General features: G+C 69.8%; 53 protein-coding genes. 28 read left to right on the top strand and 25 right to left on the bottom strand.

The features are described from left to right. Positions 1–59: 59 nt before the first annotated feature. From ACTOWL_RS24075 to ACTOWL_RS24055, 5 genes are all read right to left on the bottom strand, one after another. On the bottom strand, positions 60–641 hold the full coding sequence (locus ACTOWL_RS24075; RefSeq protein WP_441323819.1) for a dienelactone hydrolase family protein: 582 nt from the start codon (positions 639–641) through the stop codon (positions 60–62). Between the two features lie 45 nt (positions 642–686). Further along, the gene (locus ACTOWL_RS24070; RefSeq protein ID WP_441323818.1) at positions 687–1,151 is read right to left on the bottom strand and encodes a cupin domain-containing protein; all 465 of its coding nucleotides are present in this window, start codon (positions 1,149–1,151) and stop codon (positions 687–689) included. 210 nt (positions 1,152–1,361) lie between these two features. After that, complete coding sequence (locus ACTOWL_RS24065) at positions 1,362–2,654, bottom strand: DUF445 domain-containing protein (RefSeq protein ID WP_441323817.1); 1,293 nt, start codon at positions 2,652–2,654, stop codon at positions 1,362–1,364. Positions 2,655–2,886: 232 nt separating this feature from the next. Continuing rightward, positions 2,887–3,396: a YbjN domain-containing protein gene (locus tag ACTOWL_RS24060; RefSeq protein ID WP_441323816.1), complete on the bottom strand. Its 510-nt coding sequence runs from the start codon at positions 3,394–3,396 to the stop codon at positions 2,887–2,889. A 181-nt stretch (positions 3,397–3,577) separates the two neighbouring features. After that, positions 3,578–3,982 carry an accessory factor UbiK family protein gene (locus tag ACTOWL_RS24055; RefSeq protein ID WP_441323815.1) on the bottom strand — a complete coding sequence of 135 codons (405 nt, stop codon included), beginning with the start codon at positions 3,980–3,982 and terminating at the stop codon, positions 3,578–3,580. Between the two features lie 121 nt (positions 3,983–4,103). On the opposite strand from ACTOWL_RS24055, the gene lgt reads away from it, so the two are divergent. From lgt to ACTOWL_RS24040, 3 genes are all read left to right on the top strand, one after another. Beyond that, positions 4,104–4,925 carry a prolipoprotein diacylglyceryl transferase gene (gene lgt, locus ACTOWL_RS24050; protein WP_441323814.1) on the top strand — a complete coding sequence of 274 codons (822 nt, stop codon included), beginning with the start codon at positions 4,104–4,106 and terminating at the stop codon, positions 4,923–4,925. After that, a complete protein-coding gene (gene pgeF / locus ACTOWL_RS24045; protein ID WP_441323813.1) occupies positions 4,922–6,127 on the top strand; it encodes a peptidoglycan editing factor PgeF in 1,206 nt (401 codons plus the stop codon). The genes lgt and pgeF overlap by 4 nt, the downstream gene beginning before the upstream one ends. 188 nt (positions 6,128–6,315) lie before the next feature. Next, positions 6,316–7,248 carry a ribose-phosphate pyrophosphokinase gene (locus tag ACTOWL_RS24040; RefSeq protein ID WP_342237055.1) on the top strand — a complete coding sequence of 311 codons (933 nt, stop codon included), beginning with the start codon at positions 6,316–6,318 and terminating at the stop codon, positions 7,246–7,248. A 52-nt stretch (positions 7,249–7,300) separates the two neighbouring features. Here the strand turns inward: ACTOWL_RS24040 and ACTOWL_RS24035 are convergent, their stop codons facing one another. Then, positions 7,301–8,782 (bottom strand): calcium-binding protein, encoded by a 1,482-nt coding sequence (locus ACTOWL_RS24035; protein ID WP_441323812.1) that lies wholly within the window; start codon positions 8,780–8,782, stop codon positions 7,301–7,303. A gap of 204 nt (positions 8,783–8,986) precedes the next feature. Between ACTOWL_RS24035 and ACTOWL_RS24030 the strand changes: the two genes are divergently transcribed. Next, a complete protein-coding gene (locus ACTOWL_RS24030; RefSeq protein ID WP_441323811.1) occupies positions 8,987–10,033 on the top strand; it encodes a hypothetical protein in 1,047 nt (348 codons plus the stop codon). A 3-nt stretch (positions 10,034–10,036) separates the two neighbouring features. On the opposite strand, the gene bioB is transcribed toward ACTOWL_RS24030, so the two are convergent. The 3 genes from bioB to ACTOWL_RS24015 are packed head-to-tail and all read right to left on the bottom strand — an operon-like array spanning position 10,037 to position 11,588. Further along, positions 10,037–10,636: a biotin synthase BioB gene (gene bioB / locus ACTOWL_RS24025; protein WP_441323810.1), complete on the bottom strand. Its 600-nt coding sequence runs from the start codon at positions 10,634–10,636 to the stop codon at positions 10,037–10,039. After that, positions 10,606–11,034 carry a hypothetical protein gene (locus ACTOWL_RS24020; RefSeq protein ID WP_441323809.1) on the bottom strand — a complete coding sequence of 143 codons (429 nt, stop codon included), beginning with the start codon at positions 11,032–11,034 and terminating at the stop codon, positions 10,606–10,608. The genes bioB and ACTOWL_RS24020 overlap by 31 nt, the downstream gene beginning before the upstream one ends. After that, positions 11,031–11,588 (bottom strand): biotin transporter BioY, encoded by a 558-nt coding sequence (locus tag ACTOWL_RS24015; protein WP_441323808.1) that lies wholly within the window; start codon positions 11,586–11,588, stop codon positions 11,031–11,033. Before ACTOWL_RS24015 ends, ACTOWL_RS24020 begins: the two co-directional genes overlap by 4 nt. A gap of 125 nt (positions 11,589–11,713) precedes the next feature. Between ACTOWL_RS24015 and ACTOWL_RS24010 the strand changes: the two genes are divergently transcribed. After that, positions 11,714–12,370: a GntR family transcriptional regulator gene (locus tag ACTOWL_RS24010; RefSeq protein ID WP_441323807.1), complete on the top strand. Its 657-nt coding sequence runs from the start codon at positions 11,714–11,716 to the stop codon at positions 12,368–12,370. Between the two features lie 3 nt (positions 12,371–12,373). Here ACTOWL_RS24010 and bmt read toward each other — a convergent pair whose 3' ends face one another. Then, a complete protein-coding gene (bmt, locus tag ACTOWL_RS24005) occupies positions 12,374–13,390 on the bottom strand; it encodes a betaine--homocysteine S-methyltransferase (RefSeq protein WP_441323806.1) in 1,017 nt (338 codons plus the stop codon). A 208-nt stretch (positions 13,391–13,598) separates the two neighbouring features. Here bmt and mbfA point away from each other — a divergent pair, with 208 nt between their 5' ends. The 3 genes from mbfA to ACTOWL_RS23990 all read left to right on the top strand — a co-directional run bounded on the left by mbfA (position 13,599) and on the right by ACTOWL_RS23990 (position 15,214). Next, the gene (gene mbfA, locus ACTOWL_RS24000; RefSeq protein WP_441323805.1) at positions 13,599–14,555 is read left to right on the top strand and encodes an iron exporter MbfA; all 957 of its coding nucleotides are present in this window, start codon (positions 13,599–13,601) and stop codon (positions 14,553–14,555) included. 93 nt (positions 14,556–14,648) lie between these two features. Then, positions 14,649–14,933, top strand: a complete 285-nt coding sequence (locus ACTOWL_RS23995) for a CopG family ribbon-helix-helix protein (RefSeq protein ID WP_441323804.1) — start codon at positions 14,649–14,651, stop codon at positions 14,931–14,933. Next, positions 14,921–15,214 carry a type II toxin-antitoxin system RelE/ParE family toxin gene (locus ACTOWL_RS23990; RefSeq protein WP_441323803.1) on the top strand — a complete coding sequence of 98 codons (294 nt, stop codon included), beginning with the start codon at positions 14,921–14,923 and terminating at the stop codon, positions 15,212–15,214. Before ACTOWL_RS23995 ends, ACTOWL_RS23990 begins: the two co-directional genes overlap by 13 nt. A 3-nt stretch (positions 15,215–15,217) precedes the next feature. On the opposite strand, the gene ACTOWL_RS23985 is transcribed toward ACTOWL_RS23990, so the two are convergent. Beyond that, the gene (locus ACTOWL_RS23985; protein WP_441323802.1) at positions 15,218–16,744 is read right to left on the bottom strand and encodes a trimethylamine methyltransferase family protein; all 1,527 of its coding nucleotides are present in this window, start codon (positions 16,742–16,744) and stop codon (positions 15,218–15,220) included. Between the two features lie 210 nt (positions 16,745–16,954). Between ACTOWL_RS23985 and ACTOWL_RS23980 the strand changes: the two genes are divergently transcribed. Then, entirely contained in the window at positions 16,955–18,079 is a 1,125-nt protein-coding gene (locus tag ACTOWL_RS23980; protein ID WP_441323801.1) for a 2OG-Fe(II) oxygenase, read from the top strand. Positions 18,080–18,205: 126 nt separating this feature from the next. Next, positions 18,206–19,294, top strand: a complete 1,089-nt coding sequence (locus ACTOWL_RS23975; RefSeq protein ID WP_441323800.1) for a helix-turn-helix transcriptional regulator — start codon at positions 18,206–18,208, stop codon at positions 19,292–19,294. Positions 19,295–19,328: 34 nt separating this feature from the next. Here ACTOWL_RS23975 and ACTOWL_RS23970 read toward each other — a convergent pair whose 3' ends face one another. Further along, positions 19,329–21,308, bottom strand: coding sequence for a beta strand repeat-containing protein (locus ACTOWL_RS23970; protein WP_441323799.1), 1,980 nt, complete (start codon positions 21,306–21,308; stop codon positions 19,329–19,331). Positions 21,309–21,626: 318 nt separating this feature from the next. Here ACTOWL_RS23970 and ACTOWL_RS23965 point away from each other — a divergent pair, with 318 nt between their 5' ends. After that, on the top strand, positions 21,627–22,931 hold the full coding sequence (locus ACTOWL_RS23965; protein WP_441323798.1) for an aminotransferase class I/II-fold pyridoxal phosphate-dependent enzyme: 1,305 nt from the start codon (positions 21,627–21,629) through the stop codon (positions 22,929–22,931). A 75-nt stretch (positions 22,932–23,006) separates the two neighbouring features. Further along, positions 23,007–23,591, top strand: coding sequence for a hypothetical protein (locus ACTOWL_RS23960; protein ID WP_441323797.1), 585 nt, complete (start codon positions 23,007–23,009; stop codon positions 23,589–23,591). 29 nt (positions 23,592–23,620) lie between these two features. On the opposite strand, the gene ACTOWL_RS23955 is transcribed toward ACTOWL_RS23960, so the two are convergent. Beyond that, positions 23,621–24,292, bottom strand: a complete 672-nt coding sequence (locus ACTOWL_RS23955; protein ID WP_441323796.1) for a carbonic anhydrase — start codon at positions 24,290–24,292, stop codon at positions 23,621–23,623. Positions 24,293–24,464: 172 nt separating this feature from the next. Between ACTOWL_RS23955 and ACTOWL_RS23950 the strand changes: the two genes are divergently transcribed. The 3 genes from ACTOWL_RS23950 (at position 24,465) to ACTOWL_RS23940 (ending at position 28,400) form a co-directional block, all read left to right on the top strand. Beyond that, complete coding sequence (locus ACTOWL_RS23950) at positions 24,465–25,499, top strand: ABC transporter ATP-binding protein (RefSeq protein ID WP_441323795.1); 1,035 nt, start codon at positions 24,465–24,467, stop codon at positions 25,497–25,499. Positions 25,500–25,648: 149 nt separating this feature from the next. After that, the gene (locus tag ACTOWL_RS23945) at positions 25,649–26,677 is read left to right on the top strand and encodes an extracellular solute-binding protein (protein ID WP_441323794.1); all 1,029 of its coding nucleotides are present in this window, start codon (positions 25,649–25,651) and stop codon (positions 26,675–26,677) included. 46 nt (positions 26,678–26,723) lie between these two features. After that, positions 26,724–28,400 (top strand): ABC transporter permease, encoded by a 1,677-nt coding sequence (locus tag ACTOWL_RS23940; protein ID WP_441323793.1) that lies wholly within the window; start codon positions 26,724–26,726, stop codon positions 28,398–28,400. Between the two features lie 10 nt (positions 28,401–28,410). Here ACTOWL_RS23940 and ACTOWL_RS23935 read toward each other — a convergent pair whose 3' ends face one another. From ACTOWL_RS23935 to ACTOWL_RS23925, 3 genes are all read right to left on the bottom strand, one after another. Next, complete coding sequence (locus tag ACTOWL_RS23935) at positions 28,411–30,459, bottom strand: ASKHA domain-containing protein (protein WP_441323792.1); 2,049 nt, start codon at positions 30,457–30,459, stop codon at positions 28,411–28,413. Between the two features lie 58 nt (positions 30,460–30,517). Continuing rightward, positions 30,518–31,432: a methyltetrahydrofolate cobalamin methyltransferase gene (locus tag ACTOWL_RS23930; RefSeq protein WP_441323791.1), complete on the bottom strand. Its 915-nt coding sequence runs from the start codon at positions 31,430–31,432 to the stop codon at positions 30,518–30,520. A 106-nt stretch (positions 31,433–31,538) separates the two neighbouring features. Then, on the bottom strand, positions 31,539–31,841 hold the full coding sequence (locus ACTOWL_RS23925; RefSeq protein WP_441323790.1) for a virulence factor: 303 nt from the start codon (positions 31,839–31,841) through the stop codon (positions 31,539–31,541). Positions 31,842–32,112: 271 nt separating this feature from the next. Between ACTOWL_RS23925 and ACTOWL_RS23920 the strand changes: the two genes are divergently transcribed. Genes ACTOWL_RS23920 through ACTOWL_RS23910 form a run of 3 tightly spaced genes read left to right on the top strand, consistent with a single transcriptional unit; the run spans position 32,113 to position 34,067 of the window. Continuing rightward, a complete protein-coding gene (locus ACTOWL_RS23920; RefSeq protein WP_441323789.1) occupies positions 32,113–33,282 on the top strand; it encodes an ISAs1 family transposase in 1,170 nt (389 codons plus the stop codon). Continuing rightward, on the top strand, positions 33,279–33,485 hold the full coding sequence (locus ACTOWL_RS23915) for a hypothetical protein (RefSeq protein WP_441323788.1): 207 nt from the start codon (positions 33,279–33,281) through the stop codon (positions 33,483–33,485). The genes ACTOWL_RS23920 and ACTOWL_RS23915 overlap by 4 nt, the downstream gene beginning before the upstream one ends. Before the next feature lie 48 nt (positions 33,486–33,533). Then, positions 33,534–34,067 carry a DUF2199 domain-containing protein gene (locus ACTOWL_RS23910; protein ID WP_441323787.1) on the top strand — a complete coding sequence of 178 codons (534 nt, stop codon included), beginning with the start codon at positions 33,534–33,536 and terminating at the stop codon, positions 34,065–34,067. Positions 34,068–34,094: 27 nt separating this feature from the next. Here the strand turns inward: ACTOWL_RS23910 and ACTOWL_RS23905 are convergent, their stop codons facing one another. Both ACTOWL_RS23905 and ACTOWL_RS23900 read right to left on the bottom strand, forming a co-directional pair. Further along, the gene (locus ACTOWL_RS23905) at positions 34,095–34,808 is read right to left on the bottom strand and encodes a DUF1638 domain-containing protein (protein WP_441323786.1); all 714 of its coding nucleotides are present in this window, start codon (positions 34,806–34,808) and stop codon (positions 34,095–34,097) included. Then, entirely contained in the window at positions 34,724–35,428 is a 705-nt protein-coding gene (locus ACTOWL_RS23900) for a corrinoid protein (protein WP_441323785.1), read from the bottom strand. Before ACTOWL_RS23900 ends, ACTOWL_RS23905 begins: the two co-directional genes overlap by 85 nt. Before the next feature lie 195 nt (positions 35,429–35,623). Between ACTOWL_RS23900 and ACTOWL_RS23895 the strand changes: the two genes are divergently transcribed. Genes ACTOWL_RS23895 through ACTOWL_RS23885 form a run of 3 tightly spaced genes read left to right on the top strand, consistent with a single transcriptional unit; the run spans position 35,624 to position 37,023 of the window. Continuing rightward, the gene (locus ACTOWL_RS23895; RefSeq protein ID WP_441323784.1) at positions 35,624–36,115 is read left to right on the top strand and encodes a hypothetical protein; all 492 of its coding nucleotides are present in this window, start codon (positions 35,624–35,626) and stop codon (positions 36,113–36,115) included. 8 nt (positions 36,116–36,123) lie between these two features. Beyond that, positions 36,124–36,366 carry a hypothetical protein gene (locus ACTOWL_RS23890; RefSeq protein WP_441323783.1) on the top strand — a complete coding sequence of 81 codons (243 nt, stop codon included), beginning with the start codon at positions 36,124–36,126 and terminating at the stop codon, positions 36,364–36,366. Continuing rightward, positions 36,367–37,023 (top strand): DsbA family oxidoreductase, encoded by a 657-nt coding sequence (locus tag ACTOWL_RS23885; RefSeq protein WP_441323782.1) that lies wholly within the window; start codon positions 36,367–36,369, stop codon positions 37,021–37,023. Positions 37,024–37,081: 58 nt separating this feature from the next. On the opposite strand, the gene ACTOWL_RS23880 is transcribed toward ACTOWL_RS23885, so the two are convergent. The 3 genes from ACTOWL_RS23880 to ACTOWL_RS23870 form a co-directional block, all read right to left on the bottom strand. Next, positions 37,082–37,273 carry a hypothetical protein gene (locus tag ACTOWL_RS23880; protein ID WP_441323781.1) on the bottom strand — a complete coding sequence of 64 codons (192 nt, stop codon included), beginning with the start codon at positions 37,271–37,273 and terminating at the stop codon, positions 37,082–37,084. 80 nt (positions 37,274–37,353) lie between these two features. After that, positions 37,354–40,842, bottom strand: coding sequence for a transcription-repair coupling factor (gene mfd / locus ACTOWL_RS23875; protein ID WP_441323780.1), 3,489 nt, complete (start codon positions 40,840–40,842; stop codon positions 37,354–37,356). After that, positions 40,839–41,126 (bottom strand): FAD assembly factor SdhE, encoded by a 288-nt coding sequence (locus tag ACTOWL_RS23870; protein ID WP_441323779.1) that lies wholly within the window; start codon positions 41,124–41,126, stop codon positions 40,839–40,841. The genes mfd and ACTOWL_RS23870 overlap by 4 nt, the downstream gene beginning before the upstream one ends. Positions 41,127–41,171: 45 nt before the next feature. On the opposite strand from ACTOWL_RS23870, the gene recG reads away from it, so the two are divergent. Beyond that, positions 41,172–43,253 (top strand): ATP-dependent DNA helicase RecG, encoded by a 2,082-nt coding sequence (recG, locus tag ACTOWL_RS23865; RefSeq protein WP_441323778.1) that lies wholly within the window; start codon positions 41,172–41,174, stop codon positions 43,251–43,253. Between the two features lie 30 nt (positions 43,254–43,283). Here the strand turns inward: recG and ACTOWL_RS23860 are convergent, their stop codons facing one another. Together ACTOWL_RS23860 and ACTOWL_RS23855 are read right to left on the bottom strand one after the other, a co-directional pair. After that, positions 43,284–44,126, bottom strand: coding sequence for an alpha/beta hydrolase (locus tag ACTOWL_RS23860; RefSeq protein WP_441323777.1), 843 nt, complete (start codon positions 44,124–44,126; stop codon positions 43,284–43,286). Between the two features lie 78 nt (positions 44,127–44,204). Next, positions 44,205–45,356, bottom strand: coding sequence for a porin (locus ACTOWL_RS23855; protein WP_441323776.1), 1,152 nt, complete (start codon positions 45,354–45,356; stop codon positions 44,205–44,207). 207 nt (positions 45,357–45,563) lie between these two features. On the opposite strand from ACTOWL_RS23855, the gene ACTOWL_RS23850 reads away from it, so the two are divergent. After that, positions 45,564–47,003 carry a DEAD/DEAH box helicase family protein gene (locus ACTOWL_RS23850; RefSeq protein ID WP_441323775.1) on the top strand — a complete coding sequence of 480 codons (1,440 nt, stop codon included), beginning with the start codon at positions 45,564–45,566 and terminating at the stop codon, positions 47,001–47,003. 9 nt (positions 47,004–47,012) lie between these two features. Here the strand turns inward: ACTOWL_RS23850 and ACTOWL_RS23845 are convergent, their stop codons facing one another. Continuing rightward, positions 47,013–47,381 (bottom strand): GFA family protein, encoded by a 369-nt coding sequence (locus tag ACTOWL_RS23845; protein ID WP_441323774.1) that lies wholly within the window; start codon positions 47,379–47,381, stop codon positions 47,013–47,015. 61 nt (positions 47,382–47,442) lie between these two features. Beyond that, positions 47,443–49,587, bottom strand: a complete 2,145-nt coding sequence (locus ACTOWL_RS23840; protein ID WP_441323773.1) for an FUSC family protein — start codon at positions 49,585–49,587, stop codon at positions 47,443–47,445. A 316-nt stretch (positions 49,588–49,903) separates the two neighbouring features. Between ACTOWL_RS23840 and ACTOWL_RS23835 the strand changes: the two genes are divergently transcribed. Genes ACTOWL_RS23835 through ACTOWL_RS23815 form a run of 5 tightly spaced genes read left to right on the top strand, consistent with a single transcriptional unit; the run spans position 49,904 to position 54,926 of the window. Continuing rightward, positions 49,904–50,731 (top strand): metallophosphoesterase family protein, encoded by an 828-nt coding sequence (locus tag ACTOWL_RS23835; protein ID WP_441323772.1) that lies wholly within the window; start codon positions 49,904–49,906, stop codon positions 50,729–50,731. Continuing rightward, positions 50,728–51,882 carry an ABC transporter ATP-binding protein gene (locus ACTOWL_RS23830; protein WP_441323771.1) on the top strand — a complete coding sequence of 385 codons (1,155 nt, stop codon included), beginning with the start codon at positions 50,728–50,730 and terminating at the stop codon, positions 51,880–51,882. The genes ACTOWL_RS23835 and ACTOWL_RS23830 overlap by 4 nt, the downstream gene beginning before the upstream one ends. Beyond that, positions 51,875–52,801 (top strand): carbohydrate ABC transporter permease, encoded by a 927-nt coding sequence (locus ACTOWL_RS23825; RefSeq protein ID WP_441323770.1) that lies wholly within the window; start codon positions 51,875–51,877, stop codon positions 52,799–52,801. Before ACTOWL_RS23830 ends, ACTOWL_RS23825 begins: the two co-directional genes overlap by 8 nt. Continuing rightward, positions 52,798–53,628, top strand: a complete 831-nt coding sequence (locus tag ACTOWL_RS23820; protein ID WP_441323769.1) for a carbohydrate ABC transporter permease — start codon at positions 52,798–52,800, stop codon at positions 53,626–53,628. The genes ACTOWL_RS23825 and ACTOWL_RS23820 overlap by 4 nt, the downstream gene beginning before the upstream one ends. A 32-nt stretch (positions 53,629–53,660) precedes the next feature. Beyond that, the gene (locus ACTOWL_RS23815) at positions 53,661–54,926 is read left to right on the top strand and encodes an ABC transporter substrate-binding protein (RefSeq protein WP_441323768.1); all 1,266 of its coding nucleotides are present in this window, start codon (positions 53,661–53,663) and stop codon (positions 54,924–54,926) included. Positions 54,927–54,977 lie beyond the last annotated feature (51 nt).

Genomic DNA, 54,977 nt, shown 5'->3' with positions numbered 1-54,977 from the left:
TCGGACAAATAGATTGTGCAGATCCGATTGATCGGATTCCGAGCACAATCGCCGGCCGGTCAGACCCGCCCCAGGAACCCGAGCACCCGCTGGGTCAGCAGCGCGGCCGCCGCCGAATCGTAGGACGGCAGCGAGCTGTCGGCGAAGTAATGCTGGTCGCCGGGGTACAGGAACAGCTCGGCGTCCTCGGCCTTGGCCACGATCTCGCGGGCGGCGTCGACGTCGCCCTCGCCGACGAAGAACGGATCGGTGTCCATGCCGTGGATCTGCACCGGGACGCCGTCCGGCCAGGGCCCGAAGGCCCAGTCGCCGCTGATCGGCAGGCAGGAATGGAACAGCAGGGCGCCGCGCGCGCCGGGCCGGGTCTGGGCCAGCTTCTGCGCCGGCAGGACGCCGAAGGAGAAGCCGGCATAGACCAGCCCGGGCGGCAAGCCGTCGGCGATGCGGACGCCGCGCTCCCGCAGCGCGTCGAATCCGGCCTGGTGGATATGGGCCATCCCCTCGTCGATGCTGCCGAAGGTGCGTCCGTCGAACAGGTCGGGCGTGTGCACGGTGTGGCCGGCGGCCCGCAGCGCGTCGGCGAAGGCATGCACGCCGGGGGTCAGCCCCTGGGCGTGGTGGAACAGCAGGACCTCGGTCATGGAAAACCTCCGGGTCTTGGGGTTGGACGAAGGGGTGCGGCTCCGCTACCGCGGCTCAGGATAGGGCGTGCCGTCCTTGTGCAGGAACCGGCCGTCGGTGCTGGGGCTCATCATGTCGATGTCGGAGCAGGTGATCACGTCGGTCGGCGAGCGCGTGCCGACCTCGAGATAGACCGCCACAGCACCCGACCTGTTGATCATGTGATGGCCGTTGCCGGAGTTCTTCGGAAAGGCCGCGCAGTCGCCGGCGCGCAGCACCGTCTCGCCGCCATCCTCGATCAGCGTCAGCTCGCCCTCGAGCACATAGACGAGCTCGTCCTCCTCCGAATGCCAGTGGCGCTGGCTCGACCAGTTGCCCGGCGGCAGGCGCATCAGGTTGACCCCGACATCGGTCAGCCCGCCGGCATCGCCCAGACGCTGCCGGATGCGGTCGGCGCAGGGGGCGTCGAAGGGCGCCGGATAGCCCGTGCCCTTGCGTTCCGGCACGGAGGCGATGTCGATCTTGGGCATGGCGGTGGTCCCGCGAGCGATGGTCCCGGCTGGCCGCGGCGGCGCCCCTCCCGGATTGACGCCGTCACGCCCGACCCGCACTGTCGGGCAAAGCGCACCCGGGGGACAAGGCCGATGGCCCGGATCATCGCGGACGTCAAAGTCCGTGAGCACCGGAAGCCCTCGAGCCCGCCGTCAGACGGCCGCGCCAGGGGCGTTTCCAAACGGTCTCTAACCGAGCAGCCGCGACATCAGAAAGATCGCGCAGCCGACCAGCGCCCCGACGATCGTGCCGTTCATCCGGATGTATTGCAGGTCGCTGCCGACCACGAGCTCGAGCCGATCGGTCAGCGTGCGCGTGTCCCAGCCGCGCACCACCTCGGCAACGAAGCCGCCGAGCTTGCGCCGCCAGGAGACGAGCTGGACCGCGAGCCGCCGGACGACGGCATCGACATGCGCCTGCATGGCGCCGTCCGCGGCCAGGGCCCGACCGACCAGGGCGATGCCGTGTTCGAGCGCGGCGCGCGTCTTCGACGCCGGATCGGCCAGGTCCTCCAGCGCCGTCCGGGACAGCTGGCCCCAGATCGAGGCGAGCCAGGCCTGCACCTCCGGGCTGTCGAGGATCCGGTTCTTGGAAGCATTGATCTGGTCGCGCCGGGCCGGCGAGCGCAGCAATTCCTCGATCAGGCCGGCCAGCGCCTCGCGGAACCTCAGCCGCGCCTCGCTGTCCGGCCGGCGCAGATCGCTCAGGAGGTCGGCAACCGCCGAGACGATCGCGGCGGCGATCCGGCGGTCGACGGTCTTCGGAACCCACCAGCGGCTGCGGGCTTCCACCAGCCGGTCGATCTGGCCCCTATTCTCCTCCAGCCAGCCGACGCCGATGCCGATCGCCCGCTCGAACAGGATGTCGGCCTCGCCGCTGGCCGTCGCCAGCTCGACCACGCGGCCGAGGATCGGCGCCAGGTCGGCGCGCCGGAGCTGCTCGCCCAGCGTGCGGTTGGCGAAATCCTGCAGGTCGTGGCCCTCCAGCGACCGGATCAGGCCCGGCAGCGCGCCGGCGACCAGCCCGGCGATCACCGGCGCGGTGCCCGGCGCCGCCAGCCAGGCGGCGAAGCGCTGCCCGACCCGGCCATCGGCAAGCTTCCGCAGCAGAATCTCCTCGGTCAGGAAGTTCCGCTCGATGAAGCGGCCGAGGGTGCGCGCGATCCGGTCCTTGCTGTTCGGGATGATCGCGGTGTGAGGGATCGGCAGGCCGAGCGGACGGCGGAACAAGGCGGTCACCGCGAACCAGTCGGCGATGCCGCCGACGATCCCGGCCTCGGCCCCGGCGCGCAGCAGCAGCATGGCGAAGCCGGGCTCGCCGACCAGATGCGTGCCGACGAAAACCACCCCCATCGCGGCCAGCAGCCCGGTCGCGAGCCGGCGGTTGCGCCGGAGACGGCGGCGCGCGGCCTCCTCCGCCCGGCCGGACGCGAAGGGCGGGGCGACGGACAAGACGGGCTGCGGCCGCGGGCCTGAGGCCATGTCTCGGCCCTCCTCTCTCTCGGAACGATGCGCGGGCCCGCCAGTCCGGATTCATCGCTTCGATCAAAATTCGTCAGGGCGAGCCCCGCAGGGGCGTGGCCGTCCAGCGGGTCCAGCCCCGGAGACGCAATGACGATTCAACCGAAGCACGCTTTCGCTTGACCGGACCCGCCGACACGAAAAAGCCCGGCCTCTTGCGAAGCCGGGCTCGTCGTCTTGTCAGCCGGTCGGCTCAGGCTTCGCCGACCGTGTCCAGGATCGCGGCGGAGACCGCCTCGCTGGCGCTCTTGCCACCCCAGAGGATGAACTGGAAGGCCGGGTAGAAGCGCTCGCATTCGGTCAGCGCGATGTCGACCAGGTCCTCGAGCTGCTCCTGGCTCGCCGCCTGGGCGCCGCGCAGCAGCGTGGTGTGCCGGAACATCGGCGTCAGCTCCTCGGAGTCGACGTCGAAATGGCCGAGCCACATCCGCTCGTTGATGATGCTGAGCAGCTCCGCCACGTCGCGGCGCTTCTTCTCCGGCACCTTCAGGTCGAACTGGCAGGAGAACTGCATGGCGCTGATCTCCTCCTGCCAGAAGAAGAACAGGCGATAGCTGCACCACCGGCCGGCGACCTCGGCCAGCATCTCCTCGTTGCTGGCCCGCTCGAAACTCCAATCATTGGCGCTGACGATTTCCTCGAGCGTGTCGAGGGGGTTTTGGGTGAAGGCGGCTTCCTCGAAGATCTCGGACGCTGTGGTCATGATCCTCCGCTCCCGTACCGCGGCGAGGCACATCTATGGCGCTCGCACTCGGCCAATACCCAATGTGTAGTGGTGTTAACCATTACAGCCTTTCCAAGGCAACGGTCGCACAAGGGCTTGTTAGGCGCAACCGATATGCTCCGCTGCCACGATAAAAGTTGTGGATGATTTGTGACGAAATTCAGACCGCCGTCTTGGCACGGGGCCTGCGGCCCTTCGGCGCAGGCTTCGCGGCCGGCGGGGCGGCCTTGGCCTTGCGGGCGGGCCTGCCCCCCGTCTCCGTGACCGCCGCCGGGGCCGCGCGCTTCGAAGCCGCGGGCTTCGCCGCGGGCTTCGCCGCCGGCGTGGCCGCGGCCTCCAGCGCCGCCACCCGGGCGGTCAGCAGCTCCTGCTCCTCGCGCGCCCGCTGGGCCAGGGCGCGGACGATCTCGAACTCCTCGCGGGTGACCACGTCGAGCCGCGACAGGATGTGCTCGAACTGCTCGCGCAGGCGGGTCCTCGCCTCCTCGCGCACGCCGGCGACGGCACCGAAGGCTCCGGTCGCGACGCGGACCAGATCGTCGATCAGCTTGGTGTCGAAGGGCATGTCAGGCGGTATCCGGAACAAATCATCATCATCAGGCAATATGGCGGCCGGTTCCCCGCGTTGCAACACGCTGGACCGCGCGCCTATAACGGCACGCTTCGCCCCCCGAACGGGAACACACATGGGTTGGTTCGATCCGGTCGCTCTGCAGATCGGCCCCATCGCGATCCGCTGGTACGCGCTTGCCTACATCGCCGGCTTCATCCTCGGCTGGCGCTATGCCCTCTGGCTGACCCGCCGCACCGCGCTGCCGCCCGACCGGACGGCGCTGGACGACTTCCTGACCTGGGCGGTGATCGGCACGATCCTGGGCGGCCGGCTCGGCTACGTCCTGTTCTACAATCTCGACGAATACCTGGCGACCCCGCTGTCGATCCTGGAGATCTGGCATGGCGGCATGTCCTTCCATGGCGGCTTCCTCGGGGTCAGCGCCGCGATCATCCTGTTCGCCCGCAGCCGCGGCTTCTCGCCCCTGCTGCTGGGCGACGTGGTCGGCGCCGCCGCGCCGATCGGGCTGTTCTTCGGCCGCATTGCCAATTTCGTGAATGGCGAGCTGTGGGGCCGCGTCACCGACGAGCCCTGGGGCATCGTCTTCCCCAATGGCGGGCCGCTGCCGCGGCACCCCAGCCAGCTCTACGAGGCCGGGCTGGAGGGGCTGGCGCTGTTCCTGATCCTGTTGCCGCTGGCCGCCAGCCCGCGCATCCGGGCCAGGCCGGGCATCGTGCTGGGCGCCTTCATCGCCTGGTACGGCGTGTCGCGCTTCCTGGTCGAGTTCGTGCGCGAGCCGGATGCCCAGCTGGGCTACCTGATGGGCACCGACTGGTTCACCCGGGGCCAGCAGCTGTCGATCCCGATGATCCTGATCGGCCTCGCCGTGGTGCTGTGGGCCGCCCGCCGGCCGGCGGTCGAGGCCCCTGCCCAGGCGGCCTCCCCCACCGCGTGACCGCGCTGCTCGACCTGCTGCGCCGCCGCATCGCCGTCGACGGCCCGCTGACGGTGGCGCAGTACATGGCCGAGGCGCTGGGCCATCCCCGGCACGGATACTACGTCAAGCAGGACCCGCTGGGCGCGGCCGGCGACTTCACCACCGCGCCCGAGATCAGCCAGGTCTTCGGCGAGCTGATCGGGCTGTGGTGCGCCGATCTGTGGCAGCGGATGGGCGCGCCCGACCCGGTGCTGCTGGTCGAGCTCGGCCCCGGCCGCGGCACGCTGATGCAGGACGCGCTGCGCGCCATCGGCCGCGCCGCGCCCGGCTTCCGCGCCGCGCTGCGCCTGCATCTGGTCGAGACCAGCCCGGCCCTGCGCGCCGCCCAGGCGGCGCGGCTGGCCGACGCGGCACCCAACTGGCTGGACCGGCTGGCCGACTTGGCCGAAGGGCCGGCGCTGGTGATCGCCAACGAGTTCTTCGACGCCCTGCCCGGCATCGGCCATGGCTTCTTCCCACGCACCGGCGGCGTCAGCGAGGGCATCTTCGCCTCGCGCAACTGCGGCTTCGGCTCCGGCGACCGGCGCGAGGCGGTGGCCGAGAATCGCGACCGCTGCCGGCGCGAGCTGGGGCCGGCCGAGACACTCCTGACCGTCTACCAGGTGCACAGCCCCAGCGTCGCGACCGTGACCGGGCCGTGGACGCCGGAGTCGTCGCCGCAGGCCGACGCCATGGTCACCGACCGGCCGGGCCTGGCGCTCGGGATCCTGACCGCCGACTGCGCCCCGATCCTGTTCGCCGATGCCGAGACCGGGGTGATCGGCGCCGCCCATGCCGGCTGGAAGGGCGTGCTTGGCGGCATCACCGACGCCACCATCGCGGCGATGCGCGCGCTCGGCGCGGTGCCGGAGCGGATCACGGCGGTCGTGGGCCCCTGCATCGGCCCCGACAGCTACGAGGTCGGCCCCGAATTCCGCGATCGGTTCCTGGCCGAGGATCCGGACAGCGCCGGCTTCTTCCACACCCCCGGCGCGCGGCCGCATTTCGACCTGCCGGGCTATGTCGCCCAGCGCCTGCACCGCGCCGGCCTGCGCGACGTCACCGTCACCGGGCTGGACACCCTGGCGCGCGAGGACCAGTTCTTCAGCTACCGCCGCACCACCCTGCGCAAGGAGCCGGATTACGGCCGGCAGATCTCGGCGATCCTGCTGACGGGCTGACAGCCATGCCGCACCTGATCACCCTGTTCCTGTTCATCATCCTGGCGCTGCTCGGCGGCTGCGTGCTGATGCTGATGTGACAATTCGGGGTCAGCATTGCGTTTAGTCCGTTTACACCCCGATGCGCGCGGGATATACGCAGCCGCATCCGGCCCCGGCCACCGCCCGAGACCACCGAGCCGCACTCCATGAAAATCATCGCCTGCAACAGCAATCGCCCGCTCTGCGAGGCGATCGCCGCCTATTTGCAAATTCCGCTGACCAAGGCCCAGATCCGGCGCTTCGCCGACATGGAGGTCTTCGTCGAGATCCTCGAGAACGTCCGCGGCGAGGACGTGTTCGTGATCCAACCGACCAGCTTCCCGGCCAATGACAACCTGATGGAGATGCTGGTCGCCATCGACGCGCTGCGCCGCGGCTCGGCCCGCCGGATCACCGCGGTGATGCCCTATTACGGCTATGCCCGGCAGGACCGCAAGACCGGCCCGCGCACGCCGATCTCGGCCAAGCTGGTCGCCAACCTGATCACCCGCGCCGGCGCCGACCGGGTGCTGACCCTCGACCTGCATGCCGGCCAGATCCAGGGCTTCTTCGACATCCCGCTGGACAACCTGGTGGCCGCGCCGGTGTTCGTGAAGGACATTCGCAGCCGCTTCTCCAGCGACAACCTGGTCATCGTCTCGCCCGATGTCGGCGGCGTGGTCCGCGCCCGCTCGGTGGCGCAGCGCCTGGATGCCGACCTCGCCATCATCGACAAGCGGCGCGAGCGCGCCGGCGTGTCCGAAGTGATGAACGTGATCGGCGACATCGACGGCCGCCGCTGCATCCTGATCGACGACATCGCCGACAGCGCCGGCACGCTGTGCAACGCCGCCGTCGCGCTGATGGAGCGCGGCGCGTCCGAGGTCTTCGCCTATATCAGCCACGGCGTGCTGTCCGGCGGCGCCGTCGCCCGCGTCGGCGCCTCGCCGATCAAGGAGATGGTGACCACCGACAGCATCCTCGCCACCGAGGCGGTGCGGCTGAGCCACAATGTCCGCCAGTTGACCATCGCACCCCTGATGGCCGAGGCGATCCTGCGCATCGCCGAGGAGAAGTCGGTCTCCAGCCTGTTCCAGTAAGCGCGGGCCGGCACCCCCGGGAAGCCGGCCCGCTTCGTCTGCGCAATCGCGGCTAGAGCGTGAAGTCGCCGGCGACCAGGCCCAGATGGCCGGAGAGGACGATGTTGAAGTCGGAGGCGCCGTCGCCGTTGACGTCGCCGGAGACCACGGTGTCGGAGCCGCTGTAGTAGTAGTGCAGCTCGCCGGCATGATGGGTATAGGCGCCGGTGCCGAGGAAGCGGAAGGCCTGGTTGCCGGCCGCGCCGGTGCTGGCGTCGATGCCCGACAGGTCGATCTTGTCACCCTGGGCGTGGCTGAAATCGGTGATCCGGTCGGCATTGGCCCCGACCACGCTGTCGCCGAGGGCGGTGAAGTGGTAGCGATCTGCCCCGGCGCCCCCGGTGAGCGTGTCCTTGCCGGCCCTGCCGAAGAGCGCGTCACTGCCGTTCCAGCCCTGCAGCACATTGGCGCCGGCATTGCCGTAGAGGCTGTCGCTGCCCTGGCTGCCGGAGACGTTCTCGATGCCGAACAGGGTGTCGCCTTGGGCCTCGCCGCCGCTGCCGAGGCCGCTGGCCAGGCTGACCAGGACCCCGGTGGTGCCGCTGTAGTAGCTGGCGGTGTCGATGCCGAACTGGCCGTCGAGCCGGTCCGCCCCCGCCCCGCCGCGGAGCAGATCGTTGCTGTCCATGCCCGAGAGCACGTCGTTGCCGGCGCCGCCGTCCAGGGTGTTGGCCCCGGTGTTTGCGGTCAGCGAGTCGCTGCCCGCCGAGCCGACGAGATGCTCGATGGCGCTCAGCACGTCGCCTTGAGCATTGCCGCCGCTCGCGACATTGGTCGTGAGATTGATGGTGACCCCGACGGTCCCCTCGGAATAGGTCGCGGTGTCGTTCTTGGCAAAGGATCCGATGATCCGGTCCGCGCCGGCGCCGCCGCGCAGGACATTGACCGCATTCTCCTGGTAAGTGCCGGGATCGCAGCTCAGCCAATCGTCGCCGGTTCCGCCGTCGAGCATGTTGCTCGCGCTCCCCGCCTGGATCCTGTCATTGCCGGTGCCGCCATAGAGCTGGTTGTCCTGATCGAGATCCTGGATCGTGTCGTTGCCATCGCCGCCATAGATCACGTCGTAGCCGACCCCACCTTCCAGCGTGTCATTCCCAGCCATGCCGTAGATGTAGTCGTTGCCGCCATTTCCCAGGATGCTGTTGGCGCCGGCCGATCCGGTGAGGATGTCGTGGCCCTGATCGTGATTCACGCCCTCGATGTTCTCGAAGCCGGAGATCGTGTCGCCCTGGGCCTCGGACCCGGCGCCGGAGGCCTTCATCGTGGTCAGGTTGACCACCACGCCGGCGCCATTCGCGTCCCAGTAGCTGATCGTGTCGATGCCGGTCCCGCCGATCAGAGTGTCAGCGCCGGCACCACCGACGACATAGTCATTGCCGGTGCCGCCATCGATGTAGTCGTCGCCGCCGCGGCCATACATGATGTCGTCGCCGGCGTTGCTGTAGCCGGACGGCGGGATCTGGTTGTCGTAGTCGTCGCCTTCGAAACGCGTCATCGAATTCTCCTGAACGGGTAGGGTAAAGACGCAGGACGCCCCTGTCGGCATGCCGCATCCCGGGCCGATCTCCACGTCCGCATTTGCCGTCCAAGGTGGTGAAACAGGTGCCGGTGCGGCAACCCCCGACGATTGGGGGGTGGACACCCTTTCCCTTGCCCGGCGACGCTGGCTAGTCTGGCAGCAGCACGCAGCAGGGCCGGCATGAGCGCGACGCTTCCTCCCTTCTTCGATCCGGCCCGGGCCGGGGACTGGTCGTATCGGCCCGATCTCGATGCCTTGCGCGCCGTGGCCGAGCGCTGGCGTGGCGAGGTCGAGACGGTCGGAGGGGGGCGCACGGACCTGCTGCTGATCGACCTGCAGCGCGATTTCTGCCTGCCGGAGGGTGCGCTCTATGTCGGCGGCCGGTCCGGGCGCGGCGCGGTCGAGGACACGGCGCGGATCGCCGCCTTCATCCACCGCAACCTCGGCGCGCTCTCCCGGATCGTCCCGACCTTCGACACCCACACGCCGCTGCAGATCTTCCACCGGTCGTTCTGGATCGACGCCGACGGCCGCCCGCCCGAACCGTTCACCGTGATCACCGAGGAGATGCTGGCCGGCGGCACGCTGCGGCCGAGCCCGGGCGTGCTGGCGCTGCTGCCGCCCGATGTCGCGGCGGAGGGCCCCGCCTGGGTCGAGCGGCAGCTGCTGCACTATGTCCGCAGCCTGGCGCGACAGGGCCGCAACGCGCTGATCGTCTGGCCCGACCACTGCCTGATCGGGTCGGAGGGCCACGCCATGCCGGGGCTGGTCCAGGAGGCCCGGCTGTTCCACGCCGCCCTGCGCGGCGCGCCGACGCCGGTCATCATCAAGGGTGACGATCCGTGGAGCGAGAGCTATTCCGCCTTCGCGCCCGAGGTGCCGGACCGCTGGGACGGCGGGCGGCTGGTGCAGCCGCAAGACGATTCGGCGCTGCTGGAGCTGCTGCGCGCCGACCGGATCGTGGTCGCCGGCCAAGCCGCCAGCCATTGCGTGCGCTGGTCGGTCGACGATCTGCTCGACCGGATGCGGGCGCTCGACCCGGCCCTGCCGGGCCGGGTCACTGTCCTGCGCGACTGCATGTCGGCGGTGGTCGGGCTGGATGCCGAGGGCCGGCCGATCCCGGCGCTCGACTTCACCCCGCAGGCCGAGGACGCCTTCGCCCGCTGGGCGGAGCTCGGCGTCCACATCGTCGAGTCCACCACGCCGATGTCGGACTGGCCGCGATAGGATTCAGGCCGCGGCCGGCGCCAGCCCGCCGGTCACCGCCCGGAGCCCGAGCTTGGCCAGCAGCCGGGCATCGCGATCCAGCCCCGGATTGGCCGTGGTCAGCAGCACGTCGCCGAGGAAGATCGAGTTGGCGCCGGCCAGGACGCACAGGGCCTGCAGCTCGTCGCTCATGGTCTGCCGGCCGGCGGAGAGCCGCAGCACGCTGCGTGGCAGCAGGATCCGCGCCACCGCGACCAGGCGGACGAAGCCGATCGGGTCGGGCGTCTCCGCCGTCGCCATCACCGGGGTCCCCGCCACCTCGGCCCACAGGTTCAGCGGCACGCTTTCCGGATGCGGGTCCATCCCGGCCAGGAGCAGCAGCATGCCCAGCCGGTCGTCGACCGTCTCGCCCATGCCGACGATGCCGCCGCAGCAGACCTTGATGCCGGCGGCGCGGACATGGCCCAGCGTCTCCAGCCGGTCCTGCAGCGTCCGGGTGGTGATGATCCGGCCGTAGAATTCGGGCGAGGTGTCGACGTTGTGGCTGTAGTAGTCGAGCCCCGCCGCCTTCAGCCGGTCCGCCTGCGGCCGGGTCAGCATGCCGAGGGTGACGCAGGTCGACATCCCCAGCGCCTTGACCCCGTCACCATCTCGCAGACCCGGTCGAGGTCGCGGTCCTTCGGGCTGCGCCAGGCCGCGCCCATGCAGAAGCGCCCGGCCCCGGCGGCCTTGGCCTCGGCCGCCCGGTCGACCACCACGCCGGGATCCATCAGCCGCGTCGCCTTGACCCCGGTGTCGTAGCGGGCGCTCTGCGAGCAGTAGCCGCAATCTTCCGGGCAGCCGCCGGTCTTGATGCTGAGCAGGCTGGCGGTCTCGACCTCCGCCGGGTCGAAGCTCTCGCGGTGGACGAGCTGGGCCCGGTGCAGCAGCTCTGGGAACGGCAGGCCGTACAGCGCCTCGGCCTCAGCCCGCGTCCAGTCGAACCGGACAGCGGGCCTGGAACCAGCGCCAGTCGCCGTCACGCAGCCCTCCGGACGCGGCGCAGGGCGATGGTCACCGCTGCGGCCAGCAGCACCTTCAGCGCGTCGCCGATCACGAAGCGCTCGATGCCGGCGGAGATCACGGCCGCCCAGCCGATGAACTGCGCCAGCCAGAGGCAGCCGAGGACATAGACCACGGCCAGACCCGCGAGCATCGGCACGGCCGTGGCGACCAGCCCGCCCGGACGGCGCCGGATCCACTCGCCGGCCAGGAAGGCGGCGACGACGAAGCCGACGAGATAGCCGCCGGTCGGGCCGACCAGCGTCGCCACGCCGCCGCTGCCCCCGGCCAGGACTGGCAGGCCGATCGCGGCCTCGGCCATATAGGCGACGACCATCGCCGCCGCCAGCCGGCCGCCGGCCAGCCCGGCGAGGAGGAAGGTGGCGCAGACGTGCATGGTCATCGGCACTGGCCAGAACGGGATCTGGATCTGGGCGCTGAGCGCCAGCAGCAGGGTGCCGCCGATGATGGCGGCGGGGACGCGCCAGCCGGTCAGGACGGGTGTGGACAGCGGTGCTTCGACGGGAGAGTGCACGAACTGGCTCCTCAAAATCATAGATAATCCTGTTGATTGATCTATGATCGTTGCGACTCAGCCGAGTCTAGAGGCGCCGAACAGCGTGTGCATCGGTTTACTCAGTAGATAATCTATGATCCAGAATGCCGAAGATTGATCCTTCTCAACAGACCGTCGCCGACCGGATCGCCGAAATCCTGGCCGAGCGGATCGTGACCGGCGAGCTGGCGCCGGATGCGCCGCTGCGCCAGGACCACATCGCCCATGAGTTCGGATCGAGCCATGTGCCCGTCCGCGAGGCGTTCCAGCGCCTGCAGGCCCAGGGCCTGGCGGTCAGCGAGCCACGGCGCGGCATGCGCGTGGCGCCGCTGGACGAGCGGTCGATGCGCGAGGTGGTGGAGATCCGGGCGGCACTGGAGGTGCTGGCGCTGCGCCATGCCGCCCGCCGGCTGACGCCGCTGCAGATCGAGCGGATCGACGAGGCCGTCGCGGCCGGCGACCGGGCGCAATCCTTCGCCGAGTGGGAGGCGGCCAACCGCAGCTTCCATCGCGAACTGGTGGCGGCCTGCCGCATGCCGCGCCTGCTGGCGATGCTGGCGGAGCTGCAGCTGGCCAATTCCCGCTTCACCTTCGCCGCGACCCGCTCGGCCGGCTGGCAGCCGCGCTCGAACCAGGACCACCGGCAGATCCTGGACGCGCTGCGGCGCGGCGCCGTCGATCAGGCCGCCGCGCTGCTGGGCCGGCACATCCAGACGCTGGAGCGAGTCGGCGGCGGTCCTGTCGAGCCCGCGAGTCTCTGAGGATCAGGCCCGACGGCGCCGGCGGCCTTCGCGCTCGCCGCCGCCTTCGATCGGACGGCCGGACTGGGTCTTGATCGGGCCCAGCAGCCGCTCGACCGTCTCGACATCCGGCACCGGGCCGCGGGCGCTGCCGTTCACCGCCGCGACCATGGCCCGGATATGCTCCGGCGTCGTGCCGCAGCAGCCGCCGATGATGCGGGCGCCGGCGTCGCGTGCCAGCACGGCGTAGTCGGCCATGATCTCCGGCGTGCCGTCATAGACGATGGCGCCTTCGCGGTATTGCGGGATGCCGCAATTGCCCTTGGCGACGATGATGTCGCCGGTCTCCGACGCACGCACCAGGCCGAGGATGCTGTCCAGCAACTGGGCCGGGCCGATGCCGCAATTGGCGCCGAAGGCGCTGGGCCGGCAGGCGCAGTTGCGGCCATGGGTGATCGCCGCCTCCGGCGTCAGCCCCATCATGGTGCGGCCGTTGGTGTCGAAGGTCATGGTCGAGACGATCGGCAGGCCGGTGCGCGATGCGCCCTCGATCGCCGCCTGGATCTCCTCGGCGGCCGAGATGGTCTCGATCCACAGCACGTCGACGCCGCCCTCGGCCAGCGCCTCGGCCTGCTCGGCGAAGGCGGCTACGCCCTCCTCGTAGCTGAGCGCGCCGACCGGCTGGAAGATGTCGCCGGTCGGGCCCATCGAGCCGGCGACGATGACCGGGCGGTCGAATTCCTCCGCCACGGCGCGGGCGATGCGGGCACCGGCGACGTTCAGCTCGCGCACCCGGCCCTGAGCGCTGTGCAGCGCCAGCCGCCGCGCATTGCCGCCGAAGGTGTTGGTCAGGATGATGTCGGACCCGGCCTCGGCGAAGCCGCGATGCACCACCTGCACCCGCTCCGGCCGCTCGAGGTTCCACAGCTCCGGGCTGTCCCCGGTCTCCAGCCCCTGGGCGAACAGGCCGGTGCCCATGCCGCCATCGGCGAACAGGATCGGCTTGGCGGCGAGCAGATCGTGGAAACGGGTGCTGGACATGGCCGGACCTTCCTGAAACCGCGGCGGGCGCAAGGCGACGGTACCGCCGGGCCGATGCGAACTCCATCTAAATATAAGGACATCGTTATGAATTTATATCCCGCCTGCGACGCGGGGTCGCCCGACCTCGCCGCGCTGCGAGTCGTTCGTCGTTGCCTTCGCCTCGAGCCGGGCGGAGAAGCGGAAGGCGAGCGAAGCGGAGACGGCGATGAAGGACTTTTCCCAACTGACCGAGCGTGAGCTGCTGGCCCTGGCGATCGCGCTGGAGGAGGAGGACGCCCGGATCTACGGCGATTTTGCCGAAGGCCTGGCCGCCGGCTTCCCCGCCTCGGCCGCCGTGTTCCGCGGCATGTCGCGGGAGGAGGACGGGCACCGCCACCGGCTGCTCGAGCTCTATAGAGGCCGCTTCGGCGACCACATCCCGCTGATCAACCGGCACTTGGTCCGCGGCTTCATCCGCCGCCGGCCGGTCTGGCTGACGCGGCCGCTGTCGCTGGACACCGTGCGCAAGCAGGCCGAGGCGATGGAGGTGGAGACCCGGCGCTTCTACGAGCGCGCCGCCGGCCGCGCCACCGACGCCTCGGTCCGCCAGTTGCTGGGCGACCTGGCGGCGGAGGAGCGGCGGCATGAGCATGTCGCCGAGCAGCTGGAGGAAAAGCACGTCCCGGCCAGGGTGCAGAAGCGCGAGGGCGAGGACGAGCGCCGGCTGTTCATGCTGCAGATCGTGCAGCCGGGACTGGCCGGGCTGATGGACGGGTCGGTCTCCACCCTGGCCCCGCTGTTCGCCGCGGCCTTCGCCACCCATGACAGCTTCGACACCTTCCTGGTCGGCCTCGCCGCCTCGATCGGCGCCGGCATCAGCATGGGCTTCGCCGAGGCGCTGTCGGATGACGGCAGCCTGACCGGCCGCGGCCGGCCCTGGCTGCGCGGCCTGGTCTGCGGCGGCATGACCGCGCTGGGCGGTCTGGGCCACACCCTGCCCTATCTGATCCCGGATTTCCGCGTCGCCACCGGCATCGCCGTCGCCGTGGTGGCGGTCGAGCTGGCGGTGATCTCCTGGATCCGCCACCGCTTCATGGACACGCCGCTGTTGTCGTCCGCCTTCCAGGTCGTGATCGGCGGCGTGCTGGTGTTCCTGACCGGGATATTGATCGGCAGCGCCTAGTCCGTGTCCAGCCTGCCATAGGTCCGTCGATTTGCATCTCGCGGCCCAGCGCCCATATACTTCGTAGTTGTGAGTAATACCCAGGAGGCTGGCGTGTCGGATCTCCTCCCCGTATCGATCAAGCTCGACTCAGCGCAGCGGGAAAAACTGAAGAAGCTGGCGGAAGCGCGAGACCGCAAGCCGCACTACCTCATGCGGGAGGCTATCCAGCAGTATCTCGAGCGTGAGGAGGCCCGGGAATCGTTCAAGCAAGAGGCCCTTGCATCCTGGCGGGAGTATCAAGAGACCGGCCTGCATCTCACCGGCGAAGAGGTCGATCGCTGGCTTGCGACCTGGGGCACCGATGAGGAAACGGAGGCGCCCGCTTGCCACGAATAGTCGTCACGCCCGGCGCTCAGCAGGGGTTGGAAAGATGCCGTCGATTTCTCGTCGGAAAGAATCCAATCGCTGCCCGCCGCGCAGCCGATGAAATCAGACGACAGTTCCGGCTGCTTGCCACGCAGCCTGAGATCGGACGGCCGGCCCTCGACGATGCGAACCACCGCGAGCTGCTGATCACCTTTGGCGACTCCGGGTATGTCGCTCGCTATCACCATCTTCGATCCGAAGACGTCGTCCTGATTCTTGCCTTCAGGCATCAGAAGGAAGCCGGCTACTAGCGCCTAGTCGCTCGGCACCCCGCCCTCTTCCTTCCGCTTCGCGACGAAGGCGTCGAGCTCTTCGGCGATGGCGGGGTCGAGCGGCGGCGGCTCGAATTCGGCGAGGATGCGCTTGTACAGCTGATGCGCCCGCTGGGTGGCGTCCGGCGCCCCGGCCTCCTGCCAGCTCTCGAAGTTGCGCCAGTCGGACAGCAGCGGCGCGTAGAAGGCGGTCTCGTAGCGCGCCAGGGTGTGCTGGCAGCCGAAGAAATGGCCGCCCGGCCCGACCTCGCGGATGGCGTCGAGGCCGAGCGTGTCGTCGTCGACCACGATCGGCTTCAGGAACTCGGTCATCGTCTGCACCAGCTCGGCATCGATGATCATCTTCTCGAAGCTGGCGCGCAGCCCGCCTTCGAGCCAGCCGAGGCTGTGCATCACCATGTTGGCGTGGCCCTGCACCGCCGCCCACAGCGACACCATGCTCTCATAGGTCGCCTGCACGTCGACCGCGTTCGAGGCGTTGGTGTTGGAGGAGCGATAGGGCAGGCCGTAGCGCCGCGCCAGCTGGCCGCCGGCCAGCGCCGCCTTGGCGTATTCCGGCGTGCCGAAGGCCGGCGCCCCGGACTTCATGTCGACATTGGAGGTGAAGCCGCCATACATCACCGGCGCGCCGGGCTTGATGATCTGGATCAGGGCGATGGTCGCCAGCGCCTCGGCATTCTGCTGCGCCAAGGCGCCGGCCAGTGTCGCCGGGGCCATGGCGCCCGCCAGCGTGAACGGCGTGACCGTGACGATCTGCCCGGCCCTCGCCATCTCGACCAGGCCCTCGATCATCGGCCCGTCCAGGCGCAGCGGCGAGGAGGTGTTGACCACGGTGAACAGGCTGGGTTCGCGCTGCAGCTGCTCGCGGCTGACGCCGCGGGCGATGCGGGCGATCTCGATGCCGTCGCGCATCCGCACCCGGCCCAGCGCATAGGCGTGGAACGGCTTGTCGGACAGGGTGACGAAGGCGCGCAGGGCGTCGAGATGGCGGGTCGAGGGGTGCAGGTCCACCGGCTCGACCGGATAGCCGCCGAAGATGTGCATCGCGTTCAGCGTCTGGCCGAGGCGCAGCAGGTTGCAGTAGTCGCGGTAGTTGCCGACCCGGCGCCCGCCCTCGATGTCCGAGACGTTCGGGGCCGAGCCGACCGAGGCGAAGACGATCGAGCGGCCGCCGATCCGGACGTCCCGCTCCGGGTTGCGGGCGTGGAAGGTGTAGGCGGACGGCGCCTTCGCCACCGCGTCCAGCACCAGGCCGCGGTCGAATCGGACGCGGCGGCTGCCCGGCGTGGTCTCGGCCCCGGCGAGGCGCAGGATCTCGATCGCCTCGTCGTGCAGGAAATCCATCCCGATCTCTTCCAGGATGGTCAGCGAGGTGTCGTGGATTCGCTCGATCTGGTCGGCGCGCAGCACCTCGACCGGCGGCATCGGGTTCTCGACCAATTGCCAGGGCAGCTGGGCAAGGCCGCCCGCACGGTCGCGGCGACGGGGCGTGGTGCGGGTGCGGCTCATCCTGACCTCGTCTCGACCTCGGGCGAATCCCGGCGTTCAACCCTGGCACGGCCGGCGTGGCGGCACGCCGCACGGATTCGCCATGCAGCAGCCTCGTCGCGACACGTGCCGCGCTTCTCGCGACATGTGACATCGGGCACGACGGCGGCCATAATCCTGCTGTAATATGCGAGCAGCTCTCAACTGGACTGTATTTTCGTGGAGGATTGAATGCCCCGTCTGCTGGAGCCCGGCGATCCCGCTCCGCTCTTCGTGGTCCCGACGCCGCAGCGGCCGGACTTCCGCTTCGATACGGTGGCCGGGCGCTACGTCGTCCTCAGCTTCTTCGGCTCGGCCGGAGATGCGCAATCGGCGCGGCTGTTGTCGGCGATCGCGGCCGAGGTCGGGCCGTTCAACGACGGCCACGCCGCCTTCTTCGGCGTCAGCCAGGACAAGGACGATGCCCAGCCGGGACGGCTGCCGACCCGCGTCCCCGGGCTGCGGCACTTCTACGATTTCGACAGCAAGATCAGCACTTCCTACGGCACCGACCAGCGCAAGGTCAGCTACGTGCTGTCGCCCAATCTGCGCATCCTCGCCCGCTTCCCGATCGAGGACGGGGCGGAGCATGCGAAGATGCTGGCCGAGTTCGTCAGCCGGCTGCCGCCGCTGGGCCGGCTGGGCACGGCGACACCGGGCGCGCCGGTGCTGGTGGTGCCGTATCTGTTCGAGCCGGAGTTCTGCCGCGCCCTGATCGACTACTACAACAAGGTCGGCGGCGAGGAGAGCGGCTTCATGCAGTCGCTGCCGGACGGCCGCACCGCCGCCGCGGTCGACCATTCGCACAAGAAGCGCAAGGACGCGACGATCGAGGACGATACGCTGCGCCTGGCCATGAAGGCCCGGATCGAGCGGCGCCTGGTGCCGGAGATCAAGAAGGCGTTCCAGTTCAACGCCACCCGGATCGAGCGCTACATCGTCGCCTGCTATGATTCCGGCGAGGGCGGCTATTTCCGCGCCCATCGCGACAACACCACCAAGGGCACGGCGCATCGCCGTTTCGCCGTCACCATCAACCTGAACGCCGACGAGTTCGAGGGCGGCGAGCTGCGCTTCCCGGAATACGACCGCCACAGCTACAAGGCGCCGACCGGCGGTGCGGTGGTGTTCTCCTGCTCGCTGCTGCACGAGGCGCTGCCGGTGACCAAGGGCACGCGCTACTGCACCCTGCCCTTCCTGTATGACGAGGAGGGCGCCAAGATCCGCGAGCAGAACCTGTCCTATTTCGCCGACGACGATCTGCGCAGCCAGCTCGAGCGCAACCTGCTGGGCAAGGAGGCGAAGGCGGCCGGCTGACCGAGGGGGCGCGCACGCGGCAGCAGCCGTTCGCGGCCCGCCCTTCATCGACGATCGGCGCGGGCCACGATCGGTCCGGTTTGGTGTAAATTCTCCCTGAATGGTCGGGCACGGCTGAGGCCTGGGATGCTGCGGTTCGACGCGGTGCATCGTGCGGTCGAAGGGCTGATGGAGGGGGCGCTGATCGGCGCCCCCTGGGACGAGCTGTTGCTCGATCTGGCCCTGGCCGCCGAGGCGGCCGGCGCGACCCTGGTGCGGACTCAGCCGGGGGCCAAGGACATCGTGCTTCCGACCCGGTCGATCGCGGCCCCGGTCGCCGAATACATTGCCGGCCTGCATCCGCCGGATCCCCGCAGCCGGCGCGTGGTCATGACGCTGGATGAGGGCTTCAAGACCGATTTCGACCATTTCGCGACGGAGGAGATCGAGCGGGACCCGTTCTATGCGGAGTTCCTGCGCCCGCGCGGCCTGCGCTGGCACGCCTGCGCCCTGATCGCCGGCACCCCGGGCGACGGCGTGTTCCTGAGCCTGAAGCGGTCGCCGATGCGGGACCCGTACCAGGTGGAGGAGATCGCGGCGCTGGACCATGCGCTGCCGCGGCTGCGCGCCGCCGCGCTGATCGCGCCGGCGATGGTCGAGACCCGGGCCGAGGACCAGGCGCAGATCTTCCAGCGCCGCGGCGAGGGCGTCTTCCATCTCGACCGGCAGGGCCGGGTCCTGCGCATGAACGCGGTCGCCGAGGGCATGCTGGGCCGCGCCATCCGGCTGGCCGGCGGGCGCCTGACCGCCTGTTTCGCCGACGAGCAACCGGGTGTGAACCGGATCGTCAGCGCGGCGACGACGGTGGGCCAGCCCGGCCTCGTCCGCCTGACCAGCCCGGACTCCGCATCGCGCCCGCTGCTGCTGGCGACGCCGAACATCGGCGCCGGCCGCGACGTCTTCGCCACGACCGCCGCCCTCGCCGTCCTGGTCGATGCGCGGCGGCATCCGGTGATGGCGCCGCCGCTGCCCCGGCCGGTCCGCGACGCCTTCGGGCTGACCCCGACCGAGAGCAGCGTCGCCGCCCTGCTGGCCGTGGGCCTGTCGCCCGGCGCCATCGCCGACCATCTCGGCATCGGCCGCGGCACCGTCCGCAACCATCTGAAGTCGGTGCTGCACAAGACCGAGACGACCCGGCAGGCCGAGCTGGTGGCGCTCCTGTCCCGGCTGCAGTGAGGGCCTGCAGTGAGGGCCTGCCGGGCGGCTCCCGTCAGAGCACGAAGTCGATCGCGCCGAGGGCGAGGGCAGCGCTGATCTCGACATGGAAGTCCGAGACCATGTCGCCGTTCACATCGCCGGCGACCACCGTGATGCTGCCGGTCTGGCTGTAGCGCAGCTGTCCGGCGACGCCCGTGTAGAGGCCGGCGCCGATGAAGGTGAAGGCCTGATCGCCGACAACGGCCGTGCTGGCATCGATCCGCGACAGATCGATCCGGTCCCCCTCCACGTGCGAGATGCCCGTGATCACGTCGCGGTTGGCGGTGGCCGGGCTGTCGCCGATGACGGACACCACGAACCGATCCGCGCCGCCGCCACCCGTCAGCAGGTCCTTGCCCGCGCCGCCGTCGAGCACGTCGGCGCCCGCGCCGCCGATGATCGTGTCGTTGCCGCCAGAGCCGTTCACAGTCTGGCCGGTGGCGACGCCGGCCAGGGTGATGACGTCGTTGCCGGCCGAGCCGCGGATCTCGTCGATGTTGACGATCGAGGCGCCGGTCAGGTCGGCCGTGCCCGCCGCCGACAGGACCAGGATATCCGACGCGAATCCGGCGACGAAGCTGGAGAAGGCGCCGAGCTGGGCCGCGGTCAGGGTGACGGTGTTGCCGCTGCCGGCGAAGTCCAGCGCATCGATGCTGGTGAGGGTCGCGAGGCTGAGATTCACGCTGCCGGACAGGTTGCCGGCGGCGAAATCCAGGCGGTCGTCATCGACGCCGCCGTCGAGCTTCTCGGCCAGGCCGCTGATCTCGGACAAGGACCCGAAGCGGAAGATGTCGTAGCCGACACCGCCATTCAGGGTATCGGCGCCCTGGCCGCCATAGACGATGTCGTTGCCAATGCTGCCCCAGATCGTGTCGGTGCCGTCGCCGCCATTGATCACATCGGCGCCGCTGCTGCCGGCGATCACATCGTTGCCGGCGATGCCGTTCACGGTCTGGCCGGCGGCGACGGTGGTCAGGGTGATCACGTCGTTGCCGGCAGAGCCGCGGATCTCATCGATGTTGACGATCGAGGCGCCGGTCAGGTCCGCCGTGCCCGACGCCGACAGGATCAGGATATCCGGCCCGAAGCCCGAGGCGATGGTGGAGAAGGCACCGAGCTGGGCCGCAGTCAGGGTGACGGTGTTGCCGCTGCCGGCGAGATTCAGCTCCTCGATGCTGGTGAGGGTCGCGAGGCTGAGGTTCACGGCCCCGGAGAGGTTGCCGGTGGCGAAATCCAGCCGATCGTCATCGACGCCGCCGTCGAGGCTCTCGGCCAGGCCGCTGATCTCGGTCAAGGACCCGAAGCGGAAGATGTCGTAGCCGACACCGCCATTCACGATATCGGCACCCTGGCCGCCATAGATCACGTCGTTGCCTATGCTGCCCCAGATCGTGTCGGTGCCGTCGCCGCCGTTGACCACGTCGGCGCCGTTGCCGCCAGAGATCACATCGTTGCCGGCGGCGCCGTTCACGGTCTGGCCGTTGACGACGCTGGTCAGGGTGATCACGTCGTTGCCGGCCGAGCCGCGGATCTCGTCGATGTTGACGATCAAGGCGCCGGTCAGGTCGGCCGTGCCCGCCGCCGACAGCACCAGGACGTCCTGGCCGAACCCGGCGGTGATCGTCGAGAAGCCGCCGAGCTGGGTCGCGGTCAGGGTGACGGTGTTGTTGCCGGCGCCGGAGACGTTCAGCTCCTCGATATTGACGATGGTCGCGAGGCTGAGATTGATGACGCCGAAGGCGCTGCCGAAATCCAGGCGGTCGTGGTCGGCTCCGCCATCGAAGGACTCGGCCAGGCCGGTGACCTCGGACGCCGCTTCGAACCGGAAGATGTCGTAGCCGACGCCGCCGGTCAGGACGTCGGCGCCCTGGCCGCCATAGAGGATGTCGTCGCCGCTGCCGCCCGAGATCGAATCGTTGCCGTCGTCGCCGTAGATCAGGTCGTTGCCTTCGGCGCCGGAGATGGTGTCGGCGCCGGTGGTCACACCGGTCACCTCATTCCCGCTGCCCGTCCGGCCATCGCCGGCCCGGTGGATGAAATCGCCCGCGGATGTTCCCGTCACGTTCGCCATAATTCCTCCTTCGACTATGATTGCGCCGGGCCATCGCATCGCCTTCACCCGCTTGGGAGGCAGCCCTCGCAATATCCGTTGATTCTAGGGGTCGTTTCCGGCGAGCGTCCCGTCCCAAACGGGATGGGTGCCGCCGGCAATCCAGAGCCGCCGCTGCCGCATGGCTCCGCTCTGGCCCCGCGGCCCCCGGCCCCGCTAGCCTTCGCATCGTTCCGCCACGACCGCGCCTCGGAGACGGCCATGCAGCGCCTCGAGACCATGATGACAGACGACCTCCGCGCCTTCCGGCGGCAGGCGGGGGACCGGCACGCCGCCTTCCGCGCCCGCGGGCTGAAGCTGGACAGCAGCCGGGGCAATCCGTCGCCGGAGCAGCTCGACCTCTCCAGCGCCCTGCTCACCCTGCCCGGGCCGGACGGCTTCCGCTCGGCCGAGGGCGTCGACGGCCGCAACTACCCCGGCGACCTGCGCGGCCTGCCGGAGGCGCGGGCGCTGTTCGCGCCGCTGCTGGGCGCACCGGCGGAGCAGGTGCTGATCGGCGGCAACTCCAGCTTGCGGCTGATGCATGACCTGATCGTCTTCGCCCTGCTGCACGGCGTGCCGGACGGCGCGAGCTCCTGGACCGCCCAGGCCCCGGTCACCTTCCTGTGCCCGGCGCCCGGCTATGACCGGCACTTCGCCATCTGCGAGAGCTTCGGCATCCGCATGATCCCGGTGCCGCTGACCGGGCACGGGCCGGACATGGATGCGGTCGAGCGGCTGGTGGCCGAGGACCCGTCGGTCAAGGGCATCTGGTGCGTGCCGAAATACAGCAACCCGACGGCCGAGACCTATTCGCCCGAGACGGTGGAGCGACTGTCGGCGATGCGCACCGCGGCCCCGGACTTCAGGCTGTTCTGGGACAACGCCTATGCGGTGCATCACCTGACCGAGCGGCCGCACGCCTTGGCGAACATCCTGGAGGCCTGCGCCCGGCACGGCCATGCCAACCGGCCCTTCGTCTTCGGCTCGACCTCGAAGATCACCTTCGCCGGCAGCGGCCTGGCGCTGTTCGCCGCGTCGGCCGCCAACCTGGAGTGGGCCCGCAAGCACCTGTCGCGGCAAGCGATCGGGCCCGACAAGCTGAACCAGCTGCGCCATGTCCGGCTGCTGCGGGACGATGCCGGCATCACCGCGCTGATGGAGCGGCACCGGCAGATCATCGCACCGAAGTTCCAGCGCGTGCAGGCGGTGTTCGCCGAGCATCTCGGCGATTCCGGCGTCGCCCGCTGGACCGAGCCGGAGGGCGGCTATTTCATCAGCCTGGACGTGCGGCGCGGCTCCGCCCGCCGGACCGTGGCCCTGGCGCAGGAGGCCGGGGTGGCGATGGTGCCGGCCGGCGCCACCTTCCCCTATGGCCGCGATCCGGACGACCGCAACATCCGCATCGCCCCGACCTTCCCGTCGATCGACAATGTCGGCCTGATGGCCGAGGGGGTGGCGCTGTCGGTGCTGGTGGCGACCAGCGAGGCCATCCTGGCCGAGCGCGAGGCCGGCGGCGGCCACTGACCGAGGACGGCCGCCGACGGAACGCGGCCTGTCGTCCGTGGGTTCAGGCTCCTAGCCATACCGAAGGACGACAGCATGCTTCATCCGATCCTGTTCCACGCCGCCGCCATCGCCCTGACCCTGGCGGCGGGGGCGGCTTCGGCGCAGACCGACGACGCCCAGCAGCTCGCCACCAAGGGCATCGAGCTGCTGAAGGCCGGCCAGCCGGAGGAGGCCTTCAAGGCCCTGAACGATGCCGCGACCGAGGCCTGGCTGCAGGCGCCGCTCGGCTTCCGCCGCACCCTGCTGGTGGCCGCGGCGGCGCAGAGCTACGGCGCCGTCAGCCCGCGCGAGAGCGCCGTGTTCGACGGCGCTACGCCGCTGCGCTTCTATGCCGAGCCGACCGGCTTCGGCTGGGTCGCCGATGGCGAGCTGTACCGCATCGACCTGTCGATCGACTTCTCGCTGCGGTCGACCGACGGCAAGCCGCTGGGCGAGCAGAAGGACTTCCAGAATTTCAAGATCGAGAGCCGCGAGCGGGTGCGGGAGGTGTACTTCAACCTGACCCTGACCCTGAACGGCGCGCCGGACGGCCACTACATCGCCACCTTCACTGTCCACGACCACGCCACCGGCAAGGATGGGTCCTTCGACCTGCCACTCGAGATCAAGCACGGCTGACGGCCGGGATCAGGCTGGCCCACCAGGGATCAGGGGCAGCGGATAGCCGCGAGCCCGCCGCGCCCCTCCTCTGCCACCGGTTCGAATTCGCCGGTGTCCGGGTCGCGCACCAGCAGCCGGCCCGAGGCGACGCCGAAATAGGCGCCGTGCAGCTTGAGCTTGCCGCGCTCGACCAGGATCGAGATGCAGGGGAAGGTCATCAGATTCTTCAGGCTCAGCTCGACCGAGGCGAATTCGAGCCGGCGCAGATAGTCGTCGCCATCGCCCGGCTTGCGCGGCCCGAGGCTGTCCGCCGCCGGGGCGATCTGCGACATCCAGCGGCCGATGAAATCGCCCGGCGACAGCGGCTCCTGCTCGTCGGCATAGGCGCGGATGCCGCCGCAATGGGCATGGCCCAGCACCACGATGTGCTTGACCCGCAGCGCCTGCACCCCGAATTCCAGCGCCGCGCTGGTGCCGTGCTGGAAGGCCCGGTCCGGCTCGTAGGGCGGCACCAGGTTGGCGACGTTGCGCACCACCAGCAGCTCGCCCGGCGCGGCGTCGAAGATGACCTCCGGCGACACCCGCGAATCGACGCAGCCGACGATCATGATCTCCGGGCGCTGCCCTGCCTCCGCCAGCATCTCGTAGCGGCTGCGCTCGGCGGCAAAGCGGCCGCTGAGAAAGGCGCGATAGCCCTCGGTAAGCCGTTCGGGAAACATGGCCGCTCTCACATCCACCTCGCCGCGACAAGGAATGCGGCAGAAGCGTGGCAATAGCAAACGGCGCCGTCCGCGCCAATACGGCCGTAGCGGTGGGATCGCGGTTGGATCGGCGCCGGCTCTGCTCTAAGCAGGGCGTAGACCATGGGGCAGGATCGAGAGTACGGAGCGAATGCTGACGCTGGAGCGGATCTGCCGGAGCTTCGGGACCGTCCGGGCGCTGGACGAGGTGTCGCTGTCGATCGCGCCTGGCGAGATCGTCTGCCTGGTCGGCCGGTCCGGCTGCGGCAAATCCTCGCTGCTGCGCATCGTCGCCGGGGTCGACGCCCCCGACGGCGGCCGGATCCTGCTGGACGGCGCGGAGATCGCGGGGCCGGGCGGCTTCGTCGAGCCGGAGGACCGCAACATCGGCTTCATGTTCCAGGACTACGCGCTGTTCCCGCATCTGTCGGTCGAGGAGAACGTGGCCTTCGGCCTGAAGCGGGTGCCGCGCGAGGCGGCGCGCGCCCGGGCGGCGGAGGTGATCGGCCGCATCGGCATCGCGGCGCTGGCGGGGCGCTATCCGCACACCCTGTCGGGCGGCGAGCAACAGCGCGTGGCGCTGGCGCGGGCACTGGCGCCGAAGCCGGTCATCCTGCTGATGGACGAGCCCTTCTCCAACCTCGACCGCGGCCTGCGGGAGCAGGTGCGGGAGGAGACCATCGCGACGCTGCGGGCCCTCGGCACGACGGCGATCATGGTGACCCATGACCCCGAGGAGGCGCTGTCGGCCGGCGACCGGGTGGTGCTGATGCAGCAGGGCCGGGTCGTCCAGGTCGGCACCGGCTACGAGATCTACGACCATCCCAATTCGCTCTACGCCGCCGAGTTCCTGTGCTCCCTCAACCGGATCGCCGGAATTGTCCGCGACGGCCGGGTGGAGACGCCGCTGGGCGCCTTCCCGGCCCCGTCCGGCCTGCCGGAGGGCAGTGCGGCCGTGGCCTGTGTCCGCCCACAGGCCCTGTCCCTGGCGAAGCCGGGCGAGGGCCTGCCGGGGCGCATCGTGAGCATTTCCTTCCTGGGCGAGATCGAGCAGCTGTCGATCCGCGTGGAGGGCGTTCCTGACCTTCTGCGCCTGCGCACCATCGGCCGGATCGATGTCAGGCCGGGCGAGCCGATCGCAGTGGCCGTTGATCCGGGCAGCGTTCTGGTGTTCGCCGCCGAGTGAGACCGAATGCCACGAGGTAACCAAGCGGCTTGACGGCGCGAATCCATCTGTGTTGGAGCAAATGCGTCTTGGTCGCAGTATGATGGAGCAAATGCGTCTTGGTCGCATCCTTGTCAGTCCGGCCAGACGATCACAGGGGGAGTCGCACGATGAGGGACGTTTCCGTATTCCAGCTCGCGCTCGTGACGAGCGTCATCGCCGTCGTTGTCGGCACTGCCGGCACCGCCGCGGCCGACATCAACATCTACACGACGCGCGAACCCGGGCTGATCCAGCCGCTGCTTGACGCCTACACCGCCAAGAGCGGCGTCAAGGTGAACACCGTGTTCCTGAAGGACGGGCTGGCCGAGCGGGTCGCGGCCGAGGGCCAGAGCTCGCCCGCCGACCTGCTGATGGCGGTCGACGCCGGCAACCTGGCCGACCTGGTGGACAAGGGCGTCACCCAGCCGATCGAATCCAGCGTCCTGACCGCCGCGGTTCCCACGCCGCTGCGTGATCCCGGCAACCACTGGGTCGCGCTGTCGGTCCGCGCCCGCCTGCTCTACGCCGACAAGGATCTCGACCTGGCCGTCTTCAACTACGAGGACCTGGCCGATCCGAAGTGGAAGGGCAAGGTCTGCATCCGGTCCGGCCAGCACCCCTACAACACGGCGCTGTTCGCCGACTACATCGCGCATTACGGCGTGGAGAAGACCGAGGCCTGGCTGACCGGGGTCAAGGCGAACCTGGCGCGCAAGGCCGGCGGCGGCGACCGCGACGTGGCCAAGGACATCCTCGGCGGCATCTGCGACATCGGCATCGCCAACTCCTACTATGTCGGGCTGATGCGCTCCGGCAAGGGCGGCGAGGAGCAGGTCGCCTGGGGCAATGCGATCAAGGTGATCCTGCCGACCTTCAAGGATGGCGGCACCCAGGTGAATGTCAGCGGCGCGGCCCTGGCCAAGCATTCGCCGAACAAGGCCGAGGCGGTGAAGCTGCTGGAGTACCTGGTGTCCGACGACGCCCAGAAGATCTATGCCGAGGCCAATTACGAGTATCCGGTGAAGGCCGGCGCCCAGGCCGACCCGATCATCGCCTCCTTCGGCGAGCTGAAGGTCGATTCCGTGCCGCTGACGGAGATCGTCAAGCACCGCAAGCAGGCGAGCGAGCTGGCCGAGAAGGTCGGTTTCGACGGCTGATGGAGGATCCGGGCGCGGGCCGACCCGCGCCCGGCCTCTCCCGACGATGGCACAAATCGTTCTGCATCCGCCCCCGGCCCTGACCGTGGCCCGGCGCCAGCCCGGGCGGCGCTGGCTGTCCGCCGCCGCCCTCATCGGCGGATTGGTGGCCCTGCCGGTGCTCGCCCTGGCGTGGGAGGCGCTGCAGGGGTCGACCGGGCTGTGGCCGCACCTGCTCGCCTATGTGCTGCCGCCGGCCCTGGGCCAGACGGCCATGCTGCTGCTCGGCGTCGGCGCGATCGTCACCGTGATCGGCACCTCGACCGCCTGGCTGGTGACGGCCTACGACTTCCCGGGCCGCCGCCAGCTGGAATGGGCACTGCTGCTGCCGCTGGCGGTGCCGACCTACATCATCGCCTACGCCTATCTCGACATCCTGCACCCGCTCGGCGTGGTCCAGGGCGCGATCCGGGCGATGCTGGGCTATTCCGGCCCGCGCGAATTCCGGCTGCCCGACATCCGGTCGATGGCCGGCTGCATCGTGCTGCTGGGCTTCGTGCTGTACCCCTATGTCTACATCACCACCCGGGCGATGTTCCTGACCCAGGCGGCCAGTCTGGTCGAGGTCTCGCGCACGCTCGGTACCCGGCGCGGCCAGGTGTTCCTGCGAGTGGCCCTGCCGCTGGCGCGGCCCGCCATCGCGGTCGGGGTGAGCCTGGCCCTGATGGAAACGCTGAACGACATCGGCGCGTCGGAGTTCCTCGGGGTCCGGTCGCTGACCATCTCGGTCTACACCACCTGGGTGACGCGGTCGGACCTGCCCGGCGCGGCGCAGATCGCGCTGGCCATGCTGGTCCTGGTGGTCGCCCTGGTGGCGATCGAGCGCTGGGCGCGCCGCCGGCAGCGCTACTGGACCGCGGCGCAGCGCACGCGCAGCTTCACGCCGCACCGGCTCGCCCCCCTGCCCGGCCTCGCGGCGCTGGCGCTCGGCCTGGTTCCGGTCCTGGTCGGCTTCGCCGCCCCGGCGCTGTATCTCACGGTCGAGGCGTGGCAGCGGTTCCGCTTCAACGGGATTTCCGACCGGCTGCTGTCCGAGGCGCTCAACACCGTGGCCCTGTCGGCGATCGCGACCATCGCCGTGCTGCTGTTCGGCGTGATCGTCGCCTATACGGCGCGGTCGCGTCCCGGCCGGGTCGCGGCGGCGCTGCAGCGCCTGTCCACTCTCGGCTACGCCATGCCGGGCACGGTGATCGCGATCGGCATCCTGGTCCCGGTCGCCGCGCTCGACCAGGTGATCGACCGGGCGGCGAGCGCCTGGCTCGGCGTGTCCACCGGGCTGCTGCTGATCGGGTCCGGCGCGGCCCTGGTCTACGCCTATGTCGCCCGGTTCCTGGCGATCTCCACCGGCGCGGTCGAGGCCGGCTTCAGCCGGATCCCGCAGTCTTTCGACCAGGCGGCGCGCAGCTTGGGGCAGACCGTGACCGGCACGTTCCGGCACGTGCATCTGCCGCTGTCGAAGGCCGCGCTCGCCGCCGCCGGCCTCCTGGTGTTCGTCGACTGCATGAAGGAGCTGCCGGCGACCCTTCTGCTGCGCCCGCTCAATGTCGAGACGCTGGCGACGCATCTCTACGGCGAGGCGGCGCGGGGAACCTATGAGGAGGCGGCGATCGCCGCCCTGGCCATCGTCCTGGTCGGGATCCTGCCGGTGGTGCTGCTGGCCCGGATCGGCCGGCGGAGCGCGTAGGCCCCCGGCCTCAGCCGCGACGACGCCGGCGCCGTCCCCCCTCGCCGTCGCCGCCCTCGGCCGTCTTCGGCGCCGGCAGGGCGACCACGGCGGCGAGGTTCGGGAAGGCCGCGGTCTTGTGCGGCAGCGCCATCGCCTCGACGAAGTGCTGCTGGAACATCGGCTCGACCGCGGTCTCGATCTTCTCGACCCGGCGCACCACCTGCTCGATCTCGGCCCGGGCCGCGCGGCTGACCAGGGCGATGCGGGCGCCGGTGCCCGCGGCGTTGCCGCCGGCCACCACCTTGGTCAGGTCGCAATCCGGGATCAGCCCCAGCACCATGGCGTATTTGACGTCGATATGGCTGCCGAAGGCGCCGGCCAGGGTGATGCGGTCGACCTGGTCGACGCCGAGCTTGTCCATCAGCAGGCGCACCCCGGCATAGAGCGCGGCCTTGGCCAGCTGGATGGCGCGGACGTCGTTCTGGGTGACCCGCAGCTCGCGCTCGCCGTCGCGGTGCAGGAGGTAGCTGAAGGTGCGGCCCTCGGCGACGATACGGTCGCTGCGTGCCGCCATGCCGCCATCGATCACCCCGTCCTGGGTGATGATGCCGGCCAGGAACATCTCGGCCAGCACCTCGATGATGCCGGAGCCGCAGATGCCGGTGACGCCGGTGCGCCGGACCTTCTGGGCGAAGCCCTCCTCGTCCGACCACAGCTCGCTGCCGATGATGCGGAAGCGCGGCTCCAGCGTGTCGCGGTCGATCCGCACCCGCTCGATCGCGCCCGGCGCGGCGCGCTGGCCGGAGGAGATCTGCGCCCCTTCGAAGGCCGGGCCGGTCGGGCTGGAGCAGGCCAGCAGCCGGTCCTTGTTGCCCAGCACGATCTCGGCATTGGTGCCGACATCGACGATCAGCCGCAGGTCGTCCGATTTGTGCGGCTCCTCCGACAGGATCACCGCCGCGGTGTCGGCGCCGACATGGCCGGCGATGCAGGGCAGGACATAGACCCGGGCGTTGGGGTGGATCCTCAGATCGATCTCGGTGGCCCAGATGTTGATCGCCTGGTCGGTGGCCAGGGCGAAGGGCGCGCCGCCCAGCTCGATCGGGTCGATGCCCAGCACAAGGTGATGCATGATCGGGTTGCCGACCAGCGTCACCTCCAGCACATCCTCGACCTCCAGCCCGGCCTGGGCGGTGACGTGCCGGGCGAGATCGTTCAGCGCCTGCCGCACCGTCTCGGTCAGCGCCTTGTCGCCGCCGGGGTTCATCATGATGTAGCTGACCCGGCTCATCAGATCCTCGCCGAAGCGGATCTGCGGGTTCATGGCGCCGCCGGAGGCGACGACCTCGCCGGTCTCGATGTCGCAGAGATGGCAGGCGATGGTGGTGGAGCCGACGTCGTAGGCCAGGCCGTAGATCTTGTCGCGGAAGCCCGGCCACACCGCCAGCAGGCGCTTCACCCGCTGCTCGCGCACCGCCACGGTGCAGGTCCAGCCGCCGTCCCTGAGCGCCTTCTGCAGCCGCTGCACCACCCGCAGGTCGCAGTCCAGGCCGGTGATGCCCCATTGCTCGGCCAGCGCCTCCTCCAGCCGGCGCAGGTCGCCGGAGGGGTCGTGCATGTCGGGCTCGCGCACTTCGACATAGTAGAGCTTGACCGGCGGATCGACCTCGATGACCCGGTGCTCGGCATCCTTGCGGACGACCTGCTTGTGCACCTGGCTCTCGGGCGGCACGTCGACCACCAGATCGCCCTGGATCAGCGTCTGGCAGGACAGGCGGCGGCCCGGCTTCAGCCCGCGCTTTTCGGCATAGCGCAGTTCGGCCGCTCCGGTCTCGGAGGCATGGCCGGCCCGGGATTCGATGCCGTGCTTGGCGAACTGGCCGCTGCCGATCTCGACCTGGCATCGGCCGCAGATCGACCGCCCGCCGCAGACGCTGTCGACGTCGACGCCCAGGCTGCGGGCGGCCTGCAGCAACGGCGTGCCCAGCGCGAAGCGGCCACGCCGGCCGGATGGGGTGAAGACGACCAGCGCCGTTTGGGTCGCACCCTGACCAGGCGGCTGCCCGGGATCGATCATGTTCATCGCCAAACCGTCACCCTCGCGGCGCCCCGGCCGAGGCGCCGCATCTTCATATTCACTGCGCCGCCCGGCGCCGACGCCCTTCGCGGCCGCCGCGCGCGCCTGCGGCCTCGGCGCCTTCGGCGGCCGGCTCGCGGTACTGGCGGATCCAGCGGGCACAATGCGGATCGTGCCCCATCATCGTGTCCGCACCCAGCACCGCCTGCAGGCTCTCCGCGTGCAGCGGATTGGTGATCGCCGAGGTCATGCCGGCGCCGATCGCCATGGTCAGGAAGGCGGCGTTCAGCCCGTGCCGGTTCGGCATGCCGAAGCTGACATTGGAGGCGCCGCAGGTGGTGTTGACCTTCAGCTCCTCGCGCAGCCGGCGGACCAGCGCGAACACCTGCCGGCCGGCGGTGTTGATGGCGCCGATCGGCATCACCAGCGGGTCGACCACGATGTCGGCGTAGGAGATGCCGTGGTCGCGCGCCCGCTCGACAATCTTCTTGGCGACGGCGAAGCGGACGTCGGGGTCCTCGGAGATGCCGGTCTCGTCGTTGGAGATGGCGACGACCGCGGCGCCGTACTTCTTCACCAGCGGCAGCACCGTCTCCAGCCGCTCATCCTCGCCGGTCACGGAGTTGACCAGGGCCTTGCCCTTGTAGACGGCCAGCCCGGCCTCCAGCGCCGCGACGATGGAGCTGTCGATCGACAGCGGCACGTTGGTGATCGACTGCACCAGCTGGATGCATTCGGCCAGGATCCGCGGCTCGTCCGCCAGCGGGATGCCGGCATTGACGTCCAGCATCTGGGCTCCGGCCGCGACCTGGGCCAGCGCATCGGACTGGACCCGGCTGTAGTCGCCGTTCTTCATCTCCTCGGCCAGGATCTTGCGGCCGGTCGGGTTGATCCGCTCGCCGATGATGACGAAGGGCCGCTCGAAACCGATGGCGATCTCCCTGGTCGCCGAGCTCACCACTGTGTCCGTCATGCCCTGCCTTCGGATGCTGGAGTTCTGTGGGATCGAGGCTAGGAGGATCGCCCTTGCCGGGATCGTCTTGCAGCGGCATCGCCTGCCGCAGGCGCGTCAGAGGATCTCAGCCGGCGATCCCGCCGGATTCGACCAGGGCCCGCAGCCGGGCATCGTCGTACTCCGCCTCGATCCGCGCCGCGGCCGCATCGGCCTCGGCCTGCAGGTCGTCGCCGCATTCGACCGGCTCCGACTTCTTCCATTCCTCGAGATAGCTGTCGGCGTCGCGCGCCTTGCCGCGCATGGCGGCGCGGTCGATGGCGTCCTGGAAGCGCTGCGACAGCAGCACCTTGGCCTGGTCGCGCCGGCCGGCCTTGGCGGTGACCTGGCTCGGGATGTCGCGCCAGGAGACGATGATGAGCTGCGGCATGGAAGAACCTGCGGAGTAATCTGGTAGAGTAGGAGACCGGTACGGGCGATCAATTTGACCGGAGTCTCCGAAAACGATCGTCCTGATTCCGACAGCCAGGGAGCGGGAAGCGATGTGCGGTGGCGATCTTGAGGCCCAGCGGAAACTGGAACGGTTGAGAGCGGCGCTGTCAATCGGGGAGCAGGATCTCCAGGGTTCCGAACTCAAGTTACAGGTGACAGGGTGGAGAAAGGATGAATCGCTGAGGGCGGATTGATTCGGAGCCGCCGAGATGAGCGAAGAGCAGGGAAGTGAGTGGCCGAGGTCGCGGCTGCGGGCGCTGTTGGAGCATTTTTCGACGATCGAGGATCCGCGGGACGTGCGGCGGATCCTGCATCCGCTGCCGGAGATCCTGCTGCTGGTGGTGTGCGGGACCCTGGCGGATTGCGACGACTATGAGGGGATCGCGTCGTGGGGCGAGGCCCATCTGCCGTTTCTGCGGCGCTACCTGCCGTATGAACATGGGGTTCCGGGCGAGCGCTGGCTGACGATCCTGATGAACCGGATCAATCCGGCCCTGTTCTCGGCCGCCTTCAGCGACTGGGTGCGCGAGACCTGGCCGGCGCGGCCGGAGCTGATCGCCATCGACGGCAAGACTTCGCGCCGCAGCCACGACCGGGCTGCGGGCGCCGGGCCGCTGCATCTGGTCTCGGCCTTCGCCACCACCCGCCGGCTGGTGCTCGGCCAGGAGGCCGTGCCCGACAAGGCGAGCGAACTGGCGGCGATCCCCGTGCTGCTCGACCGGCTCGGCGCCGAAGACGGGCTGAAAGGCGCCCTGGTCTCGATCGACGCCATCGCCACCAATGCCGACATCGCCACCGCCATCCGCCGGACCGGCGCCGACTACCTGCTGGCGGTCAAGGCCAACCAGCCGACCCTGCGGGCCGAGATCGAGGCCGGCTTCGCCGCCGCCGAGCCGCACACCCTCGACACCGACATCGATCTCGACAAGGCCCATGGCCGGATCGAACACCGTCGTGTCGATGTCCTGCGCCAGGTCGACTGGCTCTCCGGCGAGCGCCGCTTCCCCGGCGAACTCCGCCTGCCCGGCGTCGCTTGCATTCTCCGCGTCCACGCCAAGACCGAACTGGCCGACCGATGCCGCCAGGACACTCGATACTTCATCTCCTCCGCCGCCCTCTCCGCCGCCCAGGCTGCCGAGGCCGTGCGCCAACACTGGGCCATCGAAAACCGCCTGCACTGGGTCCTCGACGTCATCTTCCACGACGACCAGTCCAGGCTGCGAAAAGGTCACGGTGCTCAGAATATGGCTGTCGTCCGGCACTTCGCCCTCAACCTCCTCCGCTCCGCCTCCGACAAAAAATCCCTCAAACTCCGGCGCAAAATCGCCGGGTGGTCCACCGAATACCTCGCCTCCCTCCTCTCCCTACAACTCACATGAAATTGGATTCGGAGCCCTGGCAGGATCTCGCCGCCGGGCGAGTCGTCGTCATCGAGACTGATGAAGAGTTGGCGGCCCTTTTCGATCGTCTGGACCAGGGACAGGCCTTCGATGATCTGGCCGCCCGGCTCCGTGCCCAGACGGCAGGCTGTCGGCACACCCCCGCGGAAGATCTGCTGCGCGAGGGCCGGGATGAGCAATGATGGCTGCAGAACAGGCGGATTGCGATGCCGAAGCAAGGAGGGCGAGGAATGACAACCTCGCCTGACTCCTTCACCTGCCCGCATTGCGGTGAAAGTCACGCGGGGCTCCCACGGGATATCGGCTATCAGCTTCCAGACGAGATCTGGGCCATGCCGACCGCGGAACGCGAAGAGAGAGCAAAATTCGATTCCGATCTTTGCCGTTGCGAAGGCCGCTACTTCATCCGCGGTCTCCTGCAGATTCCCTTCCGGCATGAGCCGGACTATTTCGGCTGGGGCGCCTGGGTCGAGGTGGAGCGATTGGTCTTCCAACGCTACCTGGAGGTCTATGACAAGGATGCGGCGGACGAACCTGCCCATGCCGGCGTGTTGGCCAACCAGCTTCCTTCATACGGCCGAGTGATTGGAACACCGATTGAGATCCAGTTCGGCACCAGCCGCCAGCGACCGACCATCCGATGCCTCGCAATGGCGAACTCCAAGCTGGCGATCGAGCAGCGGCAAGGCATCGACGCGGCCCGCCATCACGAGATCCTGGAGATCTACGAAGCGGAAAAGGCGGCGCGCCGTAACACGGATTGATGGCGGCGTGGCGGTTCTGCCGAAGACTCACCCCGATGCCGCCACGAACTGCGCGAACTCGCCATAGCCCGTGAAACGGAACTCATAGGCCAAGCCCAGCCGCTCCGCCGCGGCCTTCGCCTGGGCCTGCAGGGCGGGATCCTCGGTCTGGGCCAGATAGACCACACGCCGATAGTTGCCGAAGATCATCGGCAGCAGCTCCGGGTGGCGGTCCAGCCCCATGCCCTCGACGATCAGGGCCTGGAAGTGGCGGACCAGGTAGTCGGTCAGGAAGAAGCTGCCCGGCTCCTCCTCCATCAGCCGGTCGAAATCGGCCGCGCCGGCAAAGAAGGCGTAGCAATGCGGGCCGCCGATGCGCTCGGCCCCCTCCTCCGCCAGCACCCGGTCGATGGCGCCGCCGCTGCCGCAATCGGCATAGGCGATGCGGATGCGGCTCCAGCCCATCGCGCGGGCGGTGCGGATGCGCCGGCGCAGCCGGTCGGCGATGCGCTCGGGCCGGTTGTGCAGGATGGCGGGCAGGCAGGTGACGGCGACGCGGTCCGCGATGCCGTTGGCGCGGATCACGGCCAGCGTCTCGCGCGCCAGGGCACCGCAGGCGATCAGCAGCGTCCGATCCGGGCCGGGGGCGACCCCGGCGACGCCGAACCGGTCGGCCCTCAGGCCGTTGCGCTCTTCGCCTGGTTGTGCTTGCGCCGCATGAAGTCCTTGGCCGTCTCCACCGCCACCGCCGCGTCGCGGCAATAGGCGTCGGCGCCGATTTCCCGTGCGAATTCTTCGTTCAGGGGAGCGCCGCCGACGAGCACGACGTAGTCGTCGCGGATCCCCTGCTCCTTCAACGTGTCGATGACGACCTTCATATAGGGCATGGTGGTCGTCAACAGGGCGGACATGCCGACGATGTCGGGCTGATGCTCCTCGATCGCCTTCAGGTAGTTCTCGACCGGGTTGTTGATGCCGAGGTCGATCACCTCGAAGCCGGCGCCCTCCATCATCATCGACACCAGGTTCTTGCCGATGTCGTGGATGTCCCCCTTGACCGTGCCGATCACCATCTTGCCGACCTTGGGCGCGCCGGTCTCGGCCAGCAGCGGCCGCAGCACGAACGTGCCGCGCTTCATCGAATTGGCCGCCAGCAGCACCTCGGGCACGAACAGGATGCCGTCGCGGAAGTCGATGCCGACGATGCGCATGCCCTCGACCAGCGCCTTGGTCAGCACGTCGTAGGGCGTCCATTTGCGCGCGAGCAGGATGTTCACGCCCTCAACCACCTCGTCGGCGAGGCCGTCATAGAGGTCGTCCCACATCTGCTCGACGAGTTCCTCGTCGTTCAGCGCGTTCAGGTCGATATCGTCATCCGCCATGGGGGCCCTCGATCGCCGGCTGCTGACTAGCCACGGCTCGCATTAACCGGGATGCCGGACCTTGCCGCTAGCCTGGAACCGACCCGGACTGCGAAGGCGGCGACACGTCATGCGATCGGCCGGGCGCGGCATCACCGCCCTTGCCAGCCGCCCCCCGCCCCCGGATGATGCCCCTCCTCCGGCCGCACGGTTGCCATGGACCTCCAGGACTCCCTCGTCACCTTCCTCCGCCACTTTCCGCGGACGGACGACGCCACCCTGATCATCCTCAAGGGCCATCTGCTGCTTGAGGAGGAAATCAACAACCTGCTGCAGGAGATGCTGCCAAACCCGCAGGCGCTGGACGGGCTGCAGATCAACTTCTTCACCAAGACCCAGTTCGCCCGCGCCCTGATCAAGAACGAGGCGCTGGACGACATACTGGATGCGGCGGAGAAGCTGAACCGCCTGCGCAACCGGCTGGCACACAACCTGGAACCATCCGGGGTCGAGGCGGCGATCCGCGATTTCGTCACCGCCGCCGACGGCCGGATCCTGGGCGGCGAGACCGCGCCGGAGCAGCAGTTGAAGCGGCGCATCGCTTTCCTCTGCGGCCAGCTGCTGCGCTTCCGCACCGAGTACCGCGCCGCGCGCCAGATCCTGAAGACCAGGGTCGGTGTCGGCAAGGTGAAGCCGAAGCGGTCCTGAGGCCGGCCATGCCGAACTGGCGCAATCGCGGCGGCGGGCGGCGCGACCCGGAGCGGGTCGAGCGGGCCGTGAAGGCGGACCGGCTGCGGCAGGACCGCCGGGCCAAGGCCGCGCTCGAGGTGCAGGAGGCCGAGCGCAACACGCTGGCGGTCGGCCTCCTGGCCGGGGAGATCGCCGATGGCGATGCCGCCGCGACCGAACAGGAAGCTGATCCCATTCCCAAACGCCGCCCCCCGCGGGATACTGGGTGAATGCGGATCGACATCTTCTTCGACGTGGTCTGCCCCTGGTGCTACATCGGCAAGCACCGGCTGCAGCGCGCCCTGGCGATGCGCCCACTGCCGGGGCTGGAGCTCCGCTGGCAGCCCTTTCAGCTGAACCCGGAGATGCCGAAGCAAGGCGTCGACCGGCAGAGCTACATGATCGCCAAATTCGGCGGGCGCGAGCGCATGCGGCAGATCAACGCCGTGGTCGCCGAGGCCGCCGGCAAGGAAGGCCTGCCCCTGAACCAGAGCGTGATCCGCCGCACCCCGAACACGGTCGAGGCGCACCGGCTGATCCGCCATGCCGGCGAGCTGGGCGAGGCCGACCGCATGGTCGATGCGCTGTTCGCCGCCTATTTCGTCCATGGCCTGGACGTCGGCAACCGCGAGGTCCTGATCGACGTTGCCGAGGAGCTCGGCTTCGACCGCCGCCGCGTGGCCGGGGTCCTGGCCAGCGAGATCGGCATCGCCGAGATCCAGGCGGCCGACCTGCGGGCGCGGCAGCTCGGCATCCAGGCGGTGCCCTGCTTCGTCTTCGACGGCCGCTATGCCGTCTCCGGCGCGCAGGAGCCGAGCGCCTTCCTGCCGCTGCTCGACCTCGCCCGCGAGCACGCCGTCTCCGCCCCGCTGTCGGAGCGGGCGTGAAGGCACGCTTGTAGGTTGGGTTCGCGACAGCGAACCCAACACGTGCTTTCACTGACAGCTATTCGATGCTTCGCAGCAAGGCGCTGGCGCGGCGCCCAATCTCGGCGACGAAATCCTCCAGATCATCCAGCGCGATATCGCGATACCGACCTTCCTCGATATCAGCGAAGCCGATCCGGGCGGCCTCCCGCAGTCGCTGGAGCACGGTTTCGTCGAGATTATCCATCCGGCCGATGTCGCGTGTCGGCATGCCAACTCTCCTGTCTCCGAGGTAGCATGTCGGCGAGAGTGTTGGGTTCGCGATGCGAACCCAACCTACGCCACAACACCCTAGCCTGCGGCCAGATCGGCCAGGCGCCGCACCAGCTTGCGGGCGCCGCTCACCCGGTCCTGCGGCGTCTCCCAGCCGCGGGCATAGACCAGCTTCTGGTCCGGCCGCACCTTGATCGCCCCGGCCATGCGCTGGATGAAGCCGATCAGCTTGTCCGGCCGGGCGAACCGGTTGTCGCGGAAGCCGATCACCGCGCCCTTCGGCCCAGCGTCCAGCCGCTCCACCCCGGCGGTGCGGCACAGCTGCTTGATCGCCACCAGCTCGAGCAGGTTCTCGACCTCCTCCGGCAGGGCGCCGAAACGGTCGATCAGCTCGGCGGCGAAGCCATCCAGCTCCGTCTGGCCTTCCAGCGCCGAGATCCGGCGGTAGAGGTCGAGCCGTACCTGCAGGTCGGCGACATAAGTCTCCGGGATCAGCACCGGCACGCCGAGATTGATCTGCGGCGTCCAGCTCTCCGTCACCTCTTCCGTCGCGCTGATGCCGGCGCGGGCGGCGCGCACCGCCTCGTCCAGCATCTGCTGGTACAGCTCGGCCCCGACCTCGCGGATATGGCCCGACTGCTCCTCGCCCAAGAGGTTGCCGGCGCCGCGGATGTCCATGTCGTGGCTGGCCAGGGTGAAGCCGGCGCCCAGCGTGTCCAGCGTCTCGATCACATGCAGCCGCTGCTGCGCCGTCTTGCTCAGCGGCTTGCGCGGCGCATAGGTCAGATAGGCGTAGCCGCGCAGCTTCGACCGGCCGATGCGGCCGCGCAGCTGGTACAGCTGGGCCAGGCCGAACAGGTCGGCGCGGTGGATCACCATGGTGTTGGCCGACGGCACGTCCAGGCCGGATTCGACGATCGCGGTGGCCAGCAGCACGTCGAACTGCCCGTCGTAGAAAGCGCTCATCACCTCCTCGAGCTGGGTCGCCGGCATCTGGCCGTGGGCGACCGCGATCTTCACCTCGGGCACCAGCTCCAGCAGGGTCTGGTGCGCCTCGCCCAGATCCTCGATCCGCGGGCAGACATAGTAGGTCTGGCCGCCGCGGAAATGCTCGCGCAGCACCGCCTCGCGGATGATCACCGGGTCGAAGGGCAGGACGAAGGTGCGCACCGCCAGCCGGTCGATCGGCGGGGTGGTGATCAGCGACAGCTCGCGCACGCCGGACAGCGACATCTGCAAGGTGCGCGGGATCGGCGTGGCCGTGAGCGTCAGCACATGCACGTCCTCGCGCAGCGCCTTCAGCTTCTCCTTCTGCTTGACGCCGAAATGCTGCTCCTCGTCGACGATGACGAGGCCGAGATTCTTGAACGAGACCTGCTTCGACAGGATGGCGTGGGTGCCGACGACGATGTCCATGGTGCCGGCCGCCAGCTCGTCCCGCACCAGCTTCGCCTCCTTCGGCGTGACCATGCGCGACAGCTGGGCGACGCGCAGCGGCAGGCCCTTGAAGCGCTCCGAGAAGGTGCGGAAATGCTGGCGCGACAGCAGCGTGGTCGGCACCACCACCGCCACCTGCACGCCGTTGGCGGCGGCGGCGAAGGCGGCGCGCAGCGCCACCTCGGTCTTGCCGAAGCCGACATCGCCGCAGACCAGACGGTCCATCGGCCGGCCCGCCTGCAGGTCGTCCAGCACCTCGTCGATGGCGCGCTGCTGGTCCTCGGTCTCGGCATAGGGGAAGCGGGCCGCGAACTCCTCGTACAGCCCTTCCGGCGGCGGCAGGGCGGCGGTGGTGCGCAGGGCGCGGGCGGCGGCGATCCGCATCAGCTCCTCCGCCATGTCCTTCAGCCGCTTCTTGACGCGCGCTTTCCGCGCCTGCCAGCCGGCGCCGCCCAGCTTGTCCAGCTGCACGGCCATGTCGCCGGAGCCGTAGCGCGACAGCACCTCGATGTTCTCGACCGGCACGAACAGCTTGTCGCCGCCTTCGTAGACGATGCGCAGGCAGTCATGCGCCGCGCCGCCGACGGTCAGCGTCTCCAGCCCCTCGTAGCGGCCGATGCCGTGGTCCTGGTGGACGACGATGTCGCCCGCCGCCAGGGCCGAGACCTCGGCGATGAACTGCTCGGATTTGCGGCGCTTCTTCTGCGGCCGGGTCAGCCGGTCGCCGAGGATGTCCTGCTCGGTGACGACGGCGAGGTCCGGTGCTGAGAACCCGTGCTCCAGCGGCAGCACCACCATGACGGCGCTGGCCGGATTGGTCTTCTCCACCCCGGCCCAGCTCTCGGCCACGGCGAAGTCGGCCTTCCCCTGTTCCGACAGCATCGAGCGCAGCCGGTCGCGGGCGCCGGGGGTGTAGCCGGCGATCAGCACGCGCTTGCCGGCCACCTTCAGCTCGCCGATGTGCTGGCGCACCGCGGCGTAGAGATTGACCTCGGGGTTGGCCCGGGCCTCGGCGAAATCATGGCCGCGGCGGCCGCCGGCATCGGCGCCCCCCTCCGGCGGGGCGAAGGGCGAGAAATTGGCCACCGGCCGGCCGGCGAGGCCGGCATCCCATTCCGCCACGTCGAGATACAGGCGATCGGGCGGGATCGGCCGGTACGGCACGCCCTTCGACTTCTTCTGCGCCGCCTGGTGGGTCAGCCGCGCCTCGTAGAAATCGGCGATCTGGGCCAGGCGCTGGTCGCGCGCCTGCTCCAGCTGGTGGTCGAGAGTGACCGAGGCGTCGGGCAGGTAGTCGAAGACCGTGTCGAGATGGTCGTGGAACAGCGGCAGCCAGTGCTCCATGCCGGCCTGCTTGCGGCCGGCCGACACCGCCTCGTACAGCGGGTCATCGTCGTTGATGGCGCCGAACAGCTCGCGATAGCCGCTGCGGAACCGAGCGATCGAGGCGGGGTCGAGGAACACCTCGCCCATCGGCTTCAGCGTGATCCGATCGACCTCGCCGGTGGTCCGCTGCGACATCGGGTCGAAACGGCGGATCTTCTCCAGCTCGTCGCCGAACAGGTCGAGCCGCAACGGCTCATCCGTCCCCGGCGGGAACAGGTCGACGATGCCACCGCGGATGGCGAATTCGCCCGGCTCGCGCACGGTCTGGGCGCGGACATAGCCGTTGCGGGCGAGGAATCCCTGCAGCGCCTCGAGATCGATGCGCTGGCCCGGCGCGATCGACAGGCTGGCCTCGGCGAAGGCGTCGCGCGGCGGCACCCGCTGCATCGCGGCGCCGATCGTGGTCAGCACGATGAAGGGCCGGCCGGGCTCGCGCGGAACCAGCAGGCGGGTCAGCGCATCGACACGCTCCGCCACCGTCTCCGGATTCGGCGAGACTCGGTCATAGGGCAGGCAGTCCCAGGGCGGCAGCACCACGACCGGGAGGTCGGGTGCGAAGAAGGCCAGCGCCGCCTCCAGCGCCGGCAGCCGGGCGTCGTCGCTGGCGACATGCAGCAGGCCCTTGTCGCCGGCCTTGCGCGCCAGCTCGGCGATGAGCCGCGCATCCTGGCCCTGCGGCACGCCGCCGATGGTGCGGTGGCGGGCAGCGGCGCGGGCGGCGACCGGTTCGGCCAGGGCGCTCATGCACGCCCCCGCGACCGGGCATAGTCGATCAGCAGCCGCAGGACGTCGCTATCGGACTCGGGCGGCACGGGCAGCCGCTCGGTCACCCAGTCCCACAGATCCGGGTCGTTGTTCTCCAGCAACTCGCCGTAGCGGGCGAGCTGGTCCGCGTCGAATCGGTCCAGCACGGCATCGGCGAAGCCGCCGAGCAGCAGGTCGGCTTCACGGGTGCCGCGGTGCCAGCTGCGGAAGCGCAGGCGACGGCGCAGCGGTGCTACGGCATCGCTATCAGTCGGCTCGGTCATTGGCTTAAGGTGCGTGTCCACGTGAGCCCCATATAGACCCGAGCCTTGCGTCCGCAAATCCTCTTCCCGCTCTTTGCTGCCATCGAATCCCTGCACGGCATCGGTCCGAAGATCGCCCGGCTGATCGAAAGACTGGCCGGGCCGAAGGCGCTGGACCTGTTGTGGCACCTGCCTTCGGGCGTGATCGACCGGCGCAAGGTGGTCACCCTGCGCGAGGCCCCGCCCGGCGCCATCGTCACACTGACGCTCAGGATCGACGGCCATATCTGGGGCTCATCCGCCCGCGCGCCGCACCGGGTGCGGGCCTCGGATTCGACCGGGACGATCGACCTGGTCTTCTTCCACGCCCAGGCGAAATGGCTGGAGACGACCTTCCCGATCGGCCAGACCCGGATCGTCTCCGGCCGGATCGAGCAGTATCAGGGCAGCCTGCAGATGCCGCATCCCGACCGGGTCGGCACGCTGGAGGAGCGCGAGGCCATCGCGGTGGTCGAACCGATCTATCCGCTGACCGCCGGGCTGCAGCCGCGCACCCTGGCCAAGGTGATCGCCGACGCCGTCGCCCGGGCGCCGGAGCTGCCTGAGTGGCAGGACGCCGCCTGGCTGCAGCGCCGCGGCTGGTCGGGCTGGCAGGAATCGCTGCGCCGGGCCCATGCGCCGGAGGACGCGGCCGACCTGCTGCCCGTCGCCCCGGCCCGGCAGCGCCTGGCCTATGACGAGCTGCTGGCCAACCAGCTGGCCCTGGCGCTGTTCCGCCGCTCCACCCGCCAGCGCCCCGGCCGTCCGACCAGCGGCGACGGATCGCTGCGGGCACAGGTCGAATCCGCTTTGCCCTTCGCCCTGACCAACGCCCAGCGCCTGTCTCTGGCCGAGATCTATGCCGACATGGCGGCACCGAACCGGATGCTGCGGCTGCTGCAGGGCGATGTCGGCAGCGGCAAGACCGTGGTCGCCCTGCTGGCGATGCTGGCGGCGGTGGAGGACGGCCGCCAGGCGGCGCTGCTGGCCCCGACCGAGATCCTGGCGCGGCAGCACCGGGAGACGCTGGCGGCGCTGCTGCAGCCGGTCGGGCTGGAGCCGGGCCTGCTGACCGGCCGCGACAAGGGCAAGGCGCGCAAGGAGACCCTGGCCGGCCTGGCCGACGGGTCGATCCGCATGGTCATCGGCACCCATGCGCTGTTCCAGGAGAGCGTCGAGTTCGCCGACCTGGCCGTGGCCGTGATCGACGAGCAGCACCGCTTCGGCGTGCACCAGCGGCTGCAGCTCTCGGCCAAGGGCGAGGGCGTCGACGTGCTGGTGATGACGGCGACACCGATCCCGCGCACGCTGCAGCTGACCGCCTATGGCGACATGGAGGTGTCGAAGCTGACCGAGAAGCCGCCGGGGCGCACCCCGGTCGACACCCGCGCCGTCTCGGCCGAGCGGATCGACGAGGTGGTGGCCGGGATCGGCCGGCACCTCTCGGGCGGCGGCAAGGCCTATTGGGTGTGCCCGCTGGTCGAGGAATCGGAGACCAGCGACCTGGCTGCTGCGACCGACCGCTTCGACGACCTGCGCCGCATGTTCGGCGAGAAGGTCGGGCTGGTGCACGGCAAGATGAAGTCGGCGGAGAAGGATGCGGTGATGGCCGGCTTCGCCGAGGGCGGCATCGACCTGCTGATCGCGACCACGGTGATCGAGGTCGGCGTCAACGTGCCGGCGGCAACGGTGATGGTGATCGAGCATGCCGAGCGCTTCGGCCTGGCCCAGCTGCACCAGCTGCGCGGCCGGGTCGGCCGCGGCGACGCGGCATCGCGCTGCATTCTGCTCTATTCACAGCCGCTGTCCGAGACGGCACGGCAGCGCCTGGCGACGATCCGCGAGACCGAGGACGGCTTCCGCATCGCCGAGGAGGATCTGCGCCTGCGCGGCGCCGGCGAGGTGCTGGGCACGCGGCAGAGCGGCCTGCCGGAATTCCGCGTCGCCGACATCGACTCCCAGGGCGACCTGCTGGCCGTGGCGAAGGACGACGTCGCCCTGATCCTGAACAAGGATCCGGAGCTGGAGGGGCCACGCGGCCAGGCACTGCGCACCCTGCTGTACCTGTTCGAGCACGACAGCAGCGCGAAGTATCTAAGGGCGGGGTAACGGCCCACCAAGCCCGGCGCCGTTCGCGCATCAGAACCGCCGCACCGCGGCGACCAGATCCCGGAAGGCCGGCGCCTTGCCGCGGAAGGCGGGATAGAAGGTCAGCAGCAGGCCGATATGGCCCAGCCCGGGATACAGATGGGTTTCGACCGGCACGCCCGCGGCATGCAGGCGCTCCGCCATTTCCGTCGTGTTGGCGGGCCTCACCGTGTCGTCGGCGGCACCATGCAGCAGCACCATCGGCCGCGCCTGCGGCCCGACCTGGGCGATCGGCCGAGCCTTGTCCTCGTCGGTCAGCCCGGCGAAGACATTGCGTGTCGGCGCCCAGCTCAACGGGTGGAAGCTGTACGGCCCCGCTTCCCCGACCACGCCGCGGATGCGCGTCAGGGGAAGGCCTTCAGCCGCGAGATAGGACGGGTCGGTCGCCAGCAGCGCCGCGATATAGGCCCCGGCGGAATGCCCGACCAGCACGATGCGATCCGGATCGCCGCCGAAGCGGGCCGCATTCGTCGCCGCCCAGGCGACCACGGCCGCCCCATCCTCGACGAAGGCCGGGAACGGGCTGGCCGGGGCCACGCGATAATCCGGCACGATCGCGACGATCCCCTCGGCCGCCAGGGCCTGGCCGACGAAGCGGTAGTCGCTCCGCTCGCCGCTGGTCCAGCTGCCGCCATAGAAGAACACCACCACCGCGGCAGGTTGCGAGGACGGCACTCGGGGCTGGTACAGGTCGAGCTTCTGCCGCCCCCCCGCGCCATAGGCGATGTCCGCCTGGACGACGGCAGTGTCGCGGACCAGGGCCGCGTTGAGCATGCCGAGCGGCGAACAGCCGGCCGGCAGCAGGGCGAGGAGAGAGACGAGGAGCTTGCGCATCCATGATCCTACGCGCCAGACCGGCCATCGGATCAATCCTGCGCGGATGGGGCGCGGCGTGCCGCGCCCCGGTCCGGATCAGAAGGTCAGGACCGTGCCGGCGGTCAGGGCCGAGGTCTCGAAATCCTTGCCCACGCGGAACTCGTTGAGTTCGTAACGCAGCTCGCTGAACAAGTTGAGACCGGGGGCGAGGTTGTAGACCAGGGTGCCGATCACGCTGTGATTGGTCTTCAGATCCTCGCCGTCGGTGAAGCTGGACTCCAGCCCGTTCCCCTTCTCCGCCGTGGTGTAGGCATAGCCGATCGAGGCCAGCCACGGCCCGGTGGTGTAGGACAGGTCGCCGACGATCGAATCGATCGCCTTGTCGGTCTGGTAGATGCTGGAGAAATGCGTCCAGTTCACGCTGGCCCAGTAGGTGTTGGCGAAGCCGACCTGGCCGCCGAGCGTATAGGCCTCGAAGTCGTGGTTGCCGCTGACGCCATTGCCGGTGTTGGCCGTGCCGGCGATGCGCAGCGTCATGCCGTCCAAGATCGGGCTGTAGTCGACGCCGGCGGTGACGACGTTCTCGTAGAGGGTGCTGCTGTCGTCGAACAGGTCGTTGCGGCCGCCATTGCCGGCATGGCCGTTACCGCCGACCACAGGCGTGAAATCGACGCCGAAGGAAAACCCCGCCAAGCTCGGCGAGGTGTACTTGATCTTGGTATCCTTGTTGCTAAGCCCGCCGATATTGTCGTAGGCGGCCACGGCGAAGAACCGGTCGCTGCCGGTGAAATTGTTGGCGGAGCTGCGGAAGCCGTCGGCCCAGTCGGTGTCGAGGCCGAACCTGGTGGCCAGCGTCTGATGCGCGTAGACCACGCCGATGTCTTCGGCGATGTACGGCGCGTCGCCGAAGGTGACCGTGCCGAAGGCGCCCTTGACGTACACATAGGTGCGGTCGACCGTGACGTTCTGGCGCCGGTTGACATTGTTGAAGCGGATGCGGGCGCCGTATTCCAGGCCGGAATCGGTGACGCTCTTGACGTCGAACTGCATCCGCGCGCCCGACGAGAAGTCGTAGTCGCGATCGAACTTCTGGGTGCCGTTGTCGCTCAGCGACAACCCGGCCAGGAAGCCGATCCGGCCGGAGATCTTGAGCTGCAGACCCGACGTGACGGTGGCGTCCTCCGCCTGGGCGGCGCATGTGGCCGCGAGGACCGCCAGCGCGGCCCCACAGAACAAGCTCGTCTTCATAGGAACCTCTGATCGCAAGCGATCGTTTCGGGAAGGCGCGGCGAACTTGCCGCCGGCAACACCTAAAACCAAGTGAAAACAAGGCCGTAAAAAATAAATCATAATAATCTGTGCAAAATTGCAACACCCCGCAGGGCGCCCGGCATCCGGAATCCCGGGGCTTCCGATGACCTTGCGCTGCGCCGGCGATCAGCCCAGGAAGGGGCGATGGAACGCATCGACCCGCTTGACGGCCCCGACTTCGTGCCGCGGCCGCACCAGGTCGCGGCGCGCGACGCCATCCTCGCGGCCCGGGCGGCGGGACGTCCGGGCTTCCTGCTGGGCGACCTGACCGGGCTGGGCAAGACCCTGTCGGCCTGGCTGGCGGTCGCGGCGATGCCGGAGGCCGAGGCGCTGGTGATCTGCCCGAAGGGCGCCGTGCCGCAATGGCGCCGGACCATCGCCCGTTCCGGCACCGCGGCGAAGCGGGTGACGCTGATGAATTTCGAGAAGACCAAGTCGCTGCTGGCGCCACCGCCGGTCAGCACCAAGCGGTCGACCCGCGCCAAGAACAACGAGCTGGCGAAGCACGGCACGCCGAAGCGGACCTGGCCGATCGTGGTGATCGACGAGGCGCACCGCATCCGCAACCCGAACTCGCAGCAGGGGCTGGTCTGCCGGCAGATGGCCGCGGCCGCCGCGTTTACGATCTATATGAGCGCCACCGCCGGCCAGGCGCCGCACGAGCTGTCCTATCTCGGCCGGCTGCTGGCCGAGGCCGCCGGCGGCACCGGCGACCTCGACGGGTTCCGTGCGCTGATGAAGCGGCTGCGCATCGGCCGGCCCAAGGGCCGCTGGAAGAACTGGAGCTGGGAGCCGAACCCGGAGGACCGCCGGGTGATGGCCGACCTGCTGTACAAGGGCTCCAGGGCGATCGGGCTGCGCCGCCGGCCGGAGGACATCGCCGGCTGGCCGGAGGTGCAGCGCGAGCTGGCGCCGACCGCGCTGGACGCGCCGGCCCGGCGGCTCTACGAGGCGACCTGGCGCGAGTTCCGGCGCGAGCTCGGCCTGGCCGGCGGCAGCACGCGGCGCGCCACCGGCTGGGCCGCCGATCTGCGCTTCCGCCAGAAAGCCAGCCTGCTGCGCATCGCCGGCACCGCCGATTTCTGCGAGGACCTGCTGGCCAACGGGCAGCAGGTGGCGGTCTCGGTCGCCTTCCTGGAGACCAGCGCCATGCTGGCCGAGACGCTGCGCGGCCGCGGCTGGTCGGTCGGCGAGATCAACGGCACGCAAACCGGCGAGCGCAATGAAGACGTCCGCATAGCCTTCCAGACCGGCCGGCTGGACGCCGTGCTGTTCACGGTGACGGAATCGATCTCGCTGCACCGCGGCGAGCTGCCGGGCGGCGAGCGCGACCGGTCGCTGGTGGTGCACGACATGCGCCACAGCGCCATCCAGCTGCAGCAGATCGAGGGGCGCTGCCACCGCGACGGCGAGCGCGCGGTGATCTACTACGCCTATGCCGAGGGCACGGTGGAGGAGACTGTGGCCGCCACGGTGATCGCCCGCATGGCGTCGATGGAGGCGATGGCCGGCGACGACACCGCGCTGCTCGACGCCATCGCCGCCGTGGTCGAGACCGCGGCGCTGCGGCGCGACGCGGCGTGATCGCTGCCGCTACCAGAGGTTCTTGCCGTCGATCACCGTCACCGGCACCGAATCCAGGTCGAAATCGTCGAGCAGCCGGGCGTTGATGCTGACCTTCGGGTTGCTGAAATCCGGCTGGCCGGTGCTGAAATCCGGCGTCTCGGTGTAGGTGGTGCAGCCGCAGACGGCGCAATGGTGGTGATGGATGGTGTAGCTGCCCCACTGATAGGTCGACACCCGGTCGCGCGCGGTCGTCAGCTTGAACTCGGCGGCGGGGTAATAACCCCACAGCGCGCCGCGCTTGGCGCAGAGGGAGCAGGTGCAGCGGGTCACGGTCTCCGGCGCCATCGGCACCTCGAACTGCGTCGCGCCGCAATGGCAGCTTCCCTTGACCGTCATGGCGTTTCCCCCTCTCAAGCCGGTGATTCCCGGCCCGCCAGTGTGGCCGAGTTCGGGTGGGCTATGCCACCGCCGGCCTTGCCTCGGGCGAGGGCATGGCCGCCCCCGCGCCGATCACGTCGGTCAGCGAGGCGACCGCGTCCACCATACGGTCGGTCGCCTCCAGCAGCGCCATGATCACCGGCTGGTCGGCCTCCGGCTGGGCTGCCGGGTCGAGCAACTCGGCCAGCGCCCGGTGGCGCGCCGGCAGGTCGGTCGGGATCGCCGGCGCCCGGTGGTCGCGCAGGGCAGCGGCCAGCTCGCCCAGGGCGGCGGCGAGGGCATGGCCGAAGGACACGATCGCGGCGTGCTTCGCCAGCGCCGCGGCGCCGTGGTCGTGCAGCGCGCTTTCCAGCGCCATGCCGGCGCGCAGGATGCGGTTGGCATTGGCAAAGATCGCCTCGGCCCGTGCCGGCTGCTGGGGATCGGCCGGCTCGACCCGCAGCCGCTCGACCGAGGCCTGGGCGTTGACCCGGGCGGCGCGCGCGGCGGTACGGGCCTCGGCCTGGGCCTTCGCGTCGGTGCCCAGCAACGCCCCAAGATAGGCGGCATAGGCGTCGAGCATGGCGGCGATCACCGGCCGCTCGCGCCCCCGCTCCCAGGTCGGCCACAGCAGATAGGCGGCCAGCGCCAGCAGGCTGCCCAGCACCGTGGCGACGCCACGGTCCAGCAGCGTGTGCCCCGCCGGCTGCCCGGCCAGGCCCAGCAGCAGCACCACCACAGCGGTCAGCAGCGACACCGCCAGGCCGTAATGCACCGGCACCAGGTAGCGGAAGCCGAAATAGAGCGGCGCGATCAGCAGCGCCTGGGCCAACGGATGGTCGGCCACCAGATAGACGACGGCCGTGGCCACCAGCAGGCCGGCCAGGGTGCCGAACATGCGCAGCAGGCCGAAGCTGACCGTGCCGCCGAAATCCGGCTTCAGCACGATCACCACCGTCATCGCGATCCAGTAGTACTGCGGCAGGCCGATGGCCCGGCCCAGCGCCTCCGCCGCCACCACGCAGACGGTAAGGCGCAGCGCGTGGCGGAAAGCGGCGGAGGACAGCGACAGGTTGGCGCGCAGCGTCGCCAACGGCGCGCCGGGCCGCAACGCCGCCGGCTGCAGGGCGTCGCGCTCGGCCGCCCGCCGGTCGCCACGGACGCCGGCCTCGGTCGTGTTGCGGATCGCGGCACGCAAGGCACCGGCCAGGCCGATCGCCCGCGCCTCGGCCAGATGCAGGCGGGAGCGCAGGAGCGGGTCATGCGCCGCGTGGCGGGCGTCTCGCAGGGCCGCCAGCGCCGCCTCGAAGCCCTTCAGCGCTGCCCCACCCTCCATCGGCCGGCCGTGGCGCAGCGCCATGCCGAGGCCGCGCAGCACCACCGCCGCCTGGCGCATCACGGCCGGCAGCGCCGGATCGGCCACCTGGCCGCGCAGGTCGGACAGGGCCAGGAGCTCGAGCCGGATGCGCTCGGCCAGACCCAGCAGCACCCGGAACGCCTCGACCCCGCGGATCCGGGCGGCACCGCTGCGGGCCAGCAGTTGCTGCGCCTCGCCCAGGGAATCGGCCAGTGGCATGAATTCCGTATCCTCCGGCATTACCCGCGCGATCTCCGACAGCATGCGGTAGACCGAGGCCAGCGCGTCGCGCTCCGGCTGATAGATCCGCAGCGGCCAGGCGGCGACGGAGAACAGCGTCGCCAGCAGGCCGCCGGCGAAGAACAGGCCGGCGGCGGCCCAGGGGTCGAAGCCATGGCCGGCGGTGCCGGCGGTCACCACCAGCACGATCAGGATCGCGGTGCCGCCCTGCATCGCCACCGGGCCGAGCGCCACCAGCATGGCGAGCAGGAAGGCCGAGACCGCAAGCACGGGCAGGAAGGGCAGCCATTGCGTGCCGAGCGAGAAGCCGGCCAGCGCCGCGAGCCCGGTGCCGAGCGAGATCAGCAGCATGCGGCGCAGGCGCAGCGCATGCGGCCCCGGCGCGTCCGAGGTGACGACGTTGAGCGCGCCGCCGGCGACGGCGAGGCCGACATCGGTCTGGCCGGACAGCACGCCGAGGATCACCGGCAGCGCCACGGCCAGCGCGTTGCGCAGCGCCACCGGCCAGGGAATGGTGGCGCGGTTCCATTGCACCAGCGCCATCAGCAGCGGTGATCGCCGGCGGGTCGCCGCCCCGGTCACCGCCATGCTGCTCCAACCGCCTGAACGATCATCCGCCCGCCTTCGTCGAGTCGTCCCCCCGGGCATGATGCCCGCCGATGCTTCACGCCGTCGACCGTCGATCCGGTCCCGGCGGACATCGATTCTTCATCCGGCCGAAACAGTTCCGTCATCTCCGCTTCCTATCATCCGCGCGCCGCGAGACGCAGTGGAACCGGATACCGGCCGCAGCACCGAAGCTCGCTTTTCGACACATCCGATTGCCGCCGCTCGTCGGGCCGCCCAACGCGCGGGTGCTTTGCCATGACATGCGGGGCGATCGGCAGCAGCAAAGGAGCCGACCGTGCGGGTGATCCAGATCAGCGATACCCATCTGAGCCCCGGCAAGCGCCACTTCGCACCGAACTGGGCGCCGCTGGCGGACTGGCTGCAGGCCGCGAGGCCGGACCTGGTGGTCCACACCGGCGACCTCAGCGTCGACGGGGCGGATGTCGAGGCCGATCTGGAGCATTGCGCCGAGCTGCTGCGCGCCCTGCCCTTCCCGGTGCTGTCGGTGCCGGGCAACCACGATGTCGGCGACCTGCCCGGCACCCGCCAGCCGGCCACCCTGGAGCGGCTGGAACGCTGGCGCCGCATCATCGGGCCGGACCGCTGGGTGCACGATCAGCCCGGCTGGCGCCTGGTCGGGCTGAACAGCCAGATCATCGGCAGCGGCGACGAGGAGGAGGCGGCGCAGTTCGCCTGGCTGCAGGGCGTGCTGGAGGCCGGCGAGGGCCGCGGCGTCGTGGTCTTCACCCACAAGCCGATCTTCGTCGACCAGCCGGACGAGGGCGACACCGGCTATTGGAGCATCCGCCCGGCGCCGCGGCGCCGGCTGCTGGAACTGTTCGAGCGGCACGGCGTGGCCCTGGTCGCCAGCGGCCATCTGCACCGCGCCTGGACCGGCGCCCATCTCGGCACCCGCTATGTCTGGGGCCCGTCCTCCGGCTTCATCGTCGGGCCGATGGAGCGCGACATGCCGGGCGACCGGATCCTCGGCGCCGTGATCCACACGCTGGACGAAACAGTGTCGAGCGAGATCGTGGAGCTGCCGGAGCTGCGGCCCTTCGTGATCGACGACGTGATCCACGAGGTCTATCCGCGCCATCAGCCGGCCGAGGCCACTTCATGACCGGGCTGGCGCTGCGCCGCATCAGCAAGACGTTCGGCGGCAACCGCATCCTGCAGGACGTCACCATCGAGGCGGCGCCGGGCGAGTTCATCGCCCTGGTCGGCCCGTCCGGCTGCGGCAAGACCACCCTGCTGCGCATCGCCGCCGGGCTGGAGCATGCCGACACCGGATCGGTGCAGTTGGGCGACCGCGACATCACCGCGCTGCGCCCGGCGGCCCGCGACATCGCCATGGTGTTCCAGTCCTACGCCCTGTACCCGCATCTGACCGCCGGCCAGAACATCGCCGTGCCGCTGGCGATGCGGCGGCTGTCGACGACCCAGCGCCTGCCCTTCATCGGCAACCTGATGCCCGGCCAGCGCGCCTTGCGCACGGAGATCCAGGCGCAGGTCCGCGAGACCGCGGCCAGCCTGAGGATCGACCATCTGCTGGATCGCAAGCCAGGCCAGATGTCCGGCGGGCAGCGCCAGCGCGTCGCCCTGGCCCGCGCCCTGGTGCGCCGGCCCGCCGCCTTCCTGATGGACGAGCCGCTGTCCAATCTCGACGCCAATCTCAGGGTCCACACCCGCGGCGAGATCGTCGAGCTGCATCGCCGCGCCGGCGTCACCACGCTCTACGTCACCCATGACCAGTCCGAGGCACTGAGCATGGCCGACCGGGTGGCGCTGATGATCGGCGGCCGGCTGCTGCAGCTCGACACGCCGTCCCGGATCTATGCCGACCCGGCCCATGTCGAGGTGGCGCAGTTCATCGGCAGCCCGCGCATCAACCTGCTGCCGGCGGTGCTGGACGACACGCATGCCGCCCGCATCGGCGGCCGGGTGCTGGTCGACGGCGTCGAGGCCGCGCCTGGCACCGCGGTGACGCTGGGCATCCGGCCGGAGGCGCTGCGCTTCCTGATGCCGGGCCAGCCCGGCCTGGCGGCGACGGTGCGCCGGCTGGAGTTCCTGGGTTCGGAGCTGCTGGTGTTCCTGATCCTGGCCGACGGCGCGGAGCTGGTCGCCAAGACCGCCCCGGCCCTGGCGGCCGAGCTGGCGCCCGGCGCCGCGGCGACGCTGGCCGTCGATGCCGCCGACATCCTGGTCTTCGGCCCCGGGGGCGGCCGCCTGCCGGTCGAGCCCGCGACGCTGCGGATCGCGGCCCATGGCTGACCTGGCGTTCGATGATGACACCGCGCGCCGGGCCGCCCGGGCCGCGGCGCGGGCGGAGGGATTCGCCGCCTGGCGCCTGTCCGCCCCCGCCGTGCTGCTGCTGGCGGCGCTGATCCTGGCCCCGACCCTGGCGGTGCTGGGCTTCAGCCTGACCGATTACGAGCTCGGCTATGACGGCATCACCTTCATCGGCCTCGACAACTACGCTGAGCTGCTGGGCGACCGGACCTTCCTGATCTCGCTGAAGAACACCACGATCTACACCGCCATCGTCACCCCGGCCTCGGTGCTGCTGGGCCTCGGCGTCGCCCTGCTGATCGAGGCCGAGACGCGCGGCCGGGCGCTGTTCCGCACCATCTACTTCTTGCCCGTCGCCTCGCTGCTGGTGGCCATGGCCACGGTCTGGCAGTACCTGCTGCACCCCAGCATCGGCCCGGTGAACGAGATGCTGCGCCTGCTGGGCCTCCCCGGCCCGAACTGGCTGGGCGACAGCAAGACCGTGCTGCTGAGCCTGGCGCTGATCGGCGTGTGGCAGTCGGTCGGCTTCAACATGGTGCTGTTCCTGGCCGGGCTGACCGCGATCCCGCGCGAGCTGTACGCCGCGGCCGAGATCGACGGCGCGGCGAGCGCCTGGGACCGGTTCCGGCTGGTGACCTGGCCGATGCTGGGGCCGACCACGCTGTTCGTGATCACCATCAGCGTGGTCAACGCGGTGAAGGTGTTCGAGACCGTCGGCACTTTGACCCAGGGCGGCCCGAACAAGGCCTCGGAGGTCCTGCTGTGGACCATCTACCAGGAGGGCTTCGTCTATCTCCGGGTCGGCTACGCCTCGGCGATGACGGTGGTGTTCCTGGCCGTGCTGGTGGTGCTGATGCTGCTGCAGTACCGCGTCCTCGACCGCCGGGTGCACTACGCATGACCGCCTGGTCCCCCCTGCGGGTCGCCCGCCTCGCCCTGCTGTCGCTCGGCGCGCTCGTCTTCGTCGCGCCCTATCTGTGGATGCTGTCGGTCGCGCTGAAGCCGCAGGACGAGATCTTCTCGTCCTCCCTGTCGCTGCTGCCGCATCGTTGGGCGCTGGTCGAGAATTTCACCAAGGCGCTGATCCGGGTGCCGATGGCGCAGATCCTGCTGAACGGCGTCATCGTCTGCGGCCTGATCCTGGTGCTGCAGGTGCTGGTGGCCGTGCCCTGCGCCTATGCCATGGCCAAGCTGCGCTACCGCGGATCGCAAGCCATGGTCACGATGATCATGCTGGGCCTGCTGGTGCCGATCCACGCCATCGCCCTGCCGATCTATGTGGCGCTATCGGCCACCGGCACGCTGAACACCTATGTCGCGCTGGTGGCGCCCTTCACCATCTCGGTGTTCGGCATCTTCCTGTTCCTGCAGTTCTTCCGGGCGATGCCGGACGACCTGATCGCCGCGGCCCGGCTGGACGGGATGTCGGAGCTGGCGATCGTCTGGCGCGTCATCGTGCCGAACGCCTGGCCGGCGATCACCGCCTTCGCGATCTTCTCGGTCGTCGCGCATTGGAACGACCTGTTCTGGCCGCTGATCGTGGTCAGCGACACCCGCATGGCGACGCCGCCGCTGGGCCTGCTGTTCTTCCGCGCGGCCGAGGCCGGCGACGACTACGGCGCGCTGATGGCGGCGACGGTGATCGTCACCCTGCCGCTGGTCGCCGCCTTCCTGGCCGCCCAGCGCCGCTTCATCGAAGGCATCACCCTGACCGGGCTGAAGGGCTGACCCGGTCGCATTTCTTCCAGAGAGGGGCAATCTTGAAACTGATCCGAACCGCGCTGGCGGGCATGGCTCTGGCGGCGGCAATGACCGGCGCCGCCCAGGCTGAGACCACCCTGACCGTCCACTACCCGATGCCGGGCTTCTTCAAGGACGTGATGGACACGATCTCGCAGAAGTTCATGGCCGAGCATCCGGACGTGAAGATCGTCTTCGCCAGCCCGTCGCCGACCTATGAGGACGGGCTGCAGCTGATCCTGCGCCAAGCCGGCACCACGGAGATGCCGGACATCACCTTCATCGGCCTGAACCGGCTGCGGGTGGTGGCCGAGCGCGGCATCTCGGTCGACCTCAAGCCCTTCGTCGACAAGGACGGCCGCATGGCCGAGCAGGGCTTCAGCGACCACATCCTGGGCCTGGCCCAGTTCGGCGGGCAGCAGGCCGGTTTGGCCTTCGCCACCTCGAACCCGATCATGTACTACAACGCCGACCTGGTGCGGAAAGCCGGCGGCAACCCGGACACCCCGCCCAAGACCTGGGACGAGGTGCTGGCGCTGGGCGCCAAGATCAAGGCGCTGGGCGACGGTGTCGACGGCATCGATTTCCGCTGGCAGGGCGACGACTGGATGTTCAGCGCCCTGCTGTTCGGCGCCGGCGGCGACATGCTGTCGGCGGATGAGAAGAAGGTCGCCTTCGACGGCCAGGAAGGCCTGGCCGCCTTCACCCTGGTCCGGCGCATGGTGACCGAGGGCGGCATGCCGGTCTTCACCAAGTCCGCCGGCGAGCAGGCCTTCGTCGCCGGCAAGGTCGGGATCGAGTTCCAGACCACCGGCGCGCTGCGCAACACCATCAAGAATGTCGGCGACAAGTTCGAGCTGCGCACCGCGGCGATCCCGCTCTTGGACCCGGCCAAGGGCCAGCTGCCGACCGGCGGCAACGCCGCGGTGATGCTGACCCGCGACCCGGCCAGGCAGCAGGCGGCCTGGGAGTTCATCAAGTTCGCCGCCGGGCCTTACGGCGCCTCGGTGGTGGTGCCGGGCACCGGCTACGTCCCGAACAACGACCTGGCGGCCAAGTCGCCCGAATATCTCGGCGACTTCTACGCCAAGAACCCGCTGTTCAAGGCCGGGCTGGAGCAGATGGGCAAGATGCGGCCCTGGTACGCCTTCCCCGGCAGCAACGGCGTGAAGGTGACCCAGACCATCGTCGACAACCTGTCGCGGGTGGTGGAGCAGAGTGCGACGCCGGAGGAAGCCCTGGCCGACGCCGCCGACGAGGTGCAGAAGCTGCTGCCGCGGCGCTGAATCGTCGTTACATATAGAGAAGGGGCCCGGCCGCCGGCCGGCCCCCTCCCG

The organism is Inquilinus sp. CA228, from assembly GCF_052078665.1.
Taxonomy (GTDB): Bacteria; Pseudomonadota; Alphaproteobacteria; order DSM-16000; family Inquilinaceae; genus Inquilinus.
This window is presented reverse-complemented; position numbering and strand designations above follow the sequence as displayed.

Bases quoted from the DNA above. Each gene is read 5' to 3' on its own strand.
- ACTOWL_RS24065 (WP_441323817.1), bottom strand. From the start codon at position 2,654: ATGGCCTCAGGCCCGCGGCCGCAGCCCGTCTTGTCCGTCGCCCCGCCC.
- ACTOWL_RS23885 (WP_441323782.1), top strand. From the start codon at position 36,367: ATGCGGATCGACATCTTCTTCGACGTGGTCTGCCCCTGGTGCTACATC.
- ACTOWL_RS23845 (WP_441323774.1), bottom strand. From the start codon at position 47,381: ATGACGGTCAAGGGAAGCTGCCATTGCGGCGCGACGCAGTTCGAGGTG.
- ACTOWL_RS23960 (WP_441323797.1), top strand. From the start codon at position 23,007: ATGCTTCATCCGATCCTGTTCCACGCCGCCGCCATCGCCCTGACCCTG.
- ACTOWL_RS24060 (WP_441323816.1), bottom strand. From the start codon at position 3,396: ATGACCACAGCGTCCGAGATCTTCGAGGAAGCCGCCTTCACCCAAAAC.
- ACTOWL_RS23840 (WP_441323773.1), bottom strand. From the start codon at position 49,587: ATGGCGGTGACCGGGGCGGCGACCCGCCGGCGATCACCGCTGCTGATG.
- ACTOWL_RS23935 (WP_441323792.1), bottom strand. From the start codon at position 30,459: ATGATCGATCCCGGGCAGCCGCCTGGTCAGGGTGCGACCCAAACGGCG.
- ACTOWL_RS23860 (WP_441323777.1), bottom strand. From the start codon at position 44,126: ATGCGCAAGCTCCTCGTCTCTCTCCTCGCCCTGCTGCCGGCCGGCTGT.
- ACTOWL_RS23850 (WP_441323775.1), top strand. From the start codon at position 45,564: ATGGAACGCATCGACCCGCTTGACGGCCCCGACTTCGTGCCGCGGCCG.
- ACTOWL_RS24010 (WP_441323807.1), top strand. From the start codon at position 11,714: ATGCCGAAGATTGATCCTTCTCAACAGACCGTCGCCGACCGGATCGCC.
- ACTOWL_RS23955 (WP_441323796.1), bottom strand. From the start codon at position 24,292: ATGTTTCCCGAACGGCTTACCGAGGGCTATCGCGCCTTTCTCAGCGGC.
- ACTOWL_RS23870 (WP_441323779.1), bottom strand. From the start codon at position 41,126: ATGACCGAGCCGACTGATAGCGATGCCGTAGCACCGCTGCGCCGTCGC.
- bioB (WP_441323810.1), bottom strand. From the start codon at position 10,636: ATGTCGACCTGCGTCACCCTCGGCATGCTGACCCGGCCGCAGGCGGAC.
- ACTOWL_RS24070 (WP_441323818.1), bottom strand. From the start codon at position 1,151: ATGCCCAAGATCGACATCGCCTCCGTGCCGGAACGCAAGGGCACGGGC.
- ACTOWL_RS23825 (WP_441323770.1), top strand. From the start codon at position 51,875: ATGGCTGACCTGGCGTTCGATGATGACACCGCGCGCCGGGCCGCCCGG.
- ACTOWL_RS23965 (WP_441323798.1), top strand. From the start codon at position 21,627: ATGCAGCGCCTCGAGACCATGATGACAGACGACCTCCGCGCCTTCCGG.
- ACTOWL_RS23880 (WP_441323781.1), bottom strand. From the start codon at position 37,273: ATGCCGACACGCGACATCGGCCGGATGGATAATCTCGACGAAACCGTG.
- ACTOWL_RS23930 (WP_441323791.1), bottom strand. From the start codon at position 31,432: ATGACGGACACAGTGGTGAGCTCGGCGACCAGGGAGATCGCCATCGGT.
- ACTOWL_RS23985 (WP_441323802.1), bottom strand. From the start codon at position 16,744: ATGAGCCGCACCCGCACCACGCCCCGTCGCCGCGACCGTGCGGGCGGC.
- ACTOWL_RS24030 (WP_441323811.1), top strand. From the start codon at position 8,987: ATGAGCGCGACGCTTCCTCCCTTCTTCGATCCGGCCCGGGCCGGGGAC.
- ACTOWL_RS23855 (WP_441323776.1), bottom strand. From the start codon at position 45,356: ATGAAGACGAGCTTGTTCTGTGGGGCCGCGCTGGCGGTCCTCGCGGCC.
- ACTOWL_RS23830 (WP_441323771.1), top strand. From the start codon at position 50,728: ATGACCGGGCTGGCGCTGCGCCGCATCAGCAAGACGTTCGGCGGCAAC.
- mfd (WP_441323780.1), bottom strand. From the start codon at position 40,842: ATGAGCGCCCTGGCCGAACCGGTCGCCGCCCGCGCCGCTGCCCGCCAC.
- ACTOWL_RS24040 (WP_342237055.1), top strand. From the start codon at position 6,316: ATGAAAATCATCGCCTGCAACAGCAATCGCCCGCTCTGCGAGGCGATC.
- ACTOWL_RS23900 (WP_441323785.1), bottom strand. From the start codon at position 35,428: ATGGCGGATGACGATATCGACCTGAACGCGCTGAACGACGAGGAACTC.
- ACTOWL_RS23945 (WP_441323794.1), top strand. From the start codon at position 25,649: ATGAGGGACGTTTCCGTATTCCAGCTCGCGCTCGTGACGAGCGTCATC.
- ACTOWL_RS23950 (WP_441323795.1), top strand. From the start codon at position 24,465: ATGCTGACGCTGGAGCGGATCTGCCGGAGCTTCGGGACCGTCCGGGCG.
- ACTOWL_RS23895 (WP_441323784.1), top strand. From the start codon at position 35,624: ATGGACCTCCAGGACTCCCTCGTCACCTTCCTCCGCCACTTTCCGCGG.
- ACTOWL_RS24055 (WP_441323815.1), bottom strand. From the start codon at position 3,982: ATGCCCTTCGACACCAAGCTGATCGACGATCTGGTCCGCGTCGCGACC.
- ACTOWL_RS23980 (WP_441323801.1), top strand. From the start codon at position 16,955: ATGCCCCGTCTGCTGGAGCCCGGCGATCCCGCTCCGCTCTTCGTGGTC.
- mbfA (WP_441323805.1), top strand. From the start codon at position 13,599: ATGAAGGACTTTTCCCAACTGACCGAGCGTGAGCTGCTGGCCCTGGCG.
- ACTOWL_RS23975 (WP_441323800.1), top strand. From the start codon at position 18,206: ATGCTGCGGTTCGACGCGGTGCATCGTGCGGTCGAAGGGCTGATGGAG.
- bmt (WP_441323806.1), bottom strand. From the start codon at position 13,390: ATGTCCAGCACCCGTTTCCACGATCTGCTCGCCGCCAAGCCGATCCTG.
- ACTOWL_RS24035 (WP_441323812.1), bottom strand. From the start codon at position 8,782: ATGACGCGTTTCGAAGGCGACGACTACGACAACCAGATCCCGCCGTCC.
- ACTOWL_RS23925 (WP_441323790.1), bottom strand. From the start codon at position 31,841: ATGCCGCAGCTCATCATCGTCTCCTGGCGCGACATCCCGAGCCAGGTC.
- ACTOWL_RS23890 (WP_441323783.1), top strand. From the start codon at position 36,124: ATGCCGAACTGGCGCAATCGCGGCGGCGGGCGGCGCGACCCGGAGCGG.
- ACTOWL_RS23915 (WP_441323788.1), top strand. From the start codon at position 33,279: ATGAAATTGGATTCGGAGCCCTGGCAGGATCTCGCCGCCGGGCGAGTC.
- ACTOWL_RS24075 (WP_441323819.1), bottom strand. From the start codon at position 641: ATGACCGAGGTCCTGCTGTTCCACCACGCCCAGGGGCTGACCCCCGGC.
- ACTOWL_RS23910 (WP_441323787.1), top strand. From the start codon at position 33,534: ATGACAACCTCGCCTGACTCCTTCACCTGCCCGCATTGCGGTGAAAGT.
- ACTOWL_RS23820 (WP_441323769.1), top strand. From the start codon at position 52,798: ATGACCGCCTGGTCCCCCCTGCGGGTCGCCCGCCTCGCCCTGCTGTCG.
- ACTOWL_RS23940 (WP_441323793.1), top strand. From the start codon at position 26,724: ATGGCACAAATCGTTCTGCATCCGCCCCCGGCCCTGACCGTGGCCCGG.
- ACTOWL_RS23920 (WP_441323789.1), top strand. From the start codon at position 32,113: ATGAGCGAAGAGCAGGGAAGTGAGTGGCCGAGGTCGCGGCTGCGGGCG.
- lgt (WP_441323814.1), top strand. From the start codon at position 4,104: ATGGGTTGGTTCGATCCGGTCGCTCTGCAGATCGGCCCCATCGCGATC.